The organism is Okeania sp. SIO3I5 (genome assembly GCF_010672085.1).
GTDB lineage: Bacteria > Cyanobacteriota > Cyanobacteriia > Cyanobacteriales > Microcoleaceae > Trichodesmium.
The window spans coordinates 17,689-58,282 of record NZ_JAAHHT010000014.1 but is presented as its reverse complement, the minus strand read 5'-3'; the positions used below and the strand labels follow the sequence as shown (position 1 = coordinate 58,282).

The 40,594-nt window shown below is 34.2% G+C and carries 29 protein-coding genes, 1 tRNA gene and 2 pseudogenes; 16 read left to right on the top strand and 16 right to left on the bottom strand.

The window, feature by feature from the left end:
• Positions 1 to 276 precede the first annotated feature (276 nt).
• From F6K40_RS05050 to F6K40_RS05035, 4 genes are all read right to left on the bottom strand, one after another.
• Positions 277 to 426, bottom strand: a complete 150-nt coding sequence (locus tag F6K40_RS05050) for a hypothetical protein (RefSeq protein ID WP_293132254.1) — start codon at positions 424 to 426, stop codon at positions 277 to 279.
• Positions 427 to 449: 23 nt separating this feature from the next.
• Positions 450 to 2,336 (bottom strand): ComEA family DNA-binding protein, encoded by a 1,887-nt coding sequence (locus F6K40_RS05045; RefSeq protein WP_293132251.1) that lies wholly within the window; start codon positions 2,334 to 2,336, stop codon positions 450 to 452.
• 4 nt (positions 2,337 to 2,340) lie between these two features.
• Positions 2,341 to 2,931 (bottom strand): hypothetical protein, encoded by a 591-nt coding sequence (locus F6K40_RS05040; protein ID WP_293132248.1) that lies wholly within the window; start codon positions 2,929 to 2,931, stop codon positions 2,341 to 2,343.
• Positions 2,932 to 3,593: 662 nt separating this feature from the next.
• Positions 3,594 to 4,373 carry a hypothetical protein gene (locus F6K40_RS05035; protein WP_293132245.1) on the bottom strand — a complete coding sequence of 260 codons (780 nt, stop codon included), beginning with the start codon at positions 4,371 to 4,373 and terminating at the stop codon, positions 3,594 to 3,596.
• 1,076 nt (positions 4,374 to 5,449) lie between these two features.
• Here F6K40_RS05035 and F6K40_RS05030 point away from each other — a divergent pair.
• Positions 5,450 to 5,896, top strand: coding sequence for a hypothetical protein (locus F6K40_RS05030; protein ID WP_293132242.1), 447 nt, complete (start codon positions 5,450 to 5,452; stop codon positions 5,894 to 5,896).
• Between the two features lie 632 nt (positions 5,897 to 6,528).
• Here F6K40_RS05030 and pdxA read toward each other — a convergent pair.
• Entirely contained in the window at positions 6,529 to 7,572 is a 1,044-nt protein-coding gene (gene pdxA, locus F6K40_RS05025) for a 4-hydroxythreonine-4-phosphate dehydrogenase PdxA (RefSeq protein WP_293132239.1), read from the bottom strand.
• 47 nt (positions 7,573 to 7,619) lie between these two features.
• Here pdxA and petM point away from each other — a divergent pair, with 47 nt between their 5' ends.
• The 6 genes from petM (at position 7,620) to F6K40_RS04995 (ending at position 17,063) form a co-directional block, all read left to right on the top strand.
• Complete coding sequence (gene petM / locus F6K40_RS05020) at positions 7,620 to 7,721, top strand: cytochrome b6-f complex subunit PetM (RefSeq protein WP_063823346.1); 102 nt, start codon at positions 7,620 to 7,622, stop codon at positions 7,719 to 7,721.
• A gap of 1,863 nt (positions 7,722 to 9,584) precedes the next feature.
• Positions 9,585 to 10,562 (top strand): SDR family oxidoreductase, encoded by a 978-nt coding sequence (locus F6K40_RS05015; RefSeq protein ID WP_293132236.1) that lies wholly within the window; start codon positions 9,585 to 9,587, stop codon positions 10,560 to 10,562.
• 568 nt (positions 10,563 to 11,130) lie between these two features.
• Positions 11,131 to 12,048 carry an NAD(+) kinase gene (locus F6K40_RS05010; RefSeq protein WP_293132233.1) on the top strand — a complete coding sequence of 306 codons (918 nt, stop codon included), beginning with the start codon at positions 11,131 to 11,133 and terminating at the stop codon, positions 12,046 to 12,048.
• Positions 12,049 to 12,980: 932 nt separating this feature from the next.
• The gene (gene nblR / locus F6K40_RS05005) at positions 12,981 to 13,676 is read left to right on the top strand and encodes a response regulator transcription factor NblR (protein WP_293132230.1); all 696 of its coding nucleotides are present in this window, start codon (positions 12,981 to 12,983) and stop codon (positions 13,674 to 13,676) included.
• Between the two features lie 847 nt (positions 13,677 to 14,523).
• The gene (locus tag F6K40_RS05000; protein WP_293132227.1) at positions 14,524 to 15,054 is read left to right on the top strand and encodes a DUF192 domain-containing protein; all 531 of its coding nucleotides are present in this window, start codon (positions 14,524 to 14,526) and stop codon (positions 15,052 to 15,054) included.
• A 1,781-nt stretch (positions 15,055 to 16,835) separates the two neighbouring features.
• Positions 16,836 to 17,063 (top strand): DUF2949 domain-containing protein, encoded by a 228-nt coding sequence (locus F6K40_RS04995; protein WP_293132224.1) that lies wholly within the window; start codon positions 16,836 to 16,838, stop codon positions 17,061 to 17,063.
• A 387-nt stretch (positions 17,064 to 17,450) separates the two neighbouring features.
• On the opposite strand, the gene F6K40_RS04990 is transcribed toward F6K40_RS04995, so the two are convergent.
• The 7 genes and pseudogenes from F6K40_RS04990 to F6K40_RS04960 form a co-directional block, all read right to left on the bottom strand.
• Positions 17,451 to 18,608: a pyridoxal-phosphate-dependent aminotransferase family protein gene (locus tag F6K40_RS04990; protein ID WP_293132221.1), complete on the bottom strand. Its 1,158-nt coding sequence runs from the start codon at positions 18,606 to 18,608 to the stop codon at positions 17,451 to 17,453.
• A gap of 1,263 nt (positions 18,609 to 19,871) precedes the next feature.
• Positions 19,872 to 20,105: pseudogene (locus F6K40_RS04985) on the bottom strand (DUF5340 domain-containing protein).
• 331 nt (positions 20,106 to 20,436) lie between these two features.
• Complete coding sequence (locus F6K40_RS04980) at positions 20,437 to 20,577, bottom strand: hypothetical protein (RefSeq protein ID WP_293132218.1); 141 nt, start codon at positions 20,575 to 20,577, stop codon at positions 20,437 to 20,439.
• Positions 20,578 to 20,681: 104 nt separating this feature from the next.
• Positions 20,682 to 21,575, bottom strand: a complete 894-nt coding sequence (trpC, locus tag F6K40_RS04975; RefSeq protein WP_293132215.1) for an indole-3-glycerol phosphate synthase TrpC — start codon at positions 21,573 to 21,575, stop codon at positions 20,682 to 20,684.
• A 451-nt stretch (positions 21,576 to 22,026) separates the two neighbouring features.
• Positions 22,027 to 22,182, bottom strand: a complete 156-nt coding sequence (locus F6K40_RS04970; RefSeq protein WP_293132212.1) for a hypothetical protein — start codon at positions 22,180 to 22,182, stop codon at positions 22,027 to 22,029.
• Positions 22,183 to 24,197: 2,015 nt separating this feature from the next.
• Positions 24,198 to 25,628, bottom strand: a complete 1,431-nt coding sequence (lpdA, locus tag F6K40_RS04965; protein ID WP_293132210.1) for a dihydrolipoyl dehydrogenase — start codon at positions 25,626 to 25,628, stop codon at positions 24,198 to 24,200.
• Between the two features lie 143 nt (positions 25,629 to 25,771).
• Positions 25,772 to 25,963, bottom strand: a complete 192-nt coding sequence (locus F6K40_RS04960; protein ID WP_293132207.1) for a hypothetical protein — start codon at positions 25,961 to 25,963, stop codon at positions 25,772 to 25,774.
• Positions 25,964 to 26,304: 341 nt separating this feature from the next.
• Between F6K40_RS04960 and F6K40_RS04955 the strand changes: the two genes are divergently transcribed.
• A complete protein-coding gene (locus tag F6K40_RS04955) occupies positions 26,305 to 26,562 on the top strand; it encodes a hypothetical protein (protein WP_293132204.1) in 258 nt (85 codons plus the stop codon).
• A gap of 1,338 nt (positions 26,563 to 27,900) precedes the next feature.
• Here the strand turns inward: F6K40_RS04955 and F6K40_RS04950 are convergent.
• The 3 genes and pseudogenes from F6K40_RS04950 to F6K40_RS04940 all read right to left on the bottom strand — a co-directional run.
• Entirely contained in the window at positions 27,901 to 28,677 is a 777-nt protein-coding gene (locus F6K40_RS04950; protein WP_293132257.1) for a TrmH family RNA methyltransferase, read from the bottom strand.
• Between the two features lie 597 nt (positions 28,678 to 29,274).
• Positions 29,275 to 29,358, bottom strand: a tRNA-Leu gene (locus F6K40_RS04945).
• A 1,001-nt stretch (positions 29,359 to 30,359) separates the two neighbouring features.
• Positions 30,360 to 31,028: pseudogene (locus tag F6K40_RS04940) on the bottom strand (alanine dehydrogenase); the annotation flags it as partial.
• 1,145 nt (positions 31,029 to 32,173) lie between these two features.
• Between F6K40_RS04940 and F6K40_RS04935 the strand changes: the two are divergent.
• The 4 genes from F6K40_RS04935 (at position 32,174) to F6K40_RS04920 (ending at position 37,342) form a co-directional block, all read left to right on the top strand.
• Positions 32,174 to 33,391 carry an RNA-guided endonuclease InsQ/TnpB family protein gene (locus F6K40_RS04935; RefSeq protein ID WP_293132202.1) on the top strand — a complete coding sequence of 406 codons (1,218 nt, stop codon included), beginning with the start codon at positions 32,174 to 32,176 and terminating at the stop codon, positions 33,389 to 33,391.
• Between the two features lie 178 nt (positions 33,392 to 33,569).
• Positions 33,570 to 34,529, top strand: coding sequence for an MDR/zinc-dependent alcohol dehydrogenase-like family protein (locus tag F6K40_RS04930; RefSeq protein WP_293132200.1), 960 nt, complete (start codon positions 33,570 to 33,572; stop codon positions 34,527 to 34,529).
• A 243-nt stretch (positions 34,530 to 34,772) separates the two neighbouring features.
• Entirely contained in the window at positions 34,773 to 36,353 is a 1,581-nt protein-coding gene (locus F6K40_RS04925) for an MBOAT family O-acyltransferase (RefSeq protein WP_293132197.1), read from the top strand.
• Between the two features lie 8 nt (positions 36,354 to 36,361).
• Positions 36,362 to 37,342 carry a hypothetical protein gene (locus F6K40_RS04920; protein ID WP_293132194.1) on the top strand — a complete coding sequence of 327 codons (981 nt, stop codon included), beginning with the start codon at positions 36,362 to 36,364 and terminating at the stop codon, positions 37,340 to 37,342.
• Between the two features lie 128 nt (positions 37,343 to 37,470).
• Here the strand turns inward: F6K40_RS04920 and F6K40_RS04915 are convergent, their stop codons facing one another.
• A complete protein-coding gene (locus tag F6K40_RS04915) occupies positions 37,471 to 37,653 on the bottom strand; it encodes a hypothetical protein (RefSeq protein ID WP_365670182.1) in 183 nt (60 codons plus the stop codon).
• 245 nt (positions 37,654 to 37,898) lie between these two features.
• Between F6K40_RS04915 and F6K40_RS04910 the strand changes: the two genes are divergently transcribed.
• The 4 genes from F6K40_RS04910 to F6K40_RS04895 all read left to right on the top strand — a co-directional run.
• The gene (locus F6K40_RS04910) at positions 37,899 to 38,537 is read left to right on the top strand and encodes a peroxiredoxin (protein ID WP_293132192.1); all 639 of its coding nucleotides are present in this window, start codon (positions 37,899 to 37,901) and stop codon (positions 38,535 to 38,537) included.
• Positions 38,538 to 38,893: 356 nt separating this feature from the next.
• The gene (locus F6K40_RS04905) at positions 38,894 to 39,478 is read left to right on the top strand and encodes a Uma2 family endonuclease (protein WP_293132190.1); all 585 of its coding nucleotides are present in this window, start codon (positions 38,894 to 38,896) and stop codon (positions 39,476 to 39,478) included.
• Positions 39,479 to 39,506: 28 nt separating this feature from the next.
• Positions 39,507 to 40,091, top strand: coding sequence for a Uma2 family endonuclease (locus F6K40_RS04900; RefSeq protein ID WP_293132187.1), 585 nt, complete (start codon positions 39,507 to 39,509; stop codon positions 40,089 to 40,091).
• Positions 40,092 to 40,106: 15 nt separating this feature from the next.
• Positions 40,107 to 40,594: Uma2 family endonuclease (locus F6K40_RS04895; RefSeq protein WP_293132184.1), on the top strand; the 488-nt coding region annotated here is incomplete at its 3' end.

The window sequence follows — 40,594 nt, the reverse complement described above, 5'->3', positions numbered from 1 at the left end:
AAAATTTTCAAAAGTGGAAAGGTGCAAAAAGATAAATGATTACTCCATGGCAAATATTTCGGGAATTTTTGTCATTGCCACAGTCGGAAAATTTCCAGATTTTTGCATTTTGCCGATAATTTCTAGACTTGCCTAGCAAATTTTCAAAAGTGGAAAGATGGAAAAAGAGAAACGATTACTCCATGGCAAATATTTCTGGGATTTTTGAATTTTGCCGAGAATTTCTAAGTTGCCTTGAAAATTTTCAAAAGTGGAAAGGTGCAAAAAGATAAATGATTACTCCATGGCAAATATTTCTGAGATTTTTGTCATTCCCACCGTCGGAAAATCTCCCGATTTTTGAATTTTGCCGAGAATTTCTAGAGTTGCCTTGAAAATTTTCAAAAGTGGAAAGGTGCAAAAAGATAAATGATTACTCCATGGCAAATATTTCTTTTACCTTTGTTACTTCAATCAGAAAAACTAATTTCACCCTTATCAAGTTTTTCTTGGAGTTTTGCTTTTACATTATCAGTAAATTTAAGATCAGATACAAGATGAGCTAAATCTCTATAAGGATTACCTTTTCTATTTTTTATTAGCTTTTGAATAGTTGTTTTCTTAACACCCGAACCTCTAAATGCAGTTCTTAATTCTGATTCATTTGCTGTATTAATGTTAATTCCAGTTTTTGAAGGTGCTGGAGTTGGTGGAGGTGGTTCTTTTTCACCAGAAATGTTGGTATTAACTCCAGGTGCTGGAGTTGGAGTAGGTGGTTCTTTTTCACCAGAAATGTTGATATTAATTTCAGGTGCTGGAGTAGGTTGATTTGTTGGAGGTGGTAGTTCTTTATCTGCTTGAATAAATTCAATATTTTTCGACTTTAACTTTTTTGCTAAAAGTGACGGACATGAAGGAGCAATCATAAAAGCTAAGTCTGGAAGAGTATCATCTGAAGGATGTGAATTAAATTCAAAATCATCTAACCAATCACTAAATATTTGTAAGTGAGAACTCAACAATTCATAATTTTTTGCCTCACCAAAACCCCTAGCTACTTGTGTACCATTGTGAAGTAATTCTACATAACAATCTAAAGCGTGTTTTTTTCCTGTTTTCCTACCTGGAATTACTTTTGTAGTTTCAACTGTTGATAATGTATATGCTTTCTTGTTTAAATATTTTTGCCATCTTTCTCGACATTTTGCCTCAACTAATCCACGAGCATCACCTTCAAACTTTTGCTCTGGCATTTCTTTAAAATACTTTTCATGTACCTTCAAGATTTCTCCCCCATAATATTGACAAAATGCCCTTAAATTTTTTGCAGATTCAATAGTAGGTTTCAATGGGATACTTTCAACCTCTTGCCAAGCAACATCAAAATCTTTATATCCCTGATATGCTCCTCTAAACCTTTCATCTATTTTTTGTCTAATGATTCCATGCTCTTTTTCTAAACCCATACTAATAGATATTAAATTCTTAGCAATTAAGCTTTCTAATACAGAGTTTCCTTTAATAATTTGACGGACTCTATTCTGTGTTCCTACCAAGTAAATTAGTAGAGGAATTTTAGACTGATATTCATCATATATCCGCTTTAACAAGTCCTTCAAAATTAGTTGAATATCTTCTATCTCATTACCAGATGTTTTTAACGAATCTAATTCATCTATGAGATATGCAAAAGAAAACCCAGAATCAACTTGATTAATACGGAATATTAAATTGAGAAACAATTTAGCTAAATCTACACCAAGACTTCCAAAAAACCTCAAAAAACTTGCTTCTAAACTATCCTGATTAATTCTCTCCCGATTGAGTTTATCTAATAATCTTTCGTCAGCATCAAAGTCTTTCAAAAATTCTATAGCTTCATCTCTTACTGATGATTCTTGATTCCGTGTTAACCCCCAAAAAGTTTTGCTTAAAATATAACAGTAAAACTTTACTTGAAAATTGTAATTGCTACTTATTGCTGATAACTTATTAAATCCAAACCTAGTAACTACATAATTTTTTTTATCATCAGGTTTATTGATAATTAGCTCCTCTAAATAAGTTAGTAATGAAGTTTTGCCACTACCCAATAGAGCAGTAACAAATCTAGCAGTAAAATATCCTTCTTCAAAGGTCTGACGAATATCATCTTGAAGAAGCTCAGTAATATTAGATACTGGTCTTCCAGACAAACTGTTAGCTGAACATAAACTTCTATTATCTGAAAGAACATCATTTGTTCCTAGTGGTCTGACATCACGTTCAATCCAAATATCTTCAATCAAACCTTCTCCTCCTTTTATCCGTTGCAGAAAGTCTTTCATCATTCTTTTATTCCCTGAATCTTCTGGCATAATTTTAATCTACCCACTCAATAAGTTCTTCATTATCTTCTACTACAGAAAACACAATACCTTCAGACTTTAATCTCTCAAAGTATTTCTTCAAGTTAGATTCAGAAATATTATTTTCCTCCCTAAATTTTTGACAAATTTCTTTACTGAGCATAGCTACAATACCTTCCAGTTCTTGACGCCTTCTTTCTTCAAAATAAAGTTTTTCAAACTTTTCTACAAAAGTCTCAAAATCCATATCTTCATCTGCAACTTTTTGATCTATTCCCCCATACTTTGAAGCCAACTTAAGACAAGACATCAGAGCATTTAAAATTTTCGGTCCTTTAACAGAAGTAAACTCAAATTCTGTTGTTTGTAGATTAATAACCAGAACTTTCATACCCATTTCTGTAATTCTAATTCTATGTCTTTTAGGAGACTCCAATAATCCCTGTTCAAATAAAGCCTCACAAATTTTTGCTGCATTTTTGCCATATTCTTTCGATAATTTAGCTAAATTAATCTTGACAGTTCCTTTTGTCACTGTTCCCTCTGTTAAGTAGGCAAACGTATAAAGCAAATAAAGCAATTGTTCAGTCGAAATTTCTCTCATTAGTCCCTCTTAATTAATTTGATTAATCAATATATTTAATCTTTGCAACAATTCTATAGTTAAAAGTCATAAAATAGTCATGTTTATAACTGAAACAAAACATTTCTAACTTTGACATAGACTATCTCCACAGCTTATCAACTAAGAATGAACCTAAATTTTATCAGAGATAACTCATTCTAATGAATATTTATTTAAACAAATTTTTTGCATAAGCTGAATTTTTATTGAACTATAACATAACTTAGTTGACTCAAAGTCCCTAATTTAAAAGTAATCCTTAAAGTTATTTTTATTGATATTAACATTAATTGGTTAAAATACAATTTAGGACTACATTTAACACTTAGACATTCTCTAGATAATATTTGTTCTCAGCATCAAATTATATAGAAGTAAAAAAATTATCTTTTGGCACTATAGCACTACAAAAAAGTGTTAAAAATTGACCACATTGAAATTCTTTACAACTAATGCCAATTACCAAAAATCATCTTATACTTCCTCAATACTTCAGTTATTAAACAATAAATAAAGTTCAGCCATGTTTTTAACGATTCGTTTTAAAAGAGCAAAAATATCTTATACCTAAGAATCCTACTCCCTACTCCCTAATTTCTCCTCTGAATTAGGTAAAGCTGATGATAGCTACAGACTAATATTCATTCCATATCTCCATCAACTGTATTTGATTCTTGACTCAAATATTCTCCAATTAGTTGGTGAATTTCTCTTAAATCTTCAGCTTCAAAAGACTTAATTAACTTTTCTGCTGCCTTTTTAGGATTCTTAGCAACTACTACCCATAATTCTTTATTTAACTTACCTCCTGGTTGTTGTTCCAACCAATTTTTTACCGCAGTTTTTCCTGATTCAGTAATTTGATAAAAACCTCTTCCGCCACTCTTTGATTGTTCTAACCATCCCAAATGTTCCCATCGTTTTCTCCATAATTGAGCAGTGCTATGAGCATAATCCAATATTTCCCCTATTTTAGATGCGTTTAAAACTTGATTATCTGGACAAGCTTCCACAAGTTTAGAGAATTTATAAAAATAATTCGATGGATTTCCTAAATCTTTAAGTGGATCTTCTGGAATGTCAACTTTTTCTGTTTCAGTTGATTCTATTCCCCCAATTAATTCTTCAATTTCTTTCGGTTCACAACCTAATCCATAAGGTAGTTTAGCACGACATAATTCTTCATAGCTATTAAATGGTTTTCCTTGCTCATCAAGTAATTGCTGATAAGCTGCTGGTTGTTTCATTAATTCACGCCATGCTTTTAATTGTTCTGCATTAGCAACTATACTTTTTTTCAGAACAGATTGTAGTTTTAACTTAATCGCAAGTGCCCATTGTGGTGTTCCAGGAGTTGTGCTAATTCCTCCTGTTTTCCCTAAAGTTTCATAATCCATTTTTACCTGCATAGAAAAAGACATTTTCTTCTAGGTTATCTCAGATAATTTTTGAGTTTTTAAGCATTTTATTTCTTGTTTGCTCATGCTTTAGTAGGTATATTTTTAGGTATTAATTTTTTCCTATATTTCCTAATTTTTTCCTAGAAGATGAGCTGAAACAAAATTTTATTAGCAAGTATTTTTACCTAACAAAAAAAATTGTCGGATTCTTTGTACTAGCTATTTGTATTTTTTCTATTTTAGATTATAGATTGATTAAGTCAACTACTCTAGGGGCAGGTATACGAGGAGTCAGAAGTCAGGAGTTAAATTTTTTCTGTAACTATATTTGAAAATCTCCAATACAGTAATGGCGACTCTGTATTATCTCGGCCATTTACCCAAACTTCAAAAAAGGTAAGCTATTCCCCATTTAAACTAATGTGACTTAGACTAAAGGCAGTCATAAAATAGCGTTTAATCTATATAGGGAAAATTTTCAGTTCAAAAATGTATAGGTTTAATAAGGTATAGCAGTCGAAGCAAAGCGCCTGGAAATTACTAAATGCTGACGAGCGTTAGCATCTGGTTAAGAAGCAATAACGTACCAAAAATTCACTCAAAGGTTATTTCTGACTTTTAACTTCTGAAAAAGGGCGCTCCCGAAGAGTGAAAAACTATAATACTTATAGGGTAAAGATTCAATAAAATAGTCATTAGGAAGACAAAACTTACTTATGAAAAAAACTATCAAGAGACTAGAATTTAATGGTATTTTGATCTTAATTGAAATCAGTCATTTTCATAAAGATAAAAAGTCTCTTGAAAGTAAGTATTCTGGATTTCTAGTTGATTCATAAGATACTTTCAACTCTTGGGAAATAAAAATTTAATCCATTAATTTTAATTTAAAGTGTACTTGTTATCAACCTGGTAATTTTCATTTTTAATATCCGTCTTTATTGGGTTTTAATAATAAATTTTGGTATACAAGAGTGTCGATCAAGGTACACTTTCAAGAAAGATAAATTAGGAATTACTTTTAAAGGGGAACATGGGAGAGCAGGTTCTTATATTTATCAAAATTATTGAGCCATTCTTAAGAAAATAAAAGTCCTATGAAAAAAAATCGTAAAGAGAATAGACTAGAATTTCATGGCATTTTGAACCTCATTGAAATTAGTTATTTTCATCAAGATAAAAAGCATCTTCAAAGTAAGTATTCTGGATTTCTAGTTTATTCAGAAGATACTTTAAACTCTTGGGATACTTTAATAGATTGGGAAATTAAAGTTGATGGATTAAATTTTAATTTAAAGTATGATTCTATTGGTCGTAAACCTTCTAGTTATTTTCATTTTTCATCTCCGTTAGATTTGGTTTTGATAATAGATTTTGGTATAGCAACCTGTCTGCCAAGATACACTGTCAAGAAAGATCTATTAGGAATTACTTTTGAAGGGGAACATGGGAGAACAGGCTCTTATATTTATCAAGATTCTTTGCCTATTATTATGGAAAAACCCTTCAGGGTGACAAGGAAGATCAAAAGCTTTGGGATTTAATATATTCCTCTGTTTTTATAACTTTAAAAAAGAGGAAAAAGTAATTGAGAGGTTTCACATAATTAAAAGTATAGTTCAACAATTAATAATTAGGGTTTGCTGAAAAAGTATTTTTGCTCTTTGTAGTAGTCAGTAGTCAGTAGAAATGGGAATGAGTGAGGAGTTAGGAGTTAGAATTGTTCCTCAATTTCTCTGTCCAACTATGCGTCTAAAATACTAACATTTTGAGGCTTTTCAACTCAAAATCTCCCACTTTTTCCATACTTAAAAATGCTAAAAGCTTGAGCTGTAAACACTTTCAGGTTTAATCAGCAGAGCAATAATTAATAATTACCTATTCCTAAAAGGTAGAGAATTGACCAAAAAGAAAAAAAATATTTCTCTTTGAGCTAGAGTAAGTTGAATAAACTAAATTGATCTTATCTCAATCCTTTTTGTTAAACTCGCCCCTACAATTTTTTTCAACATCAACATTTAAGAGCTGATTTGTAAACTTCGCTAAAAGTATTATATTACCTAGCTTTTAGCAATTAGGGGGTTACTTGAAAATAACTCCTAAAACTTAAGTATAGCAAGTGATTCAGCGCCTTAATATTTACTTTATAAATCAGCTCTAAGTTATTTTTCAGCATTTAATTAATTCTCTGTAAAATTAACTCTTTCCCTAACTTTATTGCTGCCTTCATACTCGTAGCATCAGCAATACCTTGACCAGCTATATCAAATGCTGTACCATGATCAGGGGAAGTCCTAATAAAAGGTAAACCAATCGTAGTATTAACAGCCAAATCAAAAGCCATTAACTTTACTGGAATTAAACCTTGGTCATGGTAAAGAGCCAAATAAGCATCATAAGTCTTTGCTGCCAAACCTAACCAAGCTTGACCAGGTTTAACCCACATCGTATCCGGTGGTACTGGCCCATCAAGCTCTATATCCCGTCGGCGATCGCTTTCCTTCTCCAACCAAGGAATTAACCAATCCTTCTCTTCCGTTCCTAATTGCCCATTTTCTCCACTGTGAGGATTTAAACCAGCAACAGCAATTTTTGGTCTAGAAATACCAAAATCTTTTTGTAAACTTTCCACCAATAATTCTAATTTCCAACTCATTAACTCCGGCGTTAGAGCTAGTGGTACTTGACTTAATGGTATATGTGTGGTAGCAAGAAGCGAACGAAGTACAAAATTACTGTGGGGCGAACAGGCCACAAATAACATCCCAAACTTTTTGACTCCTGCTTTTTCTGCTAAAAGCTCCGTTTGGCCAGGATATTTATGACCAGCCATCTGCCAACAAGTCTTAGAAATAGGAGCAGTGACAATACCTTCAAACTCTCCAGCTAAAGTCTGGGCGATCGCCTTCTCCATGTAACAAAAACTAGCTTCCCCACTCACAGCATTACCTTTACCCAGACAAATATCTTCCAGTTTTCCATCAAACTCTACATCTAAAATTTTCAAACTTTCCCAATTGACAACCTTTTCCAGAGATAGTTGTTGATAGGTTTCTTGCAAAATTTGAGGACTGCCCACTATTGTCAAATCACAATTTTCTGTAACACTTGGATCTGCTAAAGCCTTCAGAACTATTTCTGGCCCTATACCTCCAGGGTCTCCCATTGTCACTGCTAAACGGGGAATTGTATTTTTTATTTCAATTAAAAGTTTCTTCATAATCCTTTAAAATACAGATACATTTTGTATAGGAGTATTTTAAGAACATGAGTGGTGAAATTTTCAATGCAGCGATTTTGTCTTTTTCTGTAATCTTGATTGGTTTAGCAGGAGGTTTCCTCTTACTTAAATTACAAGGTGGCGAATAATTAGAGTTTGCTGAAAAAAGCAGAGGGTTTGAAGAGTGGGGAGTGTGGGAAGTTTAGGTCGTAAATGTAGCGAAGCTTAACGCACCGAAATATTAGACATTTCTAATTATTGCTCTGCTGATTAAATTTAAAAGCATTGATATATAAAGGTAAGTGCCTTTTTGGAATGAAAAAAAGTGCAAATTGTTCAGCTTGAGTGACCAAAAAGTTAGGACTTTGGACAGACAAGCATATAAAGAAACAGGTACATCAGCTACATTTATTTCTCCTACTTTCTCTTTCTTCCCACACTCCCCACACTCTGCTTTTTCGAGCAAAGCCTACTTAGTAGGAAAATTTCACTATATTATCTATCTCCCGTGCTTGGGTGCTTCAGAAAATGTATTGACTATTGCTCCATACGCAATAGAGGAAAAATTTCACTATTCATCTCCCATGACCGGGTGCTTCATAAAATGAATTAACTATTGCTCTATACGCAATAGAAGAGAAAATTTCACTATTTATCTCCCATGACTGGGTGCTTCAGAAAATAAATTGCCATTCATTTCTCATGCTGGAGTGCTTCACAAAATGAATTGACTATTGCTCTATACGCAATAGAGGAAAAATTTCACTATTCATCTCCCATGACTGGGTGCTTCAGAAAATAAATTGACTATTGCTCTATACGCAATAGAGGAAAAATTTCACTATTCATCTCCCATGACTGGGTGCTTCAGAAAATAAATTGCCATTCATTTCTCATGCTGGAGTGCTTCACAAAATGAATTGACTATTGCTCTATACGCAATAGAGGAAAAATTTCACTATTCATCTCCCATGACTGGGTGCTTCATAAAATGAATTGACGATTGCTCTATACGCAATAGAGAAAAATTTCACTATTTATCTCCCATGACTGGGTGCTTCATAAAATGAATTGACTATTGCTCTATACGCAATAGAAGAGAAAATTTCACTATTTATCTCCCATGACTGGGTGCTTCAGAAAATAAATTGCCATTCATTTCTCATGCTGGAGTGCTTCAGAAAATGAATTGACTGTTGCTCTATACGCAATAGAGGAAAATTTCACTATTTATCTCCCATGACCGGGTGCTTCATAAAATGAATTGACTATTGCTCTATACGCAATAGAAGAGAAAATTTCACTATTTATCTCCCATGACTGGGTGCTTCAGAAAATAAATTGCCATTCATTTCTCATGCTGGAGTGCTTCACAAAATGAATTGACTGTTGCTCTATACGTAATAGAGGAAAATTTCACTATTTATCTCCCATGACCTGGTGCTTCATAAAATGAATTGACTATTGCTCTATACGCAATAGAAGAGAAAATTTCACTATTTATCTCCCATGACCTGGTGCTTCATAAAATGAATTGACTATTGCTCTATACGCAATAGAAGAGAAAATTTCACTATTTATCTCCCATGACTGGGTGCTTCAGAAAATAAATTGCCATTCATTTCTCATGCTGGAGTGCTTCACAAAATGAATTGACTGTTGCTCTATACGCAATAGAGGAAAATTTCACTATTTATCTCCCATGACCTGGTGCTTCATAAAATGAATTGACTATTGCTCTATACGCAATAGAGGAAAATTTCACTATTTATCTCCCATGACTGGGTGCTTCATAAAATGAATTGACTGTTGCTCTATACGCAATAGAGGAAAATTTCACTATTTATCTCCCATGACTGGGTGCTTCATAAAATGAATTGCCATTCATTAACGCAAATGGACTACAAAAAATTAAAAATGTAAATTTCACTCAAAATGTTAAGTTTTGTAAAAAAATGAGATAAACTTGCTAAAGTGATTAATGACTCTTTAATATAAGTAACAAAACTTTTATGAAACTATTAATTTTAGGAGCTACTGGTACTCTTGGTAGACAAATAGTACGTCACGCCTTAGATGAAGGTTATGAAGTACGGTGTTTAATCAGAAGTTATACTAGAGCATCCTTCCTAAAAGAGTGGGGAGCCGAACTAATAGGAGGAAATCTCTGTAAACCTAAAAGTCTAATACCCGCCTTAGAAGGAATTGATGCAGTCATAGATGCTTCAACTTCAAGACCAACAGACTCTTTAAGCATTAAACAAGTAGACTGGGATGGAAAAGTATCACTAATTCAAGCCCTAGTAGCTCAAGGTGTACAACGTTTCATATTCTTCTCATTTTTAAATGCAGAAAAATACCCCCAAGTTCCCCTTCTAGAAATTAAGCGATGTACAGAACTTTTTATTGCTGAATCTGGCTTAAAATACACAATATTAAAACCCTGTGGCTTCTTACAAGGATTAATCGGTCAATATGCAGTGCCAATTTTAGATAAGCAAGCAGTTTGGGTACCTGGTCAAGGAACAGCTATTGCATACATGGACACTCAAGACATTGCTAAATTTGCTATCCGCGCTCTTTCAGTTCCTGAAACAGAAAATAAAAGTTTTCCAGTAGTAGGTCCTCGTGCTTGGGATGCCAATGAAATTATTCGGATGTGTGAACGACTTTCGGGTGAAAAGGCCAAAATAACTCGTACTAACATTAACCTATTGCGTCTATTCCGTCAGTTAACCAGATCATTTCAATGGGGTTGGAATGTAGCAGATAGACTAGCTTTTGCAGAAGTATTAGCTAGTAATCAGTCTTTAACAACTTCAATGGATGACGTTTATCCTGTATTTGGCATTAATCCCGAAGAAATAACCACCTTAGAATCTTATCTACAAGAATACTATAGTCGGATTATGAAAAAATTGAAGGAAATAGAATACGAACAAGCCAAACTAGGAAAAACAACCTCTAAAAATAAACCTTTCTTCTTCTAAAGTTTCTCAAACCAATTCACTTTAAAGATGTCACAAATAGTTTCAAACTATACAAACTATAATATTTGAAATAATTTCCTGAAATTACTGGAGCGTCAAAATTATGATTCTATAAAATCTGACTTTTGAGTTTTGAGTTTTGACTTCCGTGAAACGGTATCATAAACATTCAAAAGAAATATAGTCTTATATAATTAAATATCGTCTTTTGTCTCCAGAAATTTAGGCAAATATTGAGATAATCTAACTTTGTTGTTAATAATAGAAAATCAAACAATCCTCAAGAGTCAATGCTCTGATTTTAATAGGGTGAAATTCCTGGACTGATACGCTACCTCTAGACACATAAGAACCTACGTTAAAGCCTCTGTCAGTTTGACCAAGTAGAAATTGAATCAGGCAGATCATCATTCAAAGAGGAAAAGAAAAAGCACCTACCTTTTCTCTTTGACCATGAAATAGAGGGTTTTGTAGTTCACCCAGTCAGGGTAACACTGGCAAAATAAGGATATGTCTTATGTGACTATATTTTTATTAACTATAACCATCCCGAACTAGATTTTTTCGAGTGTCAAAAATAGGAATCATTTATAACGATGCTAAACCTGTAGCTTGTCGCATAACTAATGAATTAAAAGACAAGCTAGAAGCTTATGGCTATAATGTTCATCTTACCATTGGGGCTAAGGGAATCTTAGGTTCTCCTAGTCTAGAACGTCCTGTCTGTTATACTCCCATAGACCAGGTAGTTCCCTCTGGTTTTACAAAGGATATGAAATTTGCCATTGTCTTAGGAGGAGATGGCACTGTTCTATCTGCATTTCGTCAAGCAGCACCTTCCCATATCCCACTTTTAACTGTAAATACAGGTCATATGGGTTTCTTGACTGAAACTTTTGTCAATCAGTTATACCCAGCGATCGAACAAATTTTAGCTGGAAACTATGAAATAGAAGAACGGACAATGCTAGAAGTACGTCTGTTCCGAAATGATGAGTTATTGTGGGAAGCTCTCTGTTTAAATGAAATGGTTTTGCATCGGGAACCGATGACTTCTATGTGCCATTTTGAAATTAAAATTGGTAGGCACGCTCCTATAGATATTGCTGCTGACGGTATTATTATTTCTACTCCCACTGGTTCTACTGCTTATTCTTTATCTGCAGGTGGTCCTGTTGTTACTCCAGGAGTTCCAGTTTTGCAGCTCTCACCTATTTGTCCCCATTCTCTTGCATCGCGGGCTCTAGTTTTTGCTGATACTGAACCTGTAACTGTTTTTCCAGCAAGTCCAAATCGTCTGATGATGGTTGTAGATGGTAATGGAGGATGTTACGTTCTGCCAGAAGATAGGATACGGGTGAAACAATCAGATTATAAAGCACGTTTTATTCGACTTAAACCACCGGAGTTTTTTCATATTCTCCGAGAGAAACTGGGATGGGGACTACCACATATTGCCAAGCCAACTTCTGTGGAACTGCCGTGATATCCTCCCAAAACTGACCTCTACCAGATACCGAATAATTAATAATTAATAATTAATAATAAAATAATTCACCTTTAAAACCTCCCCAATAAAGGGGAAAAAGTGGTCGTTAACGCAGTTTCCCGTAGGGTGGGATGGATGGATGACCGGCGCCAGATCCAATCACCAACGCGAGAAATAAATTTTTTCCTTTTAGTCAATCCTCTCCCTAAAAAGGAAAGGTAATTATCAATTATCCATTAATGAAAGATTTCTTGTGCTGAAGCTATGTCCCATCTTGAAGAATAAAGCTTGATAAACTCAATTTTTTGCTCAAGCTCAATATAGCATTTTAATCTATTGTTGGCTGGTTTTGATTCTCAGCCTAACACCACCTTACTCTCATTTTTTGTAACGTAACAATTTTCAGTGCTAGACTAACTCAAATGTGCTAAAAAAATCAGGATTATAGTCAACTTCTGCGGGCTGAAGCCACGCAGCTTGGACGGCCCAACGTCTAACTAAGAGTTGGCTAGACTAATAAGCCAAAAACGATAACACCTCTAGGTATTTCCCTAGCCTGGACTATTTGTTGACTTCCTTGGGTCGAAGCACTGCGTAATTGCAGGACACAACGTTTTTGGTGGTAGACGGGACCGTACGGACGTTGATAACAAAAATGCGAACGTCCCTCCCTAATAGGATTATCTCCATGATTAGAGTACCAGTGTAAATTGGCAGCGAATAGGACAATTTTCTCCCAAGAAAGTTAAACTAATTCGTCGGTCAAATAAACTTGGCGTTATTTAACTTGCACTCAAGTTAAAACCTGAGTTTCGCTCCGCGACATGAAACGCCTTTCCTCCACGATGCCAAAAAAGACGTGGATTCCAGGCTCTCGACTACTTCTCTTGAGTAATCTTAAATAAATACATATTAAGTGAGTCAAAGTCATGAGTACCCTAACGGTTGACCAAAATCGTTCCGTCTTAATAATAGAGACTGATGAAATTTTAGCCCAGTATGTGAGTCTAGACTTAAAAGAGTCAGGCTATCATCCAATTGTTGCTACTAACTCTAGTATAGGTTTTCATAGAGCTATGGAGCTTCAACCTGCTTTAATTGTGATTGACCGAATGTTAGCTGGCGAATCTGGACTATCGTTGTGCAGTAATCTGAGAAAAATGGGTAACCAGAAGCCTCTGTTACTTTTGATGGCTCGCGATCAAGTTGAAGATCGTGCTGCTTGTCTAGAGTCTGGAGCTGATGATTATTTTCTCAAACCTTATCGAACTGATGACTTTTTACAATTAATCAGGTTTTATTTGCAACCTAATACATCAGACAAAGACCAGTTGATATTTGGAAATTTGATTTTGGACTTTAATAGTCGGCGGGTCTTTTGTCATGGTCGTAGTATTGAGTTGACTGTGAAAGAATTTGAACTGTTAAAGTTTTTAATGGAGCATCCTCGTGAAGTATTGAGTCGTGAACAGATTTTGGAAAATGTTTGGGGTTATAATTTTTTAGGCGAGTCTAATGTAATTGAGGTTTATATTAGATATTTACGTCTGAAAATTGAGCAAGAAGGTGAGAAGAGATTAATTCAGACTGTCCGTGGTATTGGGTATGTTCTGAGAGAAACTTAGAATTATATATAGCAATCCTCTAATATATTTGTGTATAAAAATCTTACCGCTTTTCGGGAATGGGGAATAGGCAATGGGCAATGGATAAGAGTTTCAGAATTTATTTCTAGTCTATGCAAATTGTTACAACCTATGCGCAGATTGCTATATAACTAGAAGTTGTGATTCCCTTTCACGGAACTCATGCATCAAGTGCGTAATTCTGAGGTTTTATCAGAATGTAAAATGCACATCTGACAGTAAAAAGTCAAAAGTCAAAAGTAATATTTGATGAACTGAAAACTTTGAGGCGCTCATTCAATAATTAACAATTAATAATTAATAATTACCTCTTCTTAAAAAAAAGAGGATTGGTTAAAAAGGAAATTTTTTTCTTTTTTATCCTTTAAACGAGAGGCTTTAGACCTTGATTTTTTTCGGTAATTTCAAGCAATTATTTCACATTATAAGTTTGAAAATATTTTTCAACAATTAATAATTACTTCTTCTTAAAAAAAAGAGGATTGGTTAAAAAGGAAATTTTTTTCTTTTTTATCCTTTAAACGAGAGGCTTTAAACCTTAATTTTTGGGTAATTTCAAGCAATTATTTCATATTATAAGTTTGAAAATATTTTTCAACAATTAATAATTAACAATTACCTCTTTTTGAAAAGAAGAAGATTGACTAATCATGAAAATTTTTTCTTCTCTTCATCGATTGGATATTGTTAGGAAACCCATCCATCCCACCCTTCGGGAAGCTCCGCTAACGACCGCTTTTTTATCCTTAAAAGGAGAGGCTTTAAACCTTAATTATTCGGTAAAATCTTTAAAGTGAATTGGTATTATAAAATTTGAGATAGTATTATGAGTAGTAAGTTTGGTTTATTTAAGTCTGGAATAATTCTGTTTTTGGTTGGCTGTTTGCTACAAATAATATTTGTTAATAAAATTTCACAGGCTATTAGTATTCAAGCTCAAGCTCAACAACCATCAAATTTTCAGGTATCTCAGGAAGGTCAGGTATTGCCAATTACAGCCCAAGCTCAAATATCTGGTCAAACAATTAATTTAGAGGTGGCGAAAACTCCCCAAGAGCAAGCAATGGGTTTGATGTACAGGACTGAGTTAGCTGACGATCAGGGAATGCTATTCTCTTTTGAGCCACCTCGGAAGGTGAGTTTCTGGATGAAAAATTGCAAAATATCCCTTGATATGATATTTATCAGGTCTGGTGTAGTTAAGGCGATCGCTCTTGATGTTCCTCCTTGTTTAGCCGATCCTTGCCCTCTTTACGGATCGGGTGTGCCAGTCGATAGAGTTATTGAAGTGCGGGGAGGACGTACCACGGAATTAGGTTTGAAGGTTGGCGATCAAATAATAATTACTAAAAATTAGATACAGGGAATAGGAAATAGGCGAAGCAACGATTATTTTCAGAAAGAAATCCACCTTAACGAAGTCAGAAATCAGAAGTCAGAAGTCAGAAGTCAGAAGTTGTTTTTATAACGGGGATTAGGGCAACGCTCCAAAAACATTTCGCTTTAAAAGGCGGGGTTTTATACCCAATTTTTTTGATAACTTTACGAGCATTAATACCCCAAATTTTCGGTAAAGTACAAAAATTTTTGATTTTAGGGAATAGCTTAAAAGGGAATAGGAAATAGAAAAGGCTTTGTTGTAATAGCCATAGAAAATCCGTTCCGCTCCGCTTTTCGGTTTTCAGATCCGACATGAAAGGTGAAGTTAGTGGCAGCTATATCACCCTCTTTCTATAGATTGATGCTTTATTCATTTATTGGCCAATAGTTAAATACCTCAAAGGCTTTACAGGTAAAAGTTTCAGCCTTTTTATATCAAAAATTGATGTTTGATTCATTTATTGGACAATAGTTATAGAAGTATGAAGTACAAGGATCTTGGATCTTGTGCAGTAGCTATAAGCTTTCATACAACAAAGCCAATAGAAAAGGGAAAAATACTGTATCTGATTCAATATAAGAACCTGTATATCCTCGTAGAAGAAGAAAATTATGAATTATGTTGACAAAACTTAAAAAAGCTTTTTATTATTTTATTTACTAGGTATATACACTAAGATTATTGTTTGCTATGCTAGAATATCAAATTACATTCATCAACCTAATGTTTTGTTGATTAAAGGGAAAGCTAGCCTTGTTGAGAGTCTATTTTCTGCTTGATTTGATTTAATTAATTGGTGTGAGAAAGATCGAATTTTGTGCTAGTCTAAAAACTTAGCAATTTGTTTTTATGCACAAAAATAACTACAAAAAATTGTTTGTATTGTGGCTAAAAAGATAATATACAAACATTCAAGTAAAGTTACTGTATAATCAAATGACTGAATCAAGGTTCGCCTCATAAGTAGTAACAGTTTTAATAAAACATAACTACTTAAACCCTATACCCGAACTGCTTATGTTTTTTGACTTAAGTAATAATTCAATAGCGAATTTTCTGTAATTTTGACTGGCAGCAATAGTAAGTTAGTTAAAACTTGCTATTAACTAAAATTCAGTCTTTCGTGATTGCTACTTCCTGATTACTGACCACTATTCAAAAATATTTTGTTTCAGTAGGTCAGACTTTTGAGAAGGTTAAAATATCCCCTTTCAAGTCATTGAAAAGCTGACTTCTTTTTCAGCTTCAATGTTTATAAAGCACTGCCGATTAAGGTATTTGATAGTTGTACAAATTGAAAATCTAATTGTAGTAGATTTTTACATAACTATATTAGGTGCATAACTGTCTACAGCGTAGCAGTATATATTTTCAGGAATTCTAATTTCACTAAGACTTATCTAAACTACTAACTAATTTTGCGGAATAACCGGGGTGACTTATGTAGATCCAACCGAAGGAAGTTAAAGCTATCTTGTTGTTTTGATAGATAACTTCCAGCTTTTGTTTAGTTCATCAAAAAAGTTTTTGAATTTGGTTCTAAAAAATTTACAGCTATAGAACAGATCAAAAACTGGCTGATACTCGCTTTATACATAAAAATATTGACTTTATCATAGTCAACAATTGCTTAGTCAAGGTAAAAAATATTAATTCCATTGACTTGCAAATTCTCTCAAATATCTAACGTGTATATTTTATTAAGAATAAGAATTACACAGAAAATGGTCTCTAAAAAAAAGGAGGTGAACAAAAATATGACATCAACAAACTATGCTCGCTTTATCAATTTTTTGCAAAATGAATTATCTATCTCTTCAGCTTCTATAGCAATTGCTGAACGAGCTAGTGTTACTACAGAATTACCATGTCCTCACCCAGACTCTAATGCTTTGTCAATGATTTTGTGGCAATACGGTTTAGTTACTTTAGAACAGTTAGACAAAATATTTGATTGGCTAAAAAACACTTATGATTTTAACTAAACGAAGTGGTTGGGAAATCAACCATTAGTTTAGTAGACTGACACATCTTAAATGGTGCGTTAGATGGGGAGGATGGGGAGGATGGGTAGGGACGTTGCATGCAACGTCCGTACGGGACGGTGGGGAGAAAAAGATACCTATAACCCACATTCCGTTTAAATTTTAAAGGATTGACAGATAAAGATTTTAGCCTTTTTCGGTATTAAAAAAGTACAAGGTTTTAAGCTCTTTAAAGCTCAAAAAGTAAGGATTTTAATTGACGCGAGGCAGAAAAATAAAGGGATAATTCTTCCTCCTGCCTCCTCTAAATTCCTTACTCCTCCAGTCTCGAGTCTCCTGTCTCCTGACTCCTACCCTCACCCATAAGACTTTTTCAGCAAACCCTAATTATGATTCAGTTAAAACTTTAGAAGCAGCAGTTATACCTGCTCCTGGTGTAAAAGATTTATACCCCAACTCTCCCAAAGTAGCTTCTAAAGCAGCAATAGCAGTTAGAATATCTCTTTCACAGACAAAACCCAAATGTCCAATACGGAAAATTTTCCCTTTCAAGTGGTCTTGTCCACCAGCTAAAGCAATATCAAAACGTTTTTTCATAATAGCCCGTACTTTTTCTGCCTCTACTTCTGGTGGAGGCATAACTGCTGTAACAGCAGGACTAGCTACTGCATCTGGACCTAGTAAAGGCAACCCTAAAGCTTTTACTCCTGCACGAGTTGCATTCTTTAAACGCTCGTGTCGAGCAAAAATATTTTCTAATCCTTCAGCTTGCATCATTCTAAGTGTAGCTTGTAAAGCAAAGAATAAATTTACTGGTGGGGTAAAAGGCGTAGTATTTTTAGCTGCATCTTTACGATACTTACCTAAGTCAAGATAGTAACGTGGTAACTTAGCTGTTTCATAAGCAGTCCAAGCTTTAGCTCCCACTGCCACAAAAGCTAAACCAGGAGGTATCATGTAGCCTTTCTGAGAACCAGAAGCAACAACATCAAGACCTAACTCATCTATTGGTAAGTTAACTGCCCCAAGACTGGTGACAGCATCTACTATAATTAAAGCTTCACCATGAGCTTTAACATAATTATTAATAGTTTCAATATCATTCAAAACACCTGTAGAAGTTTCGCTATGGGTAAGAATGACTGCTTTAATTTGCTTGTCTTTATCCGCTTCTAGGTGTTGACGAAATTCTTCCGTGTCTAGAGGTTTGCCCCACTCTGCTGTAATTTTCTCAACATTAAGACCATAAGCTTTGGCCACTTCTGCCCAGCGATCGCCAAATTTACCATTACATCCGCATAGTACGCGATCGCCAGGACTCAGGAAGTTAATCATACCTGCTTCCATAGCTCCAGTACCACTAGATGCTAAAATTAGCACATCATTTTTGGTTTGATGCAGCCATTTGAGGTTTTCTGTTACCTCTGCCATAATTTTGGAAAAGTCACCACTTCTATGGCCTATTGGATGTTTAGCCATTGCTAGTAATGCTGTTTCTGGTACTGGAGTTGGCCCAGGAATCATTAACATCAGTTTATCATCCATTTTTTTCTTCCTTTGTTGTGTTTTACTCTATTGATGTCTATGTTCATTTATACAGAAGTGTGTCACAGAAAAAGCTTAGTTTTTCTTTAAGATTCCTGAACTTTGAAATTCTATAAATTTTGGAAGTTTTCGTATTTTTTTTATTAATTTTCTAATAGTTATTGAATTTTAAGTTATTAATTTTTTTTCGGTAATTTTGACCCGATTTTTTTGATTATAGTTAAGTTTTTTCCTCTAGTCTAAATTCCTGATGAAACTTTCCTTTTAAGGAGAAGTTATACTCAATTTTTCTCAAAAAATTATTGATTCGTCTCTTTGCAAGTATTTTGTATCATGTCTCTTTGAAGATCCACAAGAAATAATTTTAAGGAATACGAAATAGAAAATAGGAGGTAGACAGCAGCGGGAATTATTAAAGATAATATGCTTGAGGTAAGGAGAAGATTTATATTATGGCTAATTAATGAGACTTGATATTAGCTGAAGCATTAAAGATACAATCCACAAGTTGAAATTTTATGGTGGAAAGTTTTGAGTCAACTTAAACTTCAAAAATACTTTTGTCTATTGCCTCTAAGAACCAAAAACTTTTTCACCAAACCCTAGTTGATATAGCCATTAAGTCACCAAGTCGGGAGTCATATCAAATTAGCTTAATTCGGTATAAAAAAACGTTCATTCTTCAATCATTGCTAAATATTTCTAAATTCTCTTCCTCCCTTGGGTCGGCTATCTATTACCCATATCTTTGCTTAACATCAAACTTGACAAAATAGACAAGCTATATTTCAGCAATTAACAGTTAATGATTACCTAAATAATTAAACAATTAGATAATTCAGATTTAAAGCCTCCCCTTTAAAGGTAAAAAAAAATCCTTTTAAGCAATCCTTCTATTACAAAAGAGGTAATTAATTATTAATTATTTAAACTACTTATTTCCTAGACATTTTATTACAACCTCTTCCTATTTCATATCCATAATTTTACCGAAAAAACAAGGTTGAAACCCTCTCCTTTCAAGGAGAAAAAAATCCTGTTAATTAATAATTACCTCTTCTTTTTAAGAAGAGGTAATTATTAATTGTTAATTATTAATTATTAATTATTTAAGCATCATACCCATGATTCACAAACCTAATGCCACTAAGCAGAATTAAAAATTCAAGATTCAAAATTCATGCATTATTACTTAGTAAGACTTTTAGTATTTTGTAACTGGTCAGTTATTTCTGCCATCCTGCACTAATATTGCTACATTAGTTAATATTTTTCAGCTTCATTAAGAGACCAGTGATATTCTATTGATAAATTTGTTTGTTTACAATTTTCTTCTAACTGCTTTTGCAGTACAAAAGCTTTTCTAACTGTCACAATAAGTTATTGAACTTTTTGATATTCTCTTGTATTAAAATCTACTGCCAAAATAGTATTTTTTTCTAATAACTGAAGTAGCAGTTCGTAATGAACATGAGAGGGAACTGGTATTGGTTCCATAGTTTTATCTATACAGTATATTTAGTTTAATTAAGGACTCCCCAAACTAAAGTTATAGAGATTATTGTACACAACGGCATAAATCTACATTACCTTGTTTTTGCTAGCTGACTACAGAAATATTCTTTTTTGAATCTAGCCATTTAAAAATATTCCTACAGCACAGTTAGTTCAGGTTGAAACTGAGCTATTCTATATTTTGAATTTAGTGCAGGATGGCAGAAATAAAAATTTGCAGTTACATGCATCCTAAAAGCTTTATTAACCAATACTTTTTAATTTTTAATTTTGACTTCCGCGTAGCGGTACTAGCCATTTTAAAAACATAAAACTATAGTGTTTTCACACTGAGATGTAAATCTAGATTCAGATTTTTTCTAATAAAAAAGCGTGCTGATTGAGTACCTATTCCCTTAGGTTTTTCAGTATTTAATGCTGTTTTATCTTCTTTGCCATTGCAAGAATGCACCAAACCCCCATTCCTTTTTAATAGCACTCTGTTTCCCCATCTCAAATAAAAACGCTATATATAAATCTCTGGTAGTTTCAATCTCCACTTTAAAATAGACATTCCTCTCAATCTTTATTTTCAGTAAATAACTCTAACAATGCTGTACCTGGATTTGTCTTTCTGATTAGAGATTCACCTATTAAAACAGTATTCACACCAGCATTTCTGACAACATTAATATCTTCAGGAGTATGTATTCCAGATTCACTTACCACTAAAATTCCAAGTTTTTTTAACTCTTTATTTTTAGCTTCCATCAGTTGACAAGTTGTTTGTAAATCTACTGAAAAATCTTCCAAGTTGCGATTATTTATACCAATTAATTTAACCCCTTCTATTGCCAATACCCGATCTAATTCTTGAAGAGTATGAACCTCAACTAAGGCAGTCATCCCTAAAGAATTAACTATTTTGATAAAATACTTTAAGTCTTGGTCTGATAAAATTGCTGCTATTAATAGTACAGCATCAGCTCCATGTAAACGAGCAAAGTAGATTTGATATGGATAAATTAGGAAATCTTTGCAAAGTATAGGTAAATCAACATTTGCCCTAATATTTGCCAAATTTTCAAAACTACCTTGAAAGAACTTCTTATCTGTTAAAACTGAGATACAAGTTGCACCATTTTCCTGATATGACTTAGCAATAGTAACTGGTTCAAAATCTTCTCTAATTACTCCTTTACTAGGAGAAGCTTTTTTAACTTCAGCGATTACAGCAGGTTGAGTTTTGCCTATTGATAATGTAGTCAAAAAATCTAGAGGAGGAAGCATTAAGTTAATCTTTTTTCTTAACTCAATTAAAGGTGTTTTGTCACGCCAATAATCTACCTCTTTTTCTTTATACCAAACTATTTCCTCTAGAATATTTTGAGCTTTTGACTCTGGTATAGAAACTTCATAACGTAAGTTACCCATTTCGACGGGTGGACTTGGCGGACGACGACGAATTTGCATTTATTTAAGATAAATTCCTTTGTTTTGATGATGTGTACTTGAGACTCTTCAGCTTTTTCCAGAGCCGAAAATTGGAAATTTTTCTACTCCCTAAATCCTGCCAAATTCTCTAGATTTAGAATTTACTGAAAAAGTCTTTTCTTAAAAGCTAGAGTCAGGATTCATAATTCTTGAAAAAATTTTTTACCATAGTTATTTCCCTCTACAGAAACTTCAGATAAATTCCTACATTTTGATAATTTTTACTTGAGATTTTTGAGTTTTTTCCAGAGCTGACAATTTGAAATTTTTCTACTCCCGAAATCCGGCAAAATTCTCTAGATTTAGTAATTTACTGAAAAAATCTTTTCTTAAAAGATAGAGTCAGGATTCATAATTACCGAAAAAATTCTGAACCATAGTTATTTCCCTCTCTAGAAACTTCCGATAATTTTCTACATTTTGAGAATTTTTACTTGATATCGTTTGAGCTTTTTCCAAAGTCTGCAATTTGAAATTCTGCTACTCCCGAAATCCAGCAAAATTCTCTAGATTTATAATTTACTGAAACAGTCTTTTCTGAAAAGCTAGAGTCAGGATTCATAATTCTTGAAAAATTTTTCACCATAGTTATTTCCCTCTACAGAAACTTCAGATAAATTCCTACATTTTGAGGATTTTCACTTGAGACTCTTCAGCTTTTTCCAGAAGCAACAATTTGAAATTCTGCTACTCCCGAAATCCAGCAAAATTCTCTAGATTTATAATTTACTGAAAAAATCTTTTCTTAAAAGATAGAGTCAGGATTCATAATTACCGAAAAAATTCTGAAGCATAGTTATTTCTCTCTATAGAAACTTCCGATAAATTCCTACATTTTGAGAATTTTTACTTGAGATTTTTGAGCTTTTTCCAAAGTCGGCAATTTGAAATTATGCTACTCCCAAAATCCGGCAAAATTCTCGAGATTTATAATTTACTGAAACAGTCTTTTCTGAAAAGCTAGAGTCAGGATTCATAATTCTTGAAAAATTTTTCACCATAGTTATTTCCCTCTACAGAAACTTCCGATAAATTCCTACATTTTGAGAATTTTTACTTGAGATTTTTTAGCTTTTTCCAGAGCTGACAATTTGAAATTATTCTACTTCCGAAATCCGGCAAAATTCTCGAGATTTATAATTTACTAAAAAAGTCTTTTCTGAAAAGCTAGAGGCTAGAGTCAGAATTTATAATTCTCTAAAAAATTATAAACCATAGTTATTTCCCTCTACAGAAACTTCCGATAAATTTCTACATTTTGAGGATTTTCACTTGAGACTCATCAGCTTTTTCCAAAGCCGAAAATTTGCAATTTTTCTACTCAGGAAATCCGGCAAAATTCTCGAGATTTATAATTTACTGAAAAGTCTTTTCTGAAAAGCTAGAGTCAGGATTCATAATTCTTGAAAAATTTTTCACCATAGTTATTTCCCTCTACAGAAACTTCAGATAAATTCCTACATTTTGAGAATTTTTACTTGAGATTTTTGAGCTTTTTCCAAAGTCGGCAATTTGAAATTATGCTACTCCCAAAATCCGGCAAAATTCTCGAGATTTATAATTTACTGAAACAGTCTTTTCTGAAAAGCTAGAGTCAGGATTCATAATTCTTGAAAAATTTTTCACCATAGTTATTTCCCTCTACAGAAACTTCCGATAAATTCCTACATTTTGAGAATTTTTACTTGAGATTTTTTAGCTTTTTCCAGAGCTGACAATTTGAAATTATTCTACTTCCGAAATCCGGCAAAATTCTCGAGATTTATAATTTACTAAAAAAGTCTTTTCTGAAAAGCTAGAGGCTAGAGTCAGAATTTATAATTCTCTAAAAAATTATAAACCATAGTTATTTCCCTCTACAGAAACTTCCGATAAATTTCTACATTTTGAGGATTTTCACTTGAGACTCATCAGCTTTTTCCAGAGCCGAAAATTTGCAATTTTTCTACTCAGGAAATCCGGCAAAATTCTCAAGATTTATAATTTACTGAAAAGTCTTTTCTGAAAAGCTAGAGTCAAGATTCATAATTCTTGAAAAAATTTTTAACCATAGTTATTTCCCTTTTTTCCAGAGCCGAAAATTTGCAATTGTTCTACTCCCGAAATCCTGCCAAATTCTCTATATTTAGAATTTACTAAAAACTCTTTTCTGAAAAGCTAGAGTCAGGATTCATAATTACCGAAAAATTTATGAACCATAGTAATTTACCTCTTTTTTACTGATGACTGAAAAAGTTTATTGTTAAATAGTGAATCTTAACTGAAAACTTTTAAAATTCAGACACCTGATTCCTACACTAAAGTATTACAACCTAATTAAGATTGCTATATTTTTGTGGATTTGATAGTATCAACCCTGTTAAATATACCATCAAATAGAGCAATTTCCTGAATCCTAAGCATTCAGTAGTCAGCCATCAGCTTCATTACCTTTAAAATGACGAAAAAGCAATTTAGAGATTTCAAATAATCAAAAGTATGGTTCATTAATGGATAATGAATAATGAAAATTATCTCGAATTATTAATTGGTAAAGAGAGGCTTTAAACCTCTGGAAATTAATTATCAATTATCCATTATCAATTATCAATTATCCAATAGCTAGTGAACAGTAGCTCGTTTAAATGCTTCATCCAAAACTTCCGACAAAGTAGGATGAGTATGCACATTAAAAGATAACTCATTAACAGACTGCCTTTTAGCCATAGCATTTGCTGCCTCTTGAATCAAGTCAGAAGCATGAAGACCAATAATATGTACCCCTAATAATTCTCCTGTATCCTTACGATAAATTACTTTAGCAATACCATCTGTTTCACCTTCAGCGATCGCCTTAGAATTACCCTTAAAATAAGTTCTGACACTGGCCACTTCAAATCCCTGTTCTTTGCCCAAATCTTTTGCTGCTGGTTCTGTCATACCAACATAGCTAATTTCTGGATGAGTAAAAGCTGCTGCCGGGATACTAAGATAATCAGCTTCCCGATAACGACCACAAATATTTTCCACCACCGTTACCCCTTGAGCAGATGCTGCATGAGCTAACATCATTTTTCCATTAGCATCACCGATCGCCCATAAATTAGGTACTGGTTCACCACTTGACAAAACAGCCATTTTGCTATTTACTGGAATAAACCCTCGGCGGTCAGTCTCTACCCCTACAGAATCTAGTCCCAAATCTTTTGTATAGGGAATACGACCTGTAGCAACCAGACAAGCATCTACTTCTAGAACTTCTTCTACTTCTTTAGTCTTAGTATCAGCAAGTTCAATAATTACCGGAGACCCAGGAATTACCTTCATAGCCAACTTACCAACTTTAGTCTCAATATCTCTTGACTGAATCAGAACCCTTTGGGCAATCTTAGCTATATCTGGATCGAAAGTAGGCATTAACTGATCTAATGCTTCAATCATTGTAATTTCAGACCCAAGGGCAGTGTAAATATCAGAAAATTCTAGTCCAATATAACCACTACCAATAATTGCAACCCAAGGTGGCAACCAGTCTAATTTAAGAGCATCATCACTGGTAAACACCGTCTTGCCATCCAACTCTATTCCAGGAGGAACAAAAGGTACCGATCCAGGAGCAAGTATAATATCTTTAGCAGTAAAATTTTCTTCTCCCTTGGACGTCTTAACCGTAACCTTTTGTTTTGCTGCTACCTTACCCCAACCTATAATCGTATCTACACCTAAACGTTTAAGGCTATTTGTCATATCGCCTCTTATTTTCGTAACAATGTTACTTGCATGAGAAGCAATTACCTCTCTGTCATAAGAAACATTATCTAATTGAATGCCCAGAGTTTTTAAGTGGTGAGTATCCCGTAATTCTCTAACTTTTCCAGATGCTGCCAAAAGTGCCTTAGATGGTATACAACCTCGATTAACACAAGTACCACCCATTTCTGCTACTTCTACAATAGCTGTTTTTAGGCCACAACTGTTAGCGTGTAATGCTGCACCATGTCCACCGACACCTGCACCAATAATTATTAAGTCGTAATCAAATTCTTGAGTCATCTCTGTTTTCTAAAACTTCTCAGTATGTTTGCAAAAACTATATATTAGGAATTTTTTAACTCCTTTAGCCTATCTCCCTAGAAATTAATTTAGCCTAACAAATCAGAATAAATTCTCTAAACAGAATTATTTATCAAATCAAATTAGATGTACTTATCCTGGTTTATCATCCAATTTTCAAATTCCTTTTTCCGAGCTTTAGGTACAGCCGTATAAAACACTGATGTATCATAACCTTCATTTTCAAAGCGACAAATATCAAGTGCTTGGTGATATTTGTTTTTTTGTGAAATTTCATATTTGGCATTGGTATAATATAGTTCCCATTCAGCCACTACCTAGCTCTAAATTGCTTAATAGTGGCTTCAGCTTGAATAGATATACCAAATGGTTTTTATCTATTACTTTCATCTACGCTGTTGAAACTCATCCCAATGCTAATACCTTATAATACAATAAGGCGGAAATGAAATAAATTTAATCTAGACCCAATATTTTAGAATCAGGACTTACCGAGAAAGCATAAATTAGGTTATAATAAAAGACTTTGTGCCTTGAAAAACAATAATCAGAGTAATAAACAAAGTATATTTTACTTCTAATGTCTCTATCTAAATCAACTGATTAGTTATCAGTTTAACTTTTAACTTAAATATATATTGAGGGGATAATTAATATGGATAAAAAAGAAATAGATATTCGTAATAGAGCAGCAAAAACATTTATGGATAACTTTGAGAAACAACTTGATATCGCTCTCCAAGAAACTCAAATTGAAGAGAATAATTCAGAACTCGCAAATACCCCCAAAAAATCAAAAGAATATCAGTCTGATGAAGAATTTAATCTATCAAAGTTAGAAGAAGCGATCGCTGACATAGATGAATATATTCAGACAAATCAGAAACAGCAACCATCATCTACCTCTGAATAAAAAAATCATAAGATTAGCTAAAAATAGAAAAGTATAGTCATTTCAAATAAGGATGAAACACTTTTTTTGCTGAACCCTTTCAAGGAAAGAAACACTCATCCCAGTCTTATTCATAATGACTATAATCATCAAAAAATAGGATGATATTCAAGAGAAAATTAGCTTATATAGGTTAACGGAAAGTATATCCTAAAAACCTCTTAAGTTAGCTCAACTAGATAGAAAAAATGTTAGAGAAGTTTAGGTCGTTACGTTAGAAATACAACTATCTAATATGTCAGATAAAAAAACTATAGCTATCGTTATGAATAGGAAAAATTTTTCTAATGCCAGTAATATTAACTACTATATCACTATCACTAATATAGAACACAAATATGTAACTTCAGAGTGGATATCTTCTATTTATTCGAGGGATAAATTTGGTGAAAGTTTTCTAGAGGGAAGCCAAAAGATGGTTAGGGATATAGAGAATATTAAGTTAGAGATAAAATCAGTCTAACAAGGCATTTTATTTACGGCTTACTGATTAAATCTAAATTTTTTTTACAGATAAAGGTAAGTGTCTTGTTAGGTATCAAAAAGTGCAAACTTTTAGGTTACTCAGGTTCAAAAATTTAGGATTTTTGGCGATAGTTGGATAGAAAAATCACAAGGTACGATTCTTCCGACTAACTCCTCTAAATTTCCCGTTTCTCCTGACTCCTAATTCTGTCAAAATACTTTATTCAGCAAACCCTATTTATTGCTCTGCTGATTAAATATGAAAGTATTTACAGATCAAGCTTTTAGCCTTTTTAAGTATTGAAAAAGTGGGAGATTTTGAGTTGAAAATCCTCAAAATGTTAGTCTTTTAGACGCATAGTTGGAAAGATAAATTGAAGAAGAATTCTAACTCCTAACTCCTCGAAATTCCCATTTCTACTGACTACTACAAAGAGCAAAAATATAGCACTACGCATTAAGATTAGGAAATTTGTCAATCCTGTTTGCGCAGCATGACCTAGGAAAACCCTTTTACAATCTGCTATTGCCTATTGCAAGAGTGCCTATTGCCTTTTCAAGTAGGGCTAAACTTTATTCAGCAAACCCTATTTAGTATTTTGCGCTTATACATTTATTATCTGGCATCAGTTAACTGAAGGTCTAAGAACCCATTAGGCTAACAAAGCGTTCAAGACCTGTACTAATAATTTTAATTTGGAAGCATTTCATACAGCAATCTCTGATCATTTTGTTGAGTGCTTAGATGAAAAAATCGACGTATTTACCACTTAATAAAAAAGAGAGTTTGGGATTTATTTGAGGTTAAAATTTTCTCAAGTATCCCTACTTTGATTAAGTTTGACGTTGACGTTGAACCTCATACAAAATTATAGCTGTACTTATAGCAACATTTAAAGATTCTACTCCATTACTCAAAGGAATTTTGACAGAATAATCAGCAAAATCAATCAAGTCTTTTGAAATACCAGAACCTTCATTTCCCAAAACTATTAATGTAGGTTTTCGTAAATCTATCTCCCAATAGTTAATATTTGAATTAGGAACTGTAGCTATAATTTGCAGACCTTGACTTTGTAATTCTAATACCTCAGTCTTTAGGTCTTTAGATATTGCCATAGGTAACTGAAACCATACTCCAGCTGAAGCTCGAACTACTTTAGGATGATGCAGATCTACAGTATCCGTACTTAACCACAGACCATCTATATTTGTTGCCGTAGCTGTCCTGATTATAGTACCCAAATTACCCGGATCTTGTATTTTATCTAAAGCAATTCCCAAGCTCGTAATTTTCAGACAATTTGTTGGTTTTTGTGGTGCTATAGCCACTACTCCATCAGGATTAACCGTTGTTGCTAGAGAGCTAAGAACCCTGGCACTTACTAATTCTATCCTTTGACTTTTTTGCGATACTAATTCCGATAAATATTTATGTTTTTCTTGCCACTCAGGTGTACAACAGACAGTTATAAGAGGATAATTTCTCCTACAAGCTTCTTCTAACAAATGAGTTCCTTCAACTAAAAATAATTGCTGTTCCCGCCTTCCTTTTGATTGGTGAAGTTGGCGAATTTGCTTTACCAAAGGATTTTGTAAACTGGTCAGCACTGTCAATCTTTACATCCCTTATTTAGTATTTCTATTTGAGAAGTGAAAGAGGAACGAGATGCTTTTTATATACAAGAAATACTGGAGATGTTATATCAATTCTTCAAAGTATAGCTCTACTAGGAAGCTGTAAAAAAACATTGAATTGAATATAACTTACTAAATACCGAGCATTCACGTCAACAAATAATATTTGTAACTATGAAATCTCACTCTAGAAAAGTTTCTAGTCATTAGTATTATCTACTGTTTTCTCTTGCTTGTTCTATTTTCCTTTTTCCTCCCCATTAGGTTTTTAGATTGTGTCTCTATTAAATACCCACAATAAAAATTTTAGTGAATAGGGAGCAATTTGAAAGAGAAAAACATTTTTATCATGTTTATTATTGAAATTTACACAAGTTTTAGAGTCTTAAATATAGCCAAAACTCTCTTTATGAGAGGCAAATACGTCAATATTGTTAGTCAACTAATCAAAAAAAACGGAAAGAAATACCTGTACGAAAAGCATACATTGCATTGCATCAGTATCTGTCTTCAAAGGTATTCCCCTCGGAGTATATTTAGCGAGAGTCCTTTTGCAACATCTCAGATAGATGCGGAACCCGGGACTTGAACCCGGAAGTCCTTGCGAACACTAGAACCTGAATCTAGCGCGTCTACCAATTCCGCCAGTTCCGCTAACTGACAATTCTCTATTTTTGCCGATCTATTCAAATTTGTCAATTACAATTATTTTTTTATAAGTAAAACTAAGGTTTTTCTATATTTTATTCGTAATTTCAAATCTTTTAAATTGTTACACAACTTAATAAAACGAAGCTTATTGAGAATATTCTCATTTAGTTTTACGTATTTACGTCATTTGACAGATTTAGTACAATAGTGTACATTAATGTATAATCTTGCAGGGCATTTTAACTTTATCTAAATTAGACATCTATAAATGTATTTATACCGTTAGCTGTAATCACATAATAGCTATTTCAAAAATCATAAGTAGTTTTTTTAGTTCACAAAGCTTAACACTTTTCTAAACGGTGTTTGACAAAATCAACTTTCGATGATAATTAAATCATAAGTTAATTGAATTTTTCTATAAGTGGTTTGTTTGAGAATTAATTTTACTTAGAGTTTGCTGATTAAAGCTGAAAGCTTTTTAAACTCAAGCTGTCAGCCTTTTTAGGTGTCGAAAAAGTGCCAGCTTTTAGGTCTTGAAAGTTCAAAAATTTAGGATTTTAGGCTAAGGCGAGGCCGAAAAATTAAGGGATGATTTTTCCAACTACCTTCTGACGAACTCCCTCCAACTCTTGAGTATTAACTACTCCCTACTCCCCTACGGGCGATTCGCTTGCTCGCCCCTACTCCCTGCCTTCAGCATTAGACTTTTTCAGCAAGCCCTACTTAAAGTTTGCTGATTTTAGCACTGTGAGGTATTTCAATTCCTACTACTGGGTTTGAAACCATTTTCGATTTAAAAAATCTTAAAGTATCGGTAATTTTTTTTGCCCCACTCTTGCCCAAAATGCGCTCCTTTTTGAGCATGAAGAGCTGAAAACCAGATACTTTTTCAAGAGCTAAAAAGGCTAAAACCTTTATATTTGAATTCTTTGAGATTTAATCAACAAGCCATACCTAGTAGAAAGGAATTAAATTAGCTAATCCAACTTTCTGAGTCTTTATTACTTAGATAGATCCGGAAATACTTCTCGGACAGCAGGATGAACCAAAACATGGTCTTTAACATTCAATCCCTTAGCCAATGCCGGATTCATTTCTAAAGCTTTACTACCATAATTAGCTAACTGCACTACATAAGGCAAAGTGCTATTATTCAAAGCTTGAGTAGCTGTCCAGGGAACTGCTCCTGGCATATTAGGCACTCCATAATGTACGACACCTAATTCAACATAAGTAGGATTTGTATGAGAAGTAGGACGTAGAGTTTCCACACAACCACCTTGATCTACAGCCACATCAATAATTACAGAACCAGAACGCATCTGCTCAACCAAACTTTTAGGAACTAACACTGGAGAACGACGACCAGGAACCAAAACTGCCCCTACAACTAAATCACAATCGGCTACTGCTGCTTCTATAGCAGAAGAACTACTATATAGTAACTCTACCCTTGAGCCAAATAGAGTCTCTAAATAAGCCAACCTTTCCAAATTAATATCCACAATTTGGACTTTGGCGCCCAAGCCAACAGCAATTTTAGCGGCCTCTGTACCAACTATCCCTCCTCCTAAAATTACAACCTTGCCAGGACTAACACCAGGAACTCCCCCCAATAGAACACCTCTACCACCTTGTTGCCTTTCCAAAAATCTTGCCCCAAACTGCACANTAAAGATGAGGTACAGTTACGATCCCCCTAAATCCCCCTTGAAAAGGGGGACTTTGAAGACTCCCCCCTTTTTAAGGGGGGCAGGGGGGATCTAAAACTGTATCTCACCAATTTGAGAAACGCTATACCACAAACACTAAATTACCTTATTTTTTTAGTTAAGTTTTAAGCGATCGCCTACTTTTTTGCCTTTTTTATTCTTTATGCTACTTGAGGAGTCATGTAGAAAACTTTTTTGAGAAATTACTTTTTCTTGCTTTTAAAAAATTAGGTTTGTTTTTCAGCACACCTACATTTAATCTTAGGTAAGTACTTTATACCCACCATTTTGTCAAGTTATAGAATTTCTTGAATATTTGCACTTGTTTGAATTTTGTTTTTTTGAGGTTGTCTAATTCTTGTGAAAATTAGCATATTTGAGATGAGATTAACGTGAATACTAGGTTTTAGACTTCTTGAGAAGAGTATTTTTTAGATTTATGTACAACATTGGCACAATATCTTATGTACAGATTATGATACCAAATCTCTGAAATAACGCAAGCTCGTGAAATATTTTGTCATAATCTTGAAAAAATCAGGCTTATTCGATTTAGAAAAACAATATTAAAAGCTAATGTGATTAGTAAAATCTATGATTTAGCGATCGCCCTTTACTTTTGTTTTTTGAAATTTTTTTTGCAATACTTAAGAAAAATACCACTAGAGGTAGTCAAAATTTTCCAATTGCTTTGTTATGCTATAAATATTGACGGTGATTGCTCTATCTTTGAATTTTTACCTTTTTAGAGTTAGTTGTGAGGTTTTCTACAATTTATCTAATGTTGGCTTTTATACCCGCGCTCTCCCGTAGGGGAGCGTCGGGATGAATGCCAATCAATTTTGCGGTAAATCAGACGATTCTTCTACACTTCTATCGACTTGAGATTTCTTATCCTGCGATTCAGTCGGCAAGCTGTCTATAAAATCACTGATTAGTTGGGTCATAGTTTTTTGCTGCTCAACTGCGTATAACCTAAGCTTATCTAATCTCTGCTGACTTATTCGACAATGTAATGACGTCTTCATGCTTTTGTGTTGCAATTGTGTACATAATCTATTATAGTGTAGATATGTTGAAAGTAAACACAACGTCTATAAAAGTTGAAGGCCAGATACAAATATCGAATCTACCCTAATAATATTCAGATAGTTAAGTTAAATCAGCTATTTGGCTGCTGTAGGTATGTATGGAACAATGCTTTATCCCACTGTCATCAATTATATTCCAGTGGACACAAAAAGCCAAGCTATGTTGACTTGACTAAACAATTCATAACTCAAGCCAAAAGGGAATTAATTTGGTTAAAGGAAGTTGCTTCCACCCCTTTGCAGCAATCCCTTAAAGATTTAGACCAAGCATATAAAAATTTTTTTGATCGCTGTGGTGGTAAGCGCAAAGGCATTAAAGTCAAACCTCCTAAATTTAAGTCTAGAAAATCTAGGCAATCAGCTAGATTTGTAGGGGCTAATTATAAAGTTGAGCAAGATAAAATCTATTTGCCAAAGATAGGCAAGATTAAGGTTGTTTGGTCTAGAGCTTTAGCATCAAAATCTAGTTCAGTCACAATCATTAGAGATTCGGCTAATCGCTATTTTGCTAGCTTTGTTGTTCAAACAAATGCTGAGTATTTACCCAAGTCTAATAATTCAGTTGGAATTGATTTAGGTATTTCAACATTTGCAACTTTGAGTAATGGGGCTAAGATTTTATCCCCTAAGCCACTTAAAAATAACTTGAAAAAATTAGCTAAATTGCAGCGCAAATTTAGTCGTACTGAGAAAGGGAGTAATCGTTGGGAAAAGGCTAGACTAAAAGTAAGCAAGCTTCATACCAGGATTAAAGATATCAGGACTGATTTCTTGCACAAGTTATCCACTAAATTAGCTAAAGAATACGACACTATTGTTTTAGAAGACTTGAATGTTTCTGGTATGGTTAAAAACCGTAAGTTGTCTAAAGCAATCAGTGATTTAGGTTGGCGACAATTTAGAACATTAACTGAGGCAAAGTGTAAGAAATATGGTCGTGAATTTAGAGTCATTGATAGATGGCAACCTACCTCGCAAAAATGTTCACATTGTGGCTTCAGAGGAGGCAAAAAAGAGCTTGATGTTCGTGAGTGGACTTGTTTGAATTGTGGAGCAGTCCACGATAGAGATATTAATGCTGCTGTTAATATTTTAGAAATTGTCCAACCAAAAACCAAGGTTGAAATAATTGAAGAAGTAGCAGAAATTCCTGTGCAACTATCACTTTTTGAGGAAGTCGCCGACGGACAGCGGTCGATTATATTAAAAACGGACACGGAGCCGACGTAAGACTACCCCTAAAAAGGTAGCAAACTGCAATGATGTGTCAACCCCCCCTGAGTCTTTCGTGCAGCTTAGTCTGTTCGAGTAATGGATGGGAATCCCGCGCTGTACCGCAGGTCAGCGTCGGGAGGATGTCAATCAATAATCAAATTAATGAAACCTACCCAAAAAAGATAAATCAAGAATGAAAGGAATCTGGCTAGAAAACCAACAACTCCAACTCCGCACTGACCTCCTGACACCCGAACCTCCACCAGGAGAAGCACTTGTCCGGGTCTTGCGTGCTGGTATCTGCAATACAGACCTAGAACTTCTCAGAGGTTACTATCCTTACAAAGGAATCTTAGGCCATGAATTTGTCGGTGTGGTGGAACAAGGTCCTGAAAATTTACTCAATCAAAGAGTAGTGGGAGAAATTAATGCTGCTTGTGGTAAGTGTCGCTTTTGCTTGAGCAACCAACCCACTCATTGTGAAAATCGGACAGTCTTGGGAATAGTTAACCGCAATGGAGCTTTTGCTGAATATCTGACCTTGCCAGTTAAAAATCTTCATCCTGTACCTGAAAATGTCTCAACCGATGAAGCTACTTTTACTGAACCAGTCGCAGCAGCATTAGAAATTCAGCAACAAATACAAATTTCCCCAGTAGATAAAGTTTTAGTTGTAGGAGATGGCAAACTTGGACAGTTAGTCTCACAAACTTTAGCTTTAACCGACTGTCAGTTATTGGTTATTGGTCGTCATCGGGAAAAGTTGGCAAATTTAGAAGATAGAGGAATTAAAACTGGGTTTGTTGATGCAGTTACTACAGGAGCTTTTGATATTGCAGTGGAATGTACGGGGAACCCAGAAGGATTTGCGATCGCTCGTCGCGCTCTGCGTCCCCGTGGTACTTTGGTTCTCAAAAGCACTTATGCAGGGAATCTGAGTTTGGATATTTCGTCGTTGGTGGTGGATGAAATTACTTTAATTGGTTCTCGTTGCGGACCTTTTGAACGAGCGTTAGAAATTTTATCACAAAATAAGGTAAATGTCAAGCCTTTAATTCAAGCTCATTATCCTCTAGAATCGGGAATGGATGCTTTTGCTCATGCTCAGAAGAAGGGAGTATTAAAAGTATTAGTTGATATTGGGGGAGAATAAAATAATTGATAGTGGGTGCTGATAGTGGAAATAGTTTGGTTAACTAGGATAAGGTGAGTTGGGGATAAAAAGTTTGGGCAAGGGATGGCTGGCACTTTAGTAATTGTTTTAATTGTCAAATCTTAGCCTATACTGTTTTTACTAGCTTTAACTTTCAGAGTGATTATCCTCATAAAGTTTAAAGGATTTGAATAACGGGGCATCTACATTTATGGATTTCAAAATCATATTGACCTCTAAACTATGCTATTCAATTCTATCGAATTTATGTTTGCCTTTCTGCCGCTGACCCTGTTAGTTTTTTATCAGATTGGTAGAAGAGGTTATCAAAAATGGGCAATTGCTTGGCTAGTAGCAGCCTCCTTATTTTTCTACAGTTGGTGGAACCCATCATATTTGGCCTTGCTTATCTTTTCCATCTTATTTAACTATTATCTAGGTTCTGCCCTTAGCGGTAAATTTCAGTTACCTGTGAGTCAAAAATGGCAGTTAGCTTTTGGAATTATAGTTAATCTTGCTCTAATTGGTTATTTTAAATACGCCAACTTCTTTGTCTCTACTGTCAACGACTTAGTAGGGACAAATTTTAATCTGCATCGAATTATCCTACCATTGGCCATTTCTTTCTTTACTTTTCAGCAGATTGCTTATCTAGTAGATGCTTACAGAGGTGAAACTAAGGAATACAACTTTCTAAATTACTGCCTGTTTGTGAGTTTCTTCCCACAACTTATTGCTGGACCTATTGTTCACCACAAAGATATACTACCTCAATTTGCCCAAAAATCCCTTTACAGATTCAATTATGAAAACCTGACAGTAGGGCTAACAATTTTCTCTCTCGGACTTTTCAAAAAGGTAGCCCTTGCTGATACTGTAGCTGTTTATGCAACTCCAGTCTTTAATGCTGCAGCAACTGGAGGCCAGATTGCATTCCTTGAGGCTTGGGGAGGGGTATTAGCTTATACAATGCAGCTTTATTTCGATTTTTCGGGGTATTCGGATATGGCTATAGGGGCAGCAAGAATGTTTGGTATCAAGCTACCTGTGAATTTCAACTCGCCATATAAATCAGTGAATATCATAGACTTTTGGCGTCGGTGGCACATAACCTTATCTCATTTCTTGCGGGATTATCTCTATATTCCTTTGGGAGGGAGTCGCAAGGGAAAAGTACGGCGTTTTTTCAATTTAATGATTACTATGCTGCTTGGAGGTCTATGGCATGGGGCTGGTTGGACTTTCGTTTTTTGGGGTGGGTTACATGGTGTTTACCTGATTATTAACCACCAATGGCATTCTTTCAGGCGATCGCTAGGTCACGATCTAAATAAAATTCATTGGTGGGGGAGAATTTTGGGTTGTTGGCTGACTTTTATGGCTGTGGTTGTTGCCTGGATATTTTTTCGAGCTGAGAATATGGAAGCAGCTTTCAACATTCTCCGAGGTATTAGTGGAGCTAATGGTATTGTTTTTCCTGAAAGGCTGGCTGATATGTTGGGAATCAAATTCATTCTTTCCCATCTAGGAGTAACTTTTAAAATAGGTGGAGTAACACGTCTGCTTTCTACTTATATCGATCTAATTTTTCTCTTAACTATTGCTTGGTTATTTCCCAATACTCAGGAGTGGATGGCACAATACCAGCCTGTTTTAAAGACAGAACAAAAATTGGATAATTCTCAGGGAACTTATAACTTTTGGCGCAAATTACAATGGCAACCTACACTACCTTTTGCTCTAATAGTCGGAAGTTTGATATTTTTTAGCTTAAAAACATTTTTGAGCGCTAAAGTTAGCGAATTTTTGTACTTTAATTTTTGAGAAACAAAATGGAAAAACCCTATTTTAAACAGGTTAGTTTAGGGATTTTAATTAGCTGTATACTTTTTTTAATAGTTGTTTGGTTTCAAGTTGATAGCCCTACAGAATCTTCCCGTTGGATTGACAAAATTCAGCAAATTAAATTACAGCAGGCTGATTCGATCAAAAAGCCAAAGTTAGTGGTAGTTGGTGGCTCTGGTGCTTTGTTTGGTATAAGTTGTAAAGCTATCAAGAAATCTACAGACATTCCCTGCATAAACGGAGGCACACATGCAGGACTAGACCTTGATTATATCCTGTATTTTGGTCGTCAACTTGCCAAGTCGGGAGATACTGTTATTTTGGTTTTAGAACATAGTCTTTATAGCTATGACAGTCAAATAAGTAATGTTTTAATTGATTATGTATTTAGTCGCGAACCCCAGTACATCCTCTCCCTTAATTTCATGGAAAAAATAAGATTCATTGGAGGTCTTTCTTTCAAGAGAATAGCTTTGGGCTGGGTGTCTAAGTTGACAAAAAACCAAAAAATTACTACTGGTTATCAAGCTACAACGATTAATGAATATGGAGATGAAACAGATAATCTTGAAGTTAAGATGACAAATGTTCATAAGCAACAAATTGCACGACTAAAACCCATGAAGTTTGGTAAGCAATATTTACTCTCTGCTGAAGCCCAGAAAATTATCCGTGAATTCGTAAATTGGTGTCATCAAAATAACATTGAGGTTATTGCTAATTGGCCTAATACAGTTTGGTTTGAAGAATATAAAAAACCTGAAGCCGAAAAATACTTTCAAAGCATCCAAGATTTTTATCAATTGATTGAGGTTCCTATTATAGGTAAACCTATAGATTTTATGTATGACACATCTTTCTTTTACGATACAACTTATCATCTCAATGATCGGGGAACTCGCCTAAGAACTAAAAAATTAATTGAATTAATCCAGCCTTATTTGGATAAATTACTTCCTTCCCCCTAGAATATTTATAATTTAGTAAACAAAACTATATTGATCTTATTCAGACTGTATCATAATTATTTTTGATTATCACTTCCCTACTCCCCTACTCCCTACTCTCTGTTAGGAATTAACCTTATCGTACCAACTCACAAATTTAGGTTCATATCAATACAATTAATTGCTTTTTCTGAAAGAGCAACTTGAGGGCGTACAGGATATTTTAGATGATAATCTCCAGTCAAAAATAGACAATTAGGACAGGGAATATTGTGCATCCTTTGAGCGCGACGGACTGAATCAGCGATCACCCCATCTATACTCCAAACCATTACAATTAATTATCAATCCCCAAGCAAAGAGAAAGCAAAGAGGAATCAAAAATGGCTGTATGGCATGAATTACAAAGTAAAGAAGTTGAAACATAGCCAGTTAAACATAAAATTAGATAATTTTAAACTTAACCTAATTTAATCTAATTTTTAAGAATATCTAAAGTTGAAAGCTTAAATCCCGATAGGATGAAACTATAGACTATAGACAATTGTTCACTATAAACAATATAGGAAGTTAAGCTATGGCCTTAAGACTAGGTGACACAGTACCCAACTTTACTCAAAATTCTTCTGAAGGACAAATCAGCTTTTACGACTGGGCAGGGGATAGTTGGGTAGTACTATTCTCTCACCCTGCTGATTTTACACCAGTTTGTACAACAGAATTAGGCACGGTTGCCAAACTGAAACCAGAATTTGACAAGCGTGGAGTTAAAGTTATTGCTCTAAGTGTGGATGACGCAGAATCTCACAAAGGTTGGATTGGGGATATTAATGAAACCCAAAGTACAACTGTTAATTATCCTATTTTGGCAGATGTGGATAAAAGGGTTTCTGACTTGTACGATATGATTCATCCTAACTCTTTAAATAATCTGACAATTCGGACTGTTTTTATCATCGACTCTCAAAAGAAACTCCGTCTTTCTATTACTTATCCTGCAAGTACAGGTCGTAATTTTGATGAAATTCTCAGAGTAATTGACTCTTTACAACTAACAGATAATTATCAAGTTGCTACTCCTGTAAATTGGAATGATGGAGATGATTGTGTGATTGTTCCTTCTCTGAAAGATCCAGAAGTATTGAAAGAAAAATTCCCTAAAGGTTACACAGAAGTTAAGCCATATTTACGGATGACTCCTCAACCTAATAAGTAAGTAGATTTATAATTGAATTTAAGGATTAAGAGTTTGACTAAGATTCTTAATCCTTAATTATTTTAAGCATTCAGCATTCAGCTTTTAGCTATAGCAATCATATTTCAGTTGTGAGATTTTAGTAGTAATTAGGAGTCAGGAGTCAGAATATGAAAGAATTTTGATTGAGCTTAATGGTTCTTAAATTCTATCAAAATCATTCCTGATTGCTATATCAGCTATTAACTTATTATTTTAGAACTAGAATTTAAAATTATGTTTGTTTAGTATTCCGCAGAAAAGAAAAAGGTCACTAGCTAACTAAGTCAAGTTATGACCTTCATGCATCTGAATACTTACATTTTAGGAGGAAAAATATGATTGAAGAACCGATTATTTTACAAATGCTTCCAGATTTGAAAATGACAGAGGAACAATTGTTTGAATTCTGTCAAATTAATCGAGATTTACGCATAGAAACTAATAAATTTGGAGAGTTATTAATTATGTCTCCCACTGGTTCAGAAACCGGAAATAGAGAAGGTAATACTTTTGGGCAGCTATGGGTATGGTCAGAACAAGATGGTACAGGTATAGTTTTCAGTTCAAGCACTGGATTTACTCTTTCTACAGGAGCTAAAAAATCCCCTGATGTTTCTTGGATAAAATTAGAAAGATGGAATAGTTTATCCCAAGAAGAAAAAGAAAAGTTTGCTCCTATTTGCCCGGATTTTGTAGTGGAATTAATGTCGCCTTCTGATAATCTGAAAACCCTGCAAGAAAAAATGACAGAATATATGGAAGAACCGGGAGTAAAACTAGGTTGGTTAATCGATAGAAAAGGGAGAAAAGTTTATATTTATCGTCCTGGAATGCCTACCGAATGTTTAGAAAATCCTGAGAGTGTAAGTGGAGAACCAGTATTACCTGGATTTGTTTTAAATATGAGCAAAGTTTGGTAAAAAAGTTTGGTAAATAGGACAGAAAATTATGATTGATGATTTGATGATTTTACAAATACCTCCAAGCTTAAAAATGACAGACGAACAATTTTTTGATTTCTGTCAAGTTAACCGAGATTTACGCATAGAAACTAATAAATTTGGAGAGTTATTAATTATGTCTCCCACAGGTTCAGAAACAGGAAATAGAGAATTAAATATATGTGTACAACTAGGGTTATGGTCAGATGAAGATGGTACGGGTTTAGCTTTCAGTTCCAGCACTGGATTTACTCTTTTTACAGGAGCAAAAAAATCTCCTGATGCTGCTTGGATAAAATTAGAAAGATGGCAGAGTTTATCTCAAGAACAGAAAGAAAAGTTTGCTCCTATTTGCCCAGACTTTGTAGTGGAATTAATGTCGCCTTCAGATAATCTGAAAACTCTACAAGAAAAAATGACAGAATATATGGAAGAACCGGGAGTAAAACTAGGTTGGTTAATTGATAGAAAAGGGAGAAAAGTTTATATTTATCGTCCAGGAATGCCTACCGAATGTTTAGAAAATCCTGACAGTGTCAGTGGGGAACCAGTATTACCTGGATTTGTTTTAAATATGAGCAAAGTTTGGTAAATAGGAGGAAAAAGTATGTGGTCAAATCCAATTGTTTTAAAAATACCTTCAGATTGGAATATCACAGAGGAAAAGTTTTTTGAATTCTGTCAAATTAACCGAGATTTACGCATCGAAACTAATAAATTTGGAGAGTTATTAATTATGTCTCCGAGTGGTTCAGAAACTGGAAATCGCAGCCTCGGTATAGCAGCACAATTATATTTTTGGGCAGAAACAGAAGGTAATGGTATTGCGTTTGATTCCAGTGCCGGATTTACTCTTTCCACAGGAGCAGAAAAATCTCCTGATGCTTCCTGGATAAAATTAGAAAGATGGCAGAGTTTATCTCAAGAACAAAAAGAAAAGTTTGCTCCTATTTGCCCAGACTTTGTAGTGGAATTAATGTCACCTTCAGATAACCTAAAAACTCTCCAATCAAAAATGACAGAATATATGGAAGAACCAGGAGTAAAATTAGGTTGGTTAATTGATAGAAAGCAAAGGAAAGTTTATATTTATCG

What these genes read in the sequence shown, in the direction of transcription:
- F6K40_RS05045 (WP_293132251.1), bottom strand. Translation starts at nt 2,336, where the DNA reads ATGCCAGAAGATTCAGGGAATAAAAGAATGATGAAAGACTTTCTGCAA.
- F6K40_RS05040 (WP_293132248.1), bottom strand. Translation starts at nt 2,931, where the DNA reads ATGAGAGAAATTTCGACTGAACAATTGCTTTATTTGCTTTATACGTTT.
- F6K40_RS05035 (WP_293132245.1), bottom strand. Translation starts at nt 4,373, where the DNA reads ATGTCTTTTTCTATGCAGGTAAAAATGGATTATGAAACTTTAGGGAAA.
- F6K40_RS05030 (WP_293132242.1), top strand. Translation starts at nt 5,450, where the DNA reads ATGAAAAAAAATCGTAAAGAGAATAGACTAGAATTTCATGGCATTTTG.
- pdxA (WP_293132239.1), bottom strand. Translation starts at nt 7,572, where the DNA reads ATGAAGAAACTTTTAATTGAAATAAAAAATACAATTCCCCGTTTAGCA.
- petM (WP_063823346.1), top strand. Translation starts at nt 7,620, where the DNA reads ATGAGTGGTGAAATTTTCAATGCAGCGATTTTGTCTTTTTCTGTAATC.
- F6K40_RS05015 (WP_293132236.1), top strand. Translation starts at nt 9,585, where the DNA reads ATGAAACTATTAATTTTAGGAGCTACTGGTACTCTTGGTAGACAAATA.
- nblR (WP_293132230.1), top strand. Translation starts at nt 12,981, where the DNA reads ATGAGTACCCTAACGGTTGACCAAAATCGTTCCGTCTTAATAATAGAG.
- F6K40_RS05000 (WP_293132227.1), top strand. Translation starts at nt 14,524, where the DNA reads ATGAGTAGTAAGTTTGGTTTATTTAAGTCTGGAATAATTCTGTTTTTG.
- F6K40_RS04995 (WP_293132224.1), top strand. Translation starts at nt 16,836, where the DNA reads ATGACATCAACAAACTATGCTCGCTTTATCAATTTTTTGCAAAATGAA.
- F6K40_RS04990 (WP_293132221.1), bottom strand. Translation starts at nt 18,608, where the DNA reads ATGGATGATAAACTGATGTTAATGATTCCTGGGCCAACTCCAGTACCA.
- trpC (WP_293132215.1), bottom strand. Translation starts at nt 21,575, where the DNA reads ATGCAAATTCGTCGTCGTCCGCCAAGTCCACCCGTCGAAATGGGTAAC.
- F6K40_RS04970 (WP_293132212.1), bottom strand. Translation starts at nt 22,182, where the DNA reads ATGGTGAAAAATTTTTCAAGAATTATGAATCCTGACTCTAGCTTTTCA.
- lpdA (WP_293132210.1), bottom strand. Translation starts at nt 25,628, where the DNA reads ATGACTCAAGAATTTGATTACGACTTAATAATTATTGGTGCAGGTGTC.
- F6K40_RS04955 (WP_293132204.1), top strand. Translation starts at nt 26,305, where the DNA reads ATGGATAAAAAAGAAATAGATATTCGTAATAGAGCAGCAAAAACATTT.
- F6K40_RS04930 (WP_293132200.1), top strand. Translation starts at nt 33,570, where the DNA reads ATGAAAGGAATCTGGCTAGAAAACCAACAACTCCAACTCCGCACTGAC.
- F6K40_RS04925 (WP_293132197.1), top strand. Translation starts at nt 34,773, where the DNA reads ATGCTATTCAATTCTATCGAATTTATGTTTGCCTTTCTGCCGCTGACC.
- F6K40_RS04920 (WP_293132194.1), top strand. Translation starts at nt 36,362, where the DNA reads ATGGAAAAACCCTATTTTAAACAGGTTAGTTTAGGGATTTTAATTAGC.
- F6K40_RS04915 (WP_365670182.1), bottom strand. Translation starts at nt 37,653, where the DNA reads ATGGTTTGGAGTATAGATGGGGTGATCGCTGATTCAGTCCGTCGCGCT.
- F6K40_RS04910 (WP_293132192.1), top strand. Translation starts at nt 37,899, where the DNA reads ATGGCCTTAAGACTAGGTGACACAGTACCCAACTTTACTCAAAATTCT.
- F6K40_RS04905 (WP_293132190.1), top strand. Translation starts at nt 38,894, where the DNA reads ATGATTGAAGAACCGATTATTTTACAAATGCTTCCAGATTTGAAAATG.
- F6K40_RS04900 (WP_293132187.1), top strand. Translation starts at nt 39,507, where the DNA reads ATGATTGATGATTTGATGATTTTACAAATACCTCCAAGCTTAAAAATG.